General features: G+C 45.3%; 38 protein-coding genes and 2 pseudogenes. 21 read left to right on the forward strand and 19 right to left on the reverse strand.

Annotated features, from left to right (window positions below; all coding sequences use genetic code 11):
* Window positions 1-206: 206 nt before the first annotated feature.
* Complete coding sequence (locus QUA00_RS23735) at window positions 207-1,412, reverse strand: 4-hydroxy-3-methylbut-2-enyl diphosphate reductase (RefSeq protein ID WP_333411311.1); 1,206 nt, start codon at window positions 1,410-1,412, stop codon at window positions 207-209.
* Between the two features lie 131 nt (window positions 1,413-1,543).
* Between QUA00_RS23735 and QUA00_RS23740 the strand changes: the two genes are divergently transcribed.
* Window positions 1,544-1,978 carry a GxxExxY protein gene (locus QUA00_RS23740; protein ID WP_333144506.1) on the forward strand — a complete coding sequence of 145 codons (435 nt, stop codon included), beginning with the start codon at window positions 1,544-1,546 and terminating at the stop codon, window positions 1,976-1,978.
* Between the two features lie 125 nt (window positions 1,979-2,103).
* Here the strand turns inward: QUA00_RS23740 and QUA00_RS23745 are convergent, their stop codons facing one another.
* Window positions 2,104-3,537 (reverse strand): ammonium transporter, encoded by a 1,434-nt coding sequence (locus QUA00_RS23745; protein ID WP_333411312.1) that lies wholly within the window; start codon window positions 3,535-3,537, stop codon window positions 2,104-2,106.
* A 786-nt stretch (window positions 3,538-4,323) separates the two neighbouring features.
* Window positions 4,324-5,241: an SGNH/GDSL hydrolase family protein gene (locus tag QUA00_RS23750; RefSeq protein ID WP_333411313.1), complete on the reverse strand. Its 918-nt coding sequence runs from the start codon at window positions 5,239-5,241 to the stop codon at window positions 4,324-4,326.
* A 281-nt stretch (window positions 5,242-5,522) separates the two neighbouring features.
* On the opposite strand from QUA00_RS23750, the gene QUA00_RS23755 reads away from it, so the two are divergent.
* Entirely contained in the window at window positions 5,523-6,125 is a 603-nt protein-coding gene (locus QUA00_RS23755; protein WP_333144509.1) for an IS607 family transposase, read from the forward strand.
* A gap of 305 nt (window positions 6,126-6,430) precedes the next feature.
* On the opposite strand, the gene QUA00_RS23760 is transcribed toward QUA00_RS23755, so the two are convergent.
* Together QUA00_RS23760 and purE are read right to left on the reverse strand one after the other, a co-directional pair.
* On the reverse strand, window positions 6,431-8,032 hold the full coding sequence (locus QUA00_RS23760; RefSeq protein WP_333411314.1) for an ammonium transporter: 1,602 nt from the start codon (window positions 8,030-8,032) through the stop codon (window positions 6,431-6,433).
* An 83-nt stretch (window positions 8,033-8,115) separates the two neighbouring features.
* Window positions 8,116-8,637 (reverse strand): 5-(carboxyamino)imidazole ribonucleotide mutase, encoded by a 522-nt coding sequence (purE, locus tag QUA00_RS23765; protein ID WP_333411315.1) that lies wholly within the window; start codon window positions 8,635-8,637, stop codon window positions 8,116-8,118.
* Window positions 8,638-8,871: 234 nt separating this feature from the next.
* Here purE and nagA point away from each other — a divergent pair, with 234 nt between their 5' ends.
* Window positions 8,872-10,101 (forward strand): N-acetylglucosamine-6-phosphate deacetylase, encoded by a 1,230-nt coding sequence (gene nagA / locus QUA00_RS23770; protein ID WP_333411316.1) that lies wholly within the window; start codon window positions 8,872-8,874, stop codon window positions 10,099-10,101.
* 74 nt (window positions 10,102-10,175) lie between these two features.
* On the opposite strand, the gene QUA00_RS23775 is transcribed toward nagA, so the two are convergent.
* A complete protein-coding gene (locus QUA00_RS23775; RefSeq protein WP_333411317.1) occupies window positions 10,176-10,418 on the reverse strand; it encodes a hypothetical protein in 243 nt (80 codons plus the stop codon).
* A 283-nt stretch (window positions 10,419-10,701) separates the two neighbouring features.
* On the opposite strand from QUA00_RS23775, the gene QUA00_RS36920 reads away from it, so the two are divergent.
* Together QUA00_RS36920 and QUA00_RS23780 are read left to right on the forward strand one after the other, a co-directional pair.
* Complete coding sequence (locus QUA00_RS36920) at window positions 10,702-10,812, forward strand: helix-turn-helix domain-containing protein (protein WP_445251082.1); 111 nt, start codon at window positions 10,702-10,704, stop codon at window positions 10,810-10,812.
* A gap of 136 nt (window positions 10,813-10,948) precedes the next feature.
* A complete protein-coding gene (locus tag QUA00_RS23780) occupies window positions 10,949-12,187 on the forward strand; it encodes a transposase (RefSeq protein ID WP_333301334.1) in 1,239 nt (412 codons plus the stop codon).
* Here QUA00_RS23780 and QUA00_RS23785 read toward each other — a convergent pair.
* On the reverse strand, window positions 12,158-12,655 hold the full coding sequence (locus QUA00_RS23785; protein WP_333411318.1) for a hypothetical protein: 498 nt from the start codon (window positions 12,653-12,655) through the stop codon (window positions 12,158-12,160). The genes QUA00_RS23780 and QUA00_RS23785 overlap by 30 nt on opposite strands.
* Window positions 12,656-12,973: 318 nt before the next feature.
* Here QUA00_RS23785 and bchM point away from each other — a divergent pair, with 318 nt between their 5' ends.
* The 5 genes and pseudogenes from bchM (at window position 12,974) to QUA00_RS23815 (ending at window position 15,408) form a co-directional block, all read left to right on the forward strand.
* On the forward strand, window positions 12,974-13,660 hold the full coding sequence (bchM, locus tag QUA00_RS23790; RefSeq protein WP_333144434.1) for a magnesium protoporphyrin IX methyltransferase: 687 nt from the start codon (window positions 12,974-12,976) through the stop codon (window positions 13,658-13,660).
* Window positions 13,661-14,195: 535 nt separating this feature from the next.
* A pseudogene (locus QUA00_RS36925) lies at window positions 14,196-14,658 on the forward strand (IS607 family transposase); the annotation flags it as partial.
* Between the two features lie 66 nt (window positions 14,659-14,724).
* A complete protein-coding gene (locus QUA00_RS23805; protein ID WP_333144436.1) occupies window positions 14,725-15,000 on the forward strand; it encodes a hypothetical protein in 276 nt (91 codons plus the stop codon).
* Window positions 14,957-15,106: a transposase family protein gene (locus tag QUA00_RS23810; RefSeq protein WP_333411331.1), complete on the forward strand. Its 150-nt coding sequence runs from the start codon at window positions 14,957-14,959 to the stop codon at window positions 15,104-15,106. The genes QUA00_RS23805 and QUA00_RS23810 overlap by 44 nt, the downstream gene beginning before the upstream one ends.
* A gap of 29 nt (window positions 15,107-15,135) precedes the next feature.
* Window positions 15,136-15,408 carry a transposase family protein gene (locus tag QUA00_RS23815; protein ID WP_333411332.1) on the forward strand — a complete coding sequence of 91 codons (273 nt, stop codon included), beginning with the start codon at window positions 15,136-15,138 and terminating at the stop codon, window positions 15,406-15,408.
* 178 nt (window positions 15,409-15,586) lie between these two features.
* Here QUA00_RS23815 and QUA00_RS23820 read toward each other — a convergent pair.
* From QUA00_RS23820 to QUA00_RS23845, 6 genes and pseudogenes are all read right to left on the reverse strand, one after another.
* A pseudogene (locus QUA00_RS23820) lies at window positions 15,587-16,788 on the reverse strand (ISAs1 family transposase).
* Window positions 16,789-16,956: 168 nt separating this feature from the next.
* Window positions 16,957-17,127 carry a hypothetical protein gene (locus QUA00_RS23825; protein WP_333144438.1) on the reverse strand — a complete coding sequence of 57 codons (171 nt, stop codon included), beginning with the start codon at window positions 17,125-17,127 and terminating at the stop codon, window positions 16,957-16,959.
* Between the two features lie 211 nt (window positions 17,128-17,338).
* Window positions 17,339-18,043 carry a rhomboid family intramembrane serine protease gene (locus QUA00_RS23830; RefSeq protein WP_333411319.1) on the reverse strand — a complete coding sequence of 235 codons (705 nt, stop codon included), beginning with the start codon at window positions 18,041-18,043 and terminating at the stop codon, window positions 17,339-17,341.
* A gap of 699 nt (window positions 18,044-18,742) precedes the next feature.
* Window positions 18,743-19,840 (reverse strand): DJ-1/PfpI/YhbO family deglycase/protease, encoded by a 1,098-nt coding sequence (locus QUA00_RS23835; protein WP_333411320.1) that lies wholly within the window; start codon window positions 19,838-19,840, stop codon window positions 18,743-18,745.
* Between the two features lie 134 nt (window positions 19,841-19,974).
* Window positions 19,975-20,733 carry an SDR family oxidoreductase gene (locus tag QUA00_RS23840; RefSeq protein WP_333144441.1) on the reverse strand — a complete coding sequence of 253 codons (759 nt, stop codon included), beginning with the start codon at window positions 20,731-20,733 and terminating at the stop codon, window positions 19,975-19,977.
* 257 nt (window positions 20,734-20,990) lie between these two features.
* Window positions 20,991-24,851 (reverse strand): PAS domain S-box protein, encoded by a 3,861-nt coding sequence (locus QUA00_RS23845; protein WP_333411321.1) that lies wholly within the window; start codon window positions 24,849-24,851, stop codon window positions 20,991-20,993.
* Between the two features lie 253 nt (window positions 24,852-25,104).
* On the opposite strand from QUA00_RS23845, the gene QUA00_RS23850 reads away from it, so the two are divergent.
* The 4 genes from QUA00_RS23850 (at window position 25,105) to QUA00_RS23865 (ending at window position 31,967) form a co-directional block, all read left to right on the forward strand.
* Entirely contained in the window at window positions 25,105-27,279 is a 2,175-nt protein-coding gene (locus QUA00_RS23850; RefSeq protein ID WP_333411322.1) for an EAL domain-containing protein, read from the forward strand.
* A gap of 179 nt (window positions 27,280-27,458) precedes the next feature.
* Window positions 27,459-28,406: an NAD(P)-dependent alcohol dehydrogenase gene (locus QUA00_RS23855; RefSeq protein ID WP_333411323.1), complete on the forward strand. Its 948-nt coding sequence runs from the start codon at window positions 27,459-27,461 to the stop codon at window positions 28,404-28,406.
* 710 nt (window positions 28,407-29,116) lie between these two features.
* Complete coding sequence (tatC, locus tag QUA00_RS23860; protein ID WP_333106556.1) at window positions 29,117-29,884, forward strand: twin-arginine translocase subunit TatC; 768 nt, start codon at window positions 29,117-29,119, stop codon at window positions 29,882-29,884.
* A gap of 670 nt (window positions 29,885-30,554) precedes the next feature.
* Window positions 30,555-31,967 (forward strand): calcium-binding protein, encoded by a 1,413-nt coding sequence (locus tag QUA00_RS23865; RefSeq protein ID WP_333144446.1) that lies wholly within the window; start codon window positions 30,555-30,557, stop codon window positions 31,965-31,967.
* A gap of 293 nt (window positions 31,968-32,260) precedes the next feature.
* On the opposite strand, the gene QUA00_RS23870 is transcribed toward QUA00_RS23865, so the two are convergent.
* Window positions 32,261-32,569, reverse strand: a complete 309-nt coding sequence (locus tag QUA00_RS23870) for a carbon dioxide-concentrating mechanism protein CcmK (RefSeq protein WP_006631236.1) — start codon at window positions 32,567-32,569, stop codon at window positions 32,261-32,263.
* A 411-nt stretch (window positions 32,570-32,980) separates the two neighbouring features.
* Window positions 32,981-33,298 (reverse strand): DUF3067 family protein, encoded by a 318-nt coding sequence (locus QUA00_RS23875; protein WP_190661639.1) that lies wholly within the window; start codon window positions 33,296-33,298, stop codon window positions 32,981-32,983.
* Window positions 33,299-33,512: 214 nt separating this feature from the next.
* Between QUA00_RS23875 and petC the strand changes: the two genes are divergently transcribed.
* From petC to QUA00_RS23905, 6 genes are all read left to right on the forward strand, one after another.
* A complete protein-coding gene (petC, locus tag QUA00_RS23880) occupies window positions 33,513-34,055 on the forward strand; it encodes a cytochrome b6-f complex iron-sulfur subunit (protein WP_333062057.1) in 543 nt (180 codons plus the stop codon).
* A 165-nt stretch (window positions 34,056-34,220) separates the two neighbouring features.
* Entirely contained in the window at window positions 34,221-35,210 is a 990-nt protein-coding gene (gene petA, locus QUA00_RS23885; RefSeq protein ID WP_333144448.1) for a cytochrome f, read from the forward strand.
* 296 nt (window positions 35,211-35,506) lie between these two features.
* Window positions 35,507-36,358 (forward strand): alpha/beta fold hydrolase, encoded by an 852-nt coding sequence (locus tag QUA00_RS23890; protein WP_333144449.1) that lies wholly within the window; start codon window positions 35,507-35,509, stop codon window positions 36,356-36,358.
* 160 nt (window positions 36,359-36,518) lie between these two features.
* Window positions 36,519-36,962, forward strand: a complete 444-nt coding sequence (psbQ, locus tag QUA00_RS23895; RefSeq protein ID WP_333144450.1) for a photosystem II protein PsbQ — start codon at window positions 36,519-36,521, stop codon at window positions 36,960-36,962.
* Between the two features lie 238 nt (window positions 36,963-37,200).
* Window positions 37,201-38,328, forward strand: a complete 1,128-nt coding sequence (locus QUA00_RS23900; protein WP_333411324.1) for an FAD-dependent oxidoreductase — start codon at window positions 37,201-37,203, stop codon at window positions 38,326-38,328.
* 51 nt (window positions 38,329-38,379) lie between these two features.
* Entirely contained in the window at window positions 38,380-38,862 is a 483-nt protein-coding gene (locus tag QUA00_RS23905; RefSeq protein WP_333411325.1) for a hypothetical protein, read from the forward strand.
* A 5-nt stretch (window positions 38,863-38,867) separates the two neighbouring features.
* Here QUA00_RS23905 and QUA00_RS23910 read toward each other — a convergent pair whose 3' ends face one another.
* The 4 genes from QUA00_RS23910 to QUA00_RS23925 all read right to left on the reverse strand — a co-directional run bounded on the left by QUA00_RS23910 (window position 38,868) and on the right by QUA00_RS23925 (window position 43,369).
* Window positions 38,868-39,215, reverse strand: coding sequence for a hypothetical protein (locus tag QUA00_RS23910; RefSeq protein WP_333411326.1), 348 nt, complete (start codon window positions 39,213-39,215; stop codon window positions 38,868-38,870).
* Complete coding sequence (locus QUA00_RS23915) at window positions 39,203-39,787, reverse strand: hypothetical protein (protein ID WP_333411327.1); 585 nt, start codon at window positions 39,785-39,787, stop codon at window positions 39,203-39,205. Before QUA00_RS23915 ends, QUA00_RS23910 begins: the two co-directional genes overlap by 13 nt.
* A 124-nt stretch (window positions 39,788-39,911) precedes the next feature.
* Window positions 39,912-40,328, reverse strand: a complete 417-nt coding sequence (locus QUA00_RS23920; protein ID WP_333411328.1) for an NUDIX hydrolase — start codon at window positions 40,326-40,328, stop codon at window positions 39,912-39,914.
* 410 nt (window positions 40,329-40,738) lie between these two features.
* On the reverse strand, window positions 40,739-43,369 hold the full coding sequence (locus QUA00_RS23925) for a M1 family metallopeptidase (RefSeq protein WP_333411329.1): 2,631 nt from the start codon (window positions 43,367-43,369) through the stop codon (window positions 40,739-40,741).
* A gap of 691 nt (window positions 43,370-44,060) precedes the next feature.
* Here QUA00_RS23925 and QUA00_RS23930 point away from each other — a divergent pair.
* A complete protein-coding gene (locus QUA00_RS23930) occupies window positions 44,061-45,143 on the forward strand; it encodes a class I fructose-bisphosphate aldolase (protein ID WP_333411330.1) in 1,083 nt (360 codons plus the stop codon).
* The last annotated feature ends 217 nt before the right edge of the window (window positions 45,144-45,360 follow it).

Genomic DNA, 45,360 nt, shown 5'->3' on the forward strand with positions numbered 1-45,360 from the left:
CTATGCCCTATGCCCTATGCCCTATGCCCTATGCCCTATGCCCATGAGTACCTCATATGAGAGCTCGAAAGGCTATAGTTTAACATCGGAATTATATCTTTTTACGAGCGAGCGTCTCGATCGCACTCGCAAAGAGACACTCGCCCTGCACTGAGAAAATTAACTGAGAGAATTATGATTCCGAGTGCAGTGCCGAAACAATATAGTTACACAATCGCAGCCGCTTTCATCGCGAAAATGCGATCGATCGCATCTTCAACAACCTTATCAGGCGTAGAAGCACCCGAAGTCACGCCGACTACAATTTTACCATCCGGTAGCCAACCTTCAGTTACGACCAAATCTCCCCCCAAAGGCTTGTGTTCGATCCGATTTCCCGGTAAAATGCGCTCCGCACAATCAATGTGATAAGAAGGAACAGTTTTGTCGATCGCAATTTCCTGCAAATGGGTAGTATTAGAAGAATTAAAACCCCCAATCACCAGCATCAAATCCAACTTTTCCTCAACCAAACTCAACATAGCATCTTGCCGTTCCTGAGTCGCATCGCAGATAGTATTAAAACTCAAAAAATGCTCGTTCAAATTCTCCGGCCCGAACTTCCGCATCATCGTTTTTTCAAACAACTTGCCAATATTCTCGGTCTCAGTTTTGAGCATAGTAGTTTGGTTAGCAATCCCCACCATTTCTAAATCCCGATCCGGGTCAAAACCAGCAGAATAAGCCTTACTAAACTTAGCCAGAAACTCAGCGCGATCGCCCCCGTGCAAGATATAATTGCTGACATATTCAGCTTCGTGCCAATTGAGCACAATCAAATACTTATCAGCAAAAGAACTCGTAGCAACAGTTTCCTCATGCTTATACTGACCGTGAATAATCGAAGTGTAATCCTTTTTTTTGTGCTTTTCAACAGTATTCCAAACCTTAGAAACCCAAGGACAAGTAGTATCAACAATCTTACAGCCCTTATCATTAAGCAACTGCATTTCTTGTACGCTCGCTCCAAAAGCAGGTAAAATTACCACATCGCCACTATCGACAACAGAAAAATTTTTCTGCCCATTCTCAACAGCAATAAAACCAACTTCCATATCCCGCAAATGCTCATTGACAGACGGATTATGAATAATCTCATTAGTAATCCAAATCCGTTCCGAGGGGAAATGCTGGCGAGTCTCGTAAGCAATAGCTACAGCGCGTTCCACCCCCCAGCAAAAGCCAAAAGCCTGAGCCAGCCGGATTGTAACTGCGCCGCGTTCCAGCCTGTAATTATTGTCGCGAATTTGCTGGATCAGACTGCTTTGATAAGCCGTCTGCATTACCCCAGCTACCTCAGCTTCGTGTCCAAAACCCTTGCGGTGGTAGTTTTCCGACTGTTGGAGCGATCGTTTAAAAGCTTTAGTATCCATGCGGTATCGAGTTGAAATCTAGGTTAATTACCTTTGATTTTAGAATGCCTGGGGTGCGATCGGGCTTATTGGTTCAGTAGCGAAGAGGGGATATGCTATTTATATGATCGACACATGAGAGGGAAGAAGGAATGAACCGCGAAGACGCGAAGGACGCGAAGGAAGAAGAAAGAAGAATGAGACAATTGGGCGAACAGCTAGAACAGTTGGCTTATAGAGTGATTGGGGCGGCTATTGAGGTGCATCGGCTTTTGGGGCCAGGATTTTTAGAATCAGTGTATCAGGAATCCTTAGAAGTTGAATTTCGGATGCGGGGGATAGCTTGTCACCCTAAAAAGCCAGTAGCAATCACTTACAAAGGTTATCCAGTGGGCGAAGGTCAATTAGACTTTCTGGTTGGCGATATCCTCATTGTCGAATTAAAAGCTGTCGAAAAGCTAGCTCCCATCCATGAAGCCCAAGTTATCTCCTATCTTAAAATGACCAAAAACACCCTAGGCCTTCTGATCAACTTCAACGTTCCGATCCTCAAAGAAGGCATCAAACGCATAATTCTCTCATCTTAACCCTTCTTCCTCTTCCTTCTTCGCGCTCTTCGCGCCTTCGCGGTTCGTTAAAAAAAACTTAAAAAAATTGCAGAGACCAAGATTGCTGAGTCTCTGCACGATCGAACTTATTCAGAAAATTAGCTTTAAACCTTCTTCGGCGCAAAAGGAGAACTCGATTCAAACGAACTGAAACCGCCGGCGAAATCCTCACCGTAAGCTTCTTCCCCGTGCTGGCCGATATCCAAACCTTGGTCTTCAGCAGATGAGGGCACTCGCAGTTCCATAAACTGTTCCAAAATTTTCAGGATCACAAAAGTGCCGACAGCCGCAAACAGGTAAGTAGCTAGAACGCCTACAAACTGGGTGACGATTAGCCCCGGATTCCCGGCAAACAGCCCGTTATTTCCGGCTGCGTTAACGGCTTTAGTCGCAAATAAGCCAGTCAGAATCGCGCCCACAGTTCCGCCTACGCCGTGAACCGGGAAGGTATCCAAAGAGTCGTCAAATCCCAGCTTAGCCCGCCAACTAACGGCAAAGAAGCAGCAAACCGAAGTAATCGATCCGATCAAAAGCGCTCCCACTGGAAGCACGAATCCAGCAGCAGGTGTGATTCCCACCAATCCCGCGAGGAAACCGCTAGCAATTCCCACTGCTGTCGGTTTGCCTCTGAGCACCCATTCCACAATTGTCCAAGTTAAACCGCCGGCTGCAGCAGAAATCATCGTGGTGACAAAAGCCACTGTTGCTAAAGAACCAGATCCCAAAGCGCTACCGCCGTTGAAGCCAAACCAGCCAAACCACAGCATCCCAATTCCCAGCAAGACGTAGGGTACGTTGTGAGGGGTGTGGGGCTTGTTCAAGTGGTCTTTGCGGGGCCCGATCATCCAAGCTGCGACAACGGCAGAAACACCGGAACTAATGTGTACGACTGTGCCGCCGGCAAAGTCCAGAGATCCGATCGCCGCCAGCCAGCCTCTACCCCAAACCCAGTGGGCTAAAGGAGAGTAGATGAAGGTAGACCACAGCAGCACGAACCAGAAATAGGCTTTAAATGTTACCCTTTCGACGATCGCCCCTGAGATCAATGCTGGAGTGATGATGGCGAACATCATCTGGTAAACCATGAAGACTTGGTGGGGTATGGTCGGTGCGTAGCCGATCGGGTCTGGTGTGTCCGCCGTCACCTTGTTCAAGAACATCCAGTCGAAGCCGCCAATGAAGCTTTCGATCCCTTTACCAAACCCTTCGGATACTGGAGTGGAAACGTCAAAGGCTAAACTGTACCCCCACAACGTCCAGGTGACGCCGATCGTTCCCATCATCACCAAGCTCATCATCATGGTGTTGAGGACGTTGCGCGATCGCACCAGTCCCCCGTAGAAAAACGCCAGCCCAGGTGTCATCAGCAATACCAGTGCTGAGGAAACCAACATCCAGGCCGTATCGCCGCTGTTGATCGGATTCGGCGCCACCGCAGCAGCGGCACCTGCAGCATCTTGAGCTAAGGCATTGTCCGTTAGCGGTACGCTTAACAGCCACAGCGCGAGGATGCCGATCGTTAAACTTTTTTTGATCACGTTAGTTGTACCTTCTCATACTCAGCAATTTTCCGGGAAGACCGAGCCGATTTTAGATGCGAGGATTTTAGATGCAATAGTTATTTGGTTTTAAGTCCCTGTTTTAGCGGAACAAATCTTCAATAGATAATTCCCCAATCCTCAACCCCCCGGCTTCGTATAGCCGGGCTCATCTAAATTCGTCAACTATCAATCTAATGGTCTATGCCTTTTGGATTGCACCATTTGTACAAACAGTTATTCTGTATCACCCTATACTAAATAGCTAAGTATCATATTTCTTAATCTATCAGTCGATACTTGACATAGCCAGTGATAGCAGAGTAATCGGAGAGGGGGAGAGTTGGGGAGAATATGACTTCATCCTTGATCTTTCTAACTAATAACTAAGGACTAATAACTAATAACTAATAACTAAGGACTAATGACTAATGACTAAGGACTAAGGACTAAGGACTAAGGACTAAGGACTAATAACTAATAACTAAGGACTAAGGACTAAGGACTAATGACTAAGGACTAAGGACTAATGACTAATGACTAATGACTCATGACTAATGACTAATGACTCATGACTGTTGACTGTTGACTGTTGACTGTTGACTGTTGACTGTTGACTAATGACTACTGACTAATGACTAATGACTAATGACTAATGACTAATGACTAATGACTAATGACTAATGACTACTGACTACTGACTAATGACTAATGACTACTGACTACTGACTACTGACTACTGACTACTGACTACTGACTACTGACTACTGACTACTGACTAATAACTCATGACTCATTTTTCAACTGCATCTGATCGAACAGTTGCAGGGCCGATCGCCAAACCAGATAACCTTGATCGTTAAGGTGCAAGCCATCTGTGCTCAGTTCAGTTGGCAAATTGCCGTCAGCATCTGCAAACAGCGGGTACAAATTCAGATACAAAACATTTTCCGAACTAGCTATTTCTTTCAGCCGTCGATTTATTGCCCGAATCCGACTGTTAGGAATTGCCAACAGCCGATCGCGATTTTCCCAAGTAGCTTGTTCCCCGCTGTGGGGCAAAATCGACTGCACAACTACTTGTGCTTTGGGGTGCGCCCACCGCAAATCGCGAATAATCTGCCGCTGGTTGTCCAAAATCCCTTCGTCGCTGGCCCCCCGCAACAAATCGTTAATCCCGATCATCACAAACACTGTATCCGGCGCAGTTCGATCGAACAACTGCAACCGCTTCAGCAAACCCACCGAAGTCTCCCCCGAAATTCCTTGATTCAGCCAAATTCGATCGGCTGGTAACAGCTTGGTCGGAAACCACATACTCAGAGAATCCCCAGCCAAAACACTCAGTCTTGAGGGTCGATTCGCCGCCGCCGCCTCAGCTTCGCGACCCAACTGCGTCACCCACTGCTGGTACGTCCATTTATGTCGCGGCCCGGGAACGGGCACGTCTAGCACTGCCTTTGCAGAGATTGCCGGTTGGTCTATTTGTTCCTGGGCCACTTCTGCCGTCACCGCATCATTCGCCTGGAAGCGTTCTGTCAAGTTGTTTCCCCGCAGCAGTAGTTGAGCTACTGTAAGTATCAGTACCCCGTTCGTCACCAAAGATAGCAAAGCCCAAACCGGAACAGTTTTCGATCGGCTAACTTCCATCCCTAAGAGGGATTTATGAGTTCTACTTCTGCTACCTCCTCCAAACTTCTCCATAAACTCAAGCTATTTGCAGCCATCACACCGAATAATTTGCACTGATTGCTGCATCAAATTTTACCGCTCAATTAAAGCCTCAATTCTTGTAATAATCAAGCACTGTGCTGTGTTGGGCAAGGGCGGCGATGCAGAACTTTGCTTTTTCGCACTACTTTACCATAAAAAATCTGCCTACCAAACTTTCTTGCCATAAATCGGACTTGTCCAACCGGCAGACGGGGACATAAATATATCTAAAACTTACCGAAATTACCCATTTCTGATGCTAAAATCCAAAAATGAAAAAATTAACTATAACTGAAGCAGCCAAAATTAAAGGTGTGAGCGCTTCCACCTTACGCAGGTGGGAAGCCGAAGGCAAGCTAATACCCGAACGCACCGCTAATGGTCACAGACGCTATGACCTAGCTCATCTTCTCGGCTTAAAACCCAACGGCGCTTTAACCATAGCTTACGCTCGGGTTAGCAGCCACAACCAAAAAGATGATTTAGACAGACAAAAACAAGTTTTGGAATTGTTTTGTGCATCTCAGGGGTGGCAATTCCAAATCATTGAGGATGTAGGTTCTGGGGTTAATTACAGTAAGGGGGGTTTACAACATCTAATTCGGGCGATCGCAGACAATCAAGTAGAAAGGTTGGTATTAACTCACAAAGACAGACTGCTGAGACTTGGTTCTGAACTAATTTTTAATTTGTGCGAACACTTTGGGACAGAGGTAGTGATTATAAATCAAACCGAAAATGCTAGCTGTGACGAGGATTTAGCTAAAGATATACTAGAAATAATCGCTATTGTCTCCGCCCGCCTTGATGGCAGGAGGAATGTCAAGAACAAGCGCCTCGTTGAAGAACTTAAGGCAATTGGCGATCAACTCTAACCAATACACCAGTTTTCAACGCTCGTGATTTACAGATTCTCAATTCCCATTTCCCCATTATCAATTACCAATTAATGGCGCACATCTCAGGCAATCGAAAACTGCTATATGTACGCCATTAAACGTAAACTAACAATAAAAATATGCCCGCGTTCGTATCGAATATTGAAACGCGAGCACAACGATAGACAGCCATAAGTTGGCGGGTATTTCAGATTCGGGTGTTTCTGAATAAAGGGGTGAATTAGCTGATAAATAGCTAATTTAGGACACGAAAGCTGAATTGATCGATCTCTTCGCACGCTCTACATTTTGTTAGGCCTCCCACCAGAACCCCCACCATAAACGCCGTAGCCGCTCTCACTTCTGTTATCCAAGCTCGTTTCCTTCACAAACCCGGTGTAAGCTTCCATCCCGTGTTCGCCGATATCCAAACCTTCAGCCTCCTCTAAAGCAGAAACGCGGATACCCAGCAAAGCTTTGAGTGCCATCCAAAAAATCGTAGTCAGCAGCACGGTCATCCCGCCTACAGAGATAATGCCGACCAACTGCGCCCAGAGTTGACCGAACCCTCCGCCCACGAGCAATCCGGCTGCCGGGCCTGCGGTATAAAGTCCAGTTGTAGGCCCGTCAGCAAATAAGCCAACTGCCAGAGTTCCCCAGATGCCGCAGACTAAGTGAACTGAAGTTGCGCCTACAGGGTCGTCAATTTTCAAGTTGTCGAAGAAAGTTACTGCGAAAACTACCAGGATACCGGCGATCGTGCCGATTATGGCAGAGTTGGGCAAGTTGATCCAAGCGCAGCTCGCTGTTACGCCGACTAAGCCGGCGAGGATGCCGTTGATAATCATCGAAAGGTCGGGTTTGCCCAGGTACAGCCAAGCAGTAATGGTTGCAGCAGCTCCCCCGAAGGCACCGGCGGTGTTGGTGGTGAGCGCAATGTGGGCGATCGCATTTGGATCGACTGCCATTGTCGAACCGGGATTGAACCCGAACCAGCCCAACCACAGAATCAAACAGCCCAGGGTGGCAATGCTCATATTGTGTCCCGGCATCGCCACAGTATCGCCGTCGCGGTACTTGCCGATCCGCGGCCCCAAAAATGCCGCTCCCATCAAAGCAGCCCAACCGCCTACCGAGTGAATCACTGTCGAACCGGCAAAATCCCAGAAGCCTGCTTTTGCCAGCCAGCCGCCGCCCCAAATCCAGTGTCCGGTAATTGGGTAAGCAATGCCTACTAGCAGCAAGCTGAAAATTAAGAATTCAAGGAATTTAATTCTCTCTGCAACGGCTCCAGAAACGATCGTCGCAGCAGTTCCCGCAAAAACTAATTGGAAAAAGAATTTAGCGTTAAGAGGCACTCCCGTCCAGTTAAGCGAGTCGAAAATGCCTTGATAAGCCTCTCCTGTGGCGGGGCTGTTGTCAGCTACGTTCCACAGGAAAAATCCGCCGCTGGTGCCGATAAAACCGTTGCCGTCACTGAACATTAAGGCAAAGCCGATCGCCCAATATGCGATCGTAGAAAGCGCAAAAACAATCAAGTTTTTGGACAGCACGTTGACGGCATTTTTTTGGCGGCAAAAACCGGTTTCCAACATACAGAAACCCGCGTTCATAAAGAACACTAGCATCGCCGCCACCATGACCCACATGGTATCCATGCCCACCTTAAGGCTTGCTAATTGTTCCTCGGTGGTTGGTGCGGGAGCTGTTTGGGCTACCGCCGCATATCCCCACACCAAGACGATGATTGCAGCTAAAGGTATACAGGCTTGCCAACTTGGAGTGAGGCGGGCGATCGCCCGTGGTAACTTCTTCAACCTGTTGACTTTCGTAAAAAATTTAGCTGCTGACAAATTGAAAGACTCCCGCCTGACGGGTTTTGACTTTTTCTTTCCGACAGTCATTTTAATCACTTTTACCCTCTTTACGGCTAGTAAGCTCAGCAATATTCGGAAAACTTTCCAATCTTACTACAAAAGTTTATGGATTATTTGTTGAGATTGAGATAGTTATGATAGCCTAGCTCTTCTAGAAGATTTTGTTTTTTCAGTACAGATTCGGACAAAGTTTTGCGGTAATGCAAAACTCGCTCTAGCAATTCTGGCTGATGAGCTGCCAGTATCTGAACTGCCAGCAAGCCAGCATTCTTGGCGTTGCCGATCCCCACTGTTGCTACGGGTATCCCGGCTGGCATTTGCACGATCGAGTACAGCGAATCTACCCCTTGCAGGTGGCGACTCGGTACGGGCACGCCAATTACGGGCAAGGGGGTTAAAGATGCTACCATACCTGGGAGGTGCGCCGCTCCCCCGGCACCTGCGATAATGACTTTCAAGCCTCGTTGGTGAGCGGTTTGGGCATATTCCACCATGCGCGAGGGGGTACGGTGCGCCGAGACGATCGCTACGGAGCAAGCAACGTTGAATTCTTCGCAAACTGCGATCGCATCTTTCATGGTTGGCAAATCCGAATCGCTACCCATGATAATTCCAACTGTCGCTTGATTCATAAAATTTTCAGATTTGAGATTTCAGATAAATGCTAATTTTAAATGATTGCGTTAACTCAAATTTAGATATTTTGTACCAAAACTGACCCTTCAAAGCAATTTTGCCACAAGCCCCCGTCTGAGCAGCCCTAGAGCCAGCAAAAAGCAAAAAGCTCCCCCTCCCGATCGCCAGCCACCGGACTTATCCGTAGCGAATATTAAATCTAAAATCTAAAATCTAAAATCTAAAATCGGATGACTGAAGCCACAACCCCAACTGCCGCCCCCACAGATATTCTCAATGTTCGCATCCCCGGTTGCAAGGATTTGCAGATGCTTGCTGTTGACGAAACGGGAATCATTCAAGAAGTTTTGCCGATGGACGCCGTATTTAAACGGATTTGTCCTCCCCATTTGCACGTGCTTGATGTAGCAGGCGATTGGCTTTCTCTGGGCGGTGTTGACTTGCAGATTAACGGCGCCCTGGGTTTTGCTTTTCCCGATTTAGAAAGCAAGCATATTGAAATTTTGCCGAAAATTTGTCAATTTTTGTGGAATCAGGGAGTAGATGCTTTTTTGCCGACTTTGGTGACAACTTCCGTGGATAAGTTTAGGCGATCGCTCTCAACTATAGCTGATTATATCCGCACTGTACAAACCGCTGCCCCCGCAACAATTGAACCCAAAACAGCGGAAATTATTGGAGTTCACCTCGAAGGCCCTTTTCTCAACCCCCAGAAGCGAGGCGCTCACCCAGTTGAGTTTTTGTTACCGCTAACTATAGAAAATGTCAAGCAAGTTTTAGGAGATTGTGCCGATATTGTCAAAATAATTACTTTAGCGCCGGAGTTAGACAGCACTGGCGAAGTCATTTCCTATTTGCAAAGTTTGGGAATTTCCGTCAGTCTCGGACACTCCCAAGCGACGGCAGAGCAAGCACAGCAAGCATTTGAGCGGGGGGCTTCAATGGTAACTCACGCTTTTAATGCGATGCCGAGTTTGCACCACAGAGAACCGGGTTTGTTGGGAGCGGCGATTGTTTATCCGGGGGTAAAATGCGGTTTAATTGCTGACGGGAAACACGTTTCTCCGACAATGATTGATTTTTTGCTACGCGCTGGTAGGTATCAAAAAGGCGTTTTTTTAGTGAGCGATGCTTTGGCTCCTTTGGGTTTGCCTGACGGTGTTTATCCTTGGGATTCCCGACAAATTGAAGTCAGAAAAGGTACAGCTTGGGTAAGATTAGATTATCACTCGGCCCTGGAATGTGCTACTTTGGCAGGTACTACTCTGCCGCTGTTGGCGGGAGTACAGAATTTGGTGGAGTGGGGGATTTGCGATGCCGAAAGTGCGATCGCCCTGGCAACTGAATCTCCAAGAAAGGCGATCGGACTTTCGGGAATTATTGGCAAATCGGCAAGTCAATTGTTGCGCTGGAATTTAAATGCTGCGACAAAAGAATTGGCTTGGCATCGGTTGTTTTAAGTAGTTCCATTTAGTTTCCATGCCATTAGTTTCTCGCGCAGTAGAGTTCGTAGTGAGGACGAAGAGCCCTGATGCTAAGCGCTGCTAGCAATTCGGTGTTCTCGGCAAGTTCGATCGTAAATATGATTTAATTCCACAGCCAAGCAAATCTCGCCGCGCAGCCACAGCGGTAAAACAGGGAGCTCGCAGCCCACAGCCAGTTTTTCCTGCCAAATATCGAGGCATTGGTTGCCGTCTCGCTCGATCGGTCGATAAGCTGTAGCATAGAGTTCAGCGTCGAAGGGCGAAGCGCTTCCTCCCGCCAGACGGGCTAACAATTCATACGGGCTAACAATTCATTATGAAGATTTGCCTTCCTTCCCGTCACCAAAAAACTGGGTCTGAAGCCCCGTCGTTCTACGACGGCTTTTTATTGATTTTCCAGTTTCCTAATCAACCCTCTGAGTACGTCTGATTGAGAGCGCATTGTCTTTGTACAGTAACGCGCAAGAATTTCAGCTTCTTGAGAACTGATGCGTATATGCAATCTCTTATCTTTTTCCATAACTTCCACGATGTGTACTCAGTTTATGTGTACAATATAGCAAGGAGGTAAAAACAATGCAACGCTGGAACTACAAGTTAAAACCAAACAAAGAGCAAGCCGCGCTCATGGCCCAATGGCTTATAACACTGCGTAAGCACCGTAATTATTGTCTCAGAGAACGCTGAGCGCGGCTGGGAGACTAACAACAGAAATGTTGAAACGCCTCGGAGCTATGCTTTTGGGTCTTATTGCGAAATAGACACCCGTTTAGAAGTTGGTGCTGTGTGTCCTCTTAGTTGTCCGGTTGTCAAGCATGGCGTTATGTCTGCAACATTAACCAAGACCAGTAAAAAGCTAGGTCTGTGTTGGGATAGCGCTGGGGGTATTCAAAGTAAGAGAACTACTGAGTTAAGAAAAGAAAACGAGTGGTACAGCCGTATTGATTCAGATGTGTTGCAGCGAAACCTGGCTAAACTAGATACTGCGTTTGCAGGTTTTTGGAGTCATAAAAGAGGCTTTCCGGCTTACCGAAAAGCCTCAAATTTCAAGACCTTCGAGTACAAACCGGGGCGTTGCAAGTTTGAAAACAACCGAGTTTATCTTCCTGGTATTGGTTGGATGAAATACTTCAATAGCAGAAGTTTTCCATTCAATGTAGAAATCCGAACTGTAACCGTCAAGCAAAAAGGGACATATTGGTACATCAGTGTACTGCTTGACGACGGAGTGAGACTGCCAGAACTTATCGAACCTAAGTCAGTTGTTGGGATAGATGTAGGAATAAACAAGCTTGTGTCCCTTTCAGATGGTAGCTTTATTGAGAATATAGCTGTTGCAACAAACTCTAGAACAGCTCGACGATTAGCGATAAGAAATCGTGCTGCAAGTCGCAAGCAAAAAGGCTCTAGCAACAGGAAAAAAGCACAGTTCAAGCTGTCTCAAACCCAACACAAGCTAACCCAAAAAAGAGACGGATATAACTGGAAAGCGGCCGATAAGATAGTTAAAACGGCTGATGCTGTAGCGCAAGAAAACCTAAAAATAACCAACATGGTTAAACGCGCCAAACAATCGCACGATGGAAAAGGAGGTTATAGGAAGAATGGTGCTGCTGCCAAGAGTGGACTTAATAAAAGAATCCTAGATTGTGCTTGGGGGGATATTTTTGGAAAAATAGCGTGGCTAGCTGCGAAGTCTGGCAAGCCTGTATTTGCAGTTAACCCCCGACACACTTCTCAAGAGTGTCCTAAATGTGGACATACAGAGAAAGGCAACCGAGACGGAGAAAAGTTCGTGTGTCGCGCCTGTGGTTATGCTGAACACGCTGATACAGGAGCCTCTAGGAAAATAGCCAAGAAAAGCGGTTTATCATTTCCGCGTAATCAAAAAAGACTACCTGCGGACTGCGGGAAAGTAACGCCTTTGGAAATATCAATCCCTAAGTGGGTTGAGCCTAGGAACCTTAATTTATCGGTTAACTCGCAGTTATCTAATGTAGAAAGCGGTTATCCAGAAAAAAGGATATCCGGATTAATTTCCGGAGAATCCCCGCTGCTTTAGCACGGGGAGTGTCAAAACATCAACTATTACCAACCCAATTCCCTGGCGCAAATACGTCTCGCACTTAGAAACAAAAGCACCGCGATGAGTAGAACGAACTTTGTTGGCAGGACTTACTAATTCAATTGCACCGGCTAATACCGGGCAGGCTTCAGTGTTAAAAATACTGACTTGCACCGTTTGGGCCGCAGTTAGAAAAGGCACGCTTTGGGCTGGGGGTGACATCCAATTGTTTGGGAAATCTATTGGCAAACGAATTACCGTCTCTGGACAATCAAACTCCGGTAGAGGTTCCTCAAAAGCTGCTACATCAATTTCAATCCCAAACTGCACGTTGGGTTCGGCAAAGTAATTTGCGGGTAATTTGGCATTCAAATCCGATGCAATGTAAGTCGCCCAGGCGTTGTGAAAGGCGTGCCAGTGAGGGCCAACCGACAGCGGCGGGCGGAAATGATCTTGTAGCACCATATTTTTTTAATTTAGGGCTGATTAAAATTCTCGCTCGAATGTGCGATCGGCTGAACTCGGTTTTTATGGAATTAGTTTGTCAATTCGGGATTGTTCGAGTTGCGATCGCCCGTATAAGTAAATTTAACTCAATTTAATTGGGTGGGGAGTGTCAATCGATTTTAGATTTTAGATTTTAGATTTTAGATTTAAAATTGAAGAACTTAGCCCACTGATAAATCCGGGGGCCCCGGATTAAATTACTTTCGGTCAACAATAACTGTCGCTGCGGCTTTATAATATTTAACCGTTGGCAATCACTCAGCAGCAGGCAGATCGATGAATTTGGTAGACGACAAGACTATAGTTAGACAGTATTTTAACTCGACGGGATTCGATCGGTGGCAGCGAATTTACGGCGACGGCAAAGTCAATAAAGTTCAGCTAGACATCCGCACCGGGCACCAGAAAACGGTGGATACAGTCATCGAATGGCTGCAAGCTGACGGCAATTTACCCGGGCTTTGTGTCTGCGATGCCGGCTGCGGTGTGGGATCTCTGAGTATTCCTCTGGCTGAGGCTGGGGCGATTGTTTGCGCTAGCGATATCTCTGAAAAGATGGTAGCAGAAGCCTACGCTCGATCGACAGCAGTTCCCGGCAAGCTCTACAACATCTCCTTCGCCGCCCAAGATTTGGAAGCTTTAACCGGCAAATTTCACACTGTTATTTGTTTGGACGTGCTGATCCACTATCCTCAAGATAAGGCTGCGGAAATGATTGCTCACCTAAGTTCGATCGCCCAATCGCGACTAATTATCAGTTTTGCCCCCAAAACTTTAGCACTCACCGCCCTCAAAAAATTTGGCGAACTTTTCCCCGGTCCGAGCAAAACTACCCGCGCTTACCAGCACCGCGAAGCTGATATTATCAAAATCCTAGAAAACAACGGTTTTGTGATTAACAGAACAGCGATGACTAGCACTAGCTTTTACTATTCTCGCTTGCTGGAAGCTGTGCGAAAATAGGTTAAAAATATCTGCCAATTCTGAGGTCAGTTTAGATCGTTTATTGGCGTAGTGGGGAGGGTTTATACAATTTGTTGGTGGGGTGGGGGCGGGTTTATATAATTTGTTGATGGGTGTCAAAAATTTTGGCGAACCCGCCCCTACATGGTAAAATCGCGGACAAATTTGTAGATACTGTCTTGACCTGTCAAGGGGTAGCAGTCAAATAAGTAGGTAAACAAAATTAATTGCCGACTGAGTTGACTTGAAACCCTTGATACCTCTAAAGAGTAACAAAGTCGGATGTGTAATTAATTTTGTGTAGGTACTTAATTAGGGTCGAAAGGCTTTTGGGACTTTAAAATCCCAAAAGCCAAATGCACCAATTTCCGCATCAAAGCACCAATAACCTGCATTTTGACCTTTCCACGACCCAATAATCGCTCGCTCATCGCTTTCAACAAAGGGGTGGATGCTGGATGATTTTTTTAGACATAGCTTAACATTCTTTCCTGATTGGGTAACTATTGAGTTGTATTATTAGAGGTAAGCAACCTTGGAGACTCAATCAGACGTGACACTTTCAATTGGAGAGGCGGCTAAGGAATTAGGTATCTCGACAAAAACACTAAGACGCTGGACTGATGCAGGAAAAATTAGGTTTGAACGCTCCCCCACTGGACAGAGACGATTCTAAGTAACCACACAAAATTAATTACATAAAAACTCCTTGCTAGGCAAGGGTTTCAGTAGAAATATTGTGTAATTAATTCGGAACTACTACTTATCTTGCGGATATCAAGCGAATCGTTCCCAGAGACTTGAACCAGGCAGATGAGCGAATTACTATCAACTATGCCAGAGTTTCCAGTCATGACAAAAAAGATGATTTAAAGCGTCAAGCTGCTGTTTGGGAATCGTTTAGTGCTGCTAACGGCTGGCAATTTGAAACAATTCAAGACTTAGGTTCTGGATTTAATTACAAGAAAAAAGGACTGACAAAGTTACTCAAACGAATTAGACATCTCCAAAATAGTAACAGTTCGTGGTAATATCACATCATAAAGCTTTTTTGACACAGAAACATGAGCGACATACTCAATCATATTGAAGAGCATCCTAAAGAAACACAGCGATTAATGGGTCTGGATTATGAGCAGTTACAACAATTAATCCTAAACGCGGAACGATTACATCATGAAAAACAAGCTTTACTAGAATCAAAGAAAGTTAGAATTATCGCTGGTGGAGGCGGTAGAAAACCCAAACTATCTCGCTCGCGAACAAATAATTTTAACATTGGTCTATCTGAGACATATGACAACATTTCAACTTCTGGGCATCCAGTTTGGAGTAAGTGAGTCTACAGCTAATGATACATTTAACTATTGGTTGCCTCAATTGCGAGAATTGCTACCATGTAGCTTACTTGAACAAGTAAAAAAAACGCTGCTGACTATGAAATAGTCAAGGAAATACTCACAGAATATGAATTAATAGTAGATACCTACGAACAAGTCAGAGAGAGACCTGGAACTCAGGATGAACAAGAAAAATACTTTTCAGGCAAGAAGAGTAATCATACATTTAAAAGTCAAATAATTGTCATGCCAGATGGTAGAGATATCGTTGATGTTGTGGCAGGGAAACCTGGACCTAAAAGCGATATAACTTTATTCCGAGAAGAACGCTCACGGTTTGACCCTCAACTCATATTTAAGGGAGATAAAGCTTACGTTGGAGAAGCTTTAATTACAACTCCCGGGTAAACGCATCTAAATTAAGTTGACAGAAAATCATATTTGTGCGTGAGTCTTGTTCGGGAAAAATCCTTCTTAAAACTCTTAAATCCGATGGAATTAACCCAGTAAAAATCGAGCTTTAAGAACTTCTAAATTCTCGAAGCTGAATCAATTTAGATCGGGAATCTGTTTGAGTTTTCTAGCGTTAACTGGCAGAGTTTAAGATTTGGACTAAATAATTATTATCCATTCCCGCCAGATACCGCTTCATTTTTAAACTTCCTTTAAATCCTTTTTCTTGTTTCAGTAAATTGATGGCACTCGCGACGTAGAAGAGCAAAGTTTTCAGGAAAATTATCTTTACGAATCCGACTCTTGTCTTCACAAAAAGTAACATCCCATGTCCAATGTAAGCTATTTTCAATACCCCAATGACTGCGGATTGCTTGAGAAATCTTCTCGGCATTACTGGCTAAACTACTCAAATAAAAGCCAACTTCTGTGGTTGTTTTATTCCACAAACGTCTTTCACTTACGATCATCACAACCGTTTTCAATCCAGCCCATAATGATTGATTATGAAGAGATGGAAGCTCTGAGACTGCCACCGTCCAAATTTGTCTTTTTTCAACTCGATGATGCCCGGCTTCTATTTGTTGATAATAGCTATGCTCTCTGCCACCAAACTCTTCTTTTCTAGCTAATTCAAACCCGTTTTTTACGTCTTCATGAAGAAGTTTTTGATTCCCTTTTAGCGCTAAAAGATAATCTCCTTTCTTCTTAATTATGAGCGCTGCTATTTCTTTCTGACATCCCAAAGCATTGATGGTTATTATGCTTCCAGCAATTTCTAGCACCTCTAACAAAGCCGGAATTGCCGTCACTTCGTTAGATTTCTTATTGACTTTTTTTGCCCTAAAACTAATTGATGGGATGAAGACCATGCACTGACTATATGCAATGGTTTTTGGCTGTGATTCCGGTCATAAGATTGTTTCATTGTTTTGCCATCTATGGCTAGGACTTCTAGCTCCAACTTTTGGGTTATTGAATTTATCCAACTCAAAAAACACTCTTGAAAATGCTGCGGTTCAATTCGAGCAAAGAAGGAGACTAAATGTATCATGAGAAGGAATTCCATTCGGCAGTTCTAGAAAACCTTTCAGCCATTCATATTTGGTTGTTCCATAGAGTTCTATTGCTTCCCATCCATCTGCACCGCGTCTGGACAGCTAGAATCGCAATTGCTACAATATCTATTAATAAATGCTGTTTACTTCTTTCTATTCTTGGATCGGTCAAGGTTCCAAAATGGTTTAAAAAACAAGCGTTCAATAAGTGTGTCGGGTTCGATACACCTATTGTTTTTTGTTGGGCAGTTAAAGTCGAAGTAAACCCTTTCGCCATCGATCGCACCTAATTACGCACTTGATTTAGCCCAATACTTCATCTTATCATGTTTTAGGTTGAAATTAAGATGCGTTTACCCTGGGACTCTGACTCTGACTCTGATTCTTTTGAATTGTCAACTTTGGCTGTCTCTGATTTCTGTATCAGATCGCTCGATGGTGGTTTTTATGATGTTTTACTATTACTGGGCTGTCTCTCTTGGAGCTTTTCGAGCTTTTGTTGTAATTTTTCAATCAGCTTCTGTTGGGTGAGCACAATTTTGACCAGCTCCTGGTGGCTCAACTGGTCAACCATTTCTAATTTTAGTGCTGCTGATAACTCTGACTTTTCGCTCATCTGACTACATTACCATATTGTTCGGCTCTCTGCGGAACTATTTTTACCTGAATCCTTACCTGCCAACAATGGACAATCTCAAAAACCCGCCCCGACCGGGATATTATGGTTAATCGATCGGACATGACATGAAACCACAGATAAACGCAGATAAGCGCCGATTTCCTTGGCAGTTTATCTGCGTTAATTTGCGTTCATCTGCGGTGAAAAATTAAATCTGATTATCTTCAGAAAAAAGTCCCAACAAAGGGCCGAGAATAGCGCCGAAAACAAAGCCACCGGCGTGGGCCCAGTAGGCAACTCCCCCGGATTCCATGCCGACACTTGCCGGGGCATTCAAGGAAGCCAGCCCGCTCAATGCTTGCTGTGCAAACCAAAATCCTAGAAAGAAGAAAGCGGGGACTCTGACGGTGGTAATAAAAATTCCCAATGGCAGGAGTGTCAGAACTTTAGCTTGGGGATATCTGAGAATGTAAGCTCCCATCACGCCTGCGATCGCGCCGCTAGCACCTAGGGACGGAATGGCAGATGCTGAGGAGAAAAACCACTGAGTTAGTGATGCTAAAACGCCGCAAGTAAGGTAAAATACTATAAATTTGACGTGTCCTAAACGGTCTTCTACGTTGTTGCCAAAAATCCACAAAAATAACATATTTCCGGCAATGTGAAGAAAGCCTGCGTGCAGGAATTGGGAGCTAATTAGTGTCGTCCATTCGGGAAATGGCGAAGCTGGCAGAGCAACCCGACACATATTGCTTAACTGGCAAGGAATTACGGCCCAAGAGTAGAAGAATTGCGTTAATTGTCGATCGCCCAAACTGAGTTCGTACAAAAATACTAATATGTTTGCGGCAACCAGCCCGTAGGTGACATAGGGAGTGATAGTAATGGGATTTTCATCGCGTAAGGGAACCACGGCCTTTTTTCCTCATCAAAATATTGGCAACACAGTAGCGCATTTATAGCCCAGGTGTCTCCTGTCTAAAGGAAGAGGGAACAAACCAATCGATTTTAGATTTTAGATTTTAGATTTTAGATTTAAAGAATTGAAGGATTGAAGAATTGAAGAAAGCGACCTCATATCATTTCCGGTCGAGGGATCGCGATTGTTGTAGGGGCGGGTTCACCAACAATACCTGCCAATAATTGACAATCTCAAAAACCCGCCCCGACCGGGATATTATGCTTAATCCATCGGACATGATATTACGGATATATCCGAGGGCTGGTTAATCGATTTGAGATTTGAGATTTGAGATTTGAGATTTGAGATTTGAGATTTGAAGCATTGAAGAAAGCGACTTTACGGATATATCTGGGGGCTGCTTATCGGATACCATATTTTTTATTTATGCAGGGAGGAATGCGAGGGCTTGTACCGCCATCGGATGCCGCAAGCTTCCTTCAAACTCGCCGTGTCCAGCTAAAACAAAAATAAAACCCATTGAATAAAACCCTCCACCTTGCAGTTAGTTGAATATCTGCTTTTTAGTCTTGGGTTTTATTTTACCGCAAAGGCGTATATTGTAGGATTGCAGAGGAAGTTTGTAGTTGCGATATTGGTACTGGTTTTCACATCTCAACCAAACTACAAACTTATTTATCCCCTTGCTGATTACATTTTTACAGCGGGGCTAGTCGAAGGTTTAGGCGACTTAATTTCCTGGGAAGCTGCACGGGCGCGGAAGAGTTTAGCAACGACTTGTTCACACTTAGACAAATCCGATTCTATCTCTGTCAAAATGGCCGTTGATACCGGATCTGTGAACTTCACCCGCAGGTTGTTGATATCGACAACACCGGTTTGCAAATCACCTAGAGTGCTCCGCAGCAAAAACGTTTCATCGCTTCCTTGCATAGAAGCTTTTAATTTAGCGTATTTGTCAGCAATTTGGGCAGGCATTGAGGGTTTTTCACCAAAATCGTTGAGGCGACTTTCGAGAGCGATGATGTGGTGCTGTTTGTTTTGAATCATTTCTTTCAAGAGCGATCGCAAATCGCTGTCTTGGGTTTTTTCCGCATAATTTTGAAACGCTTCGCAAGCATAGCGTTCCCCTGCGAGGGCGGTATTCAAACCTTTAACAATGTCGCCTTGTGTCGAACCTCCCCAACCATTAGCTAATTTCCACCATTCTGCATTTTTGTCAGTTTCTTCGGGCAAACCGACTTCTTTTCCGCCGTAACCGAGGCGAGCCAGAATTGCGGTGGTAAATATTGCTAAATCTCCAGGTTGGCGGGAAGTGATCAAGTTGCCGTCAACTACTAAAGCTTCGTTAATGTAGTTAGCTCCGGCATTAATCATGTCTGTTTTAATTGCCAAGAAACCCGTCGCATTTTTGCCTTTCAGCAAGTCGGCTTCAATCAAAACTTGCGGGCCGTGGCAAACAGCAGCGACGAGTTTTCCTTGCTCAAATGCTTCTCGTACAAAACGTACTGTATTGGGATTAGTCCGCATCATATCAGGAGCCATCCCGCCGGGAATTATCACTGCATCGAATTCTGCGGGCAATGCTTCTGTCGTAGTTCCGTCAGCCTGCTGGGCAACTTTTCCTTGTTTCCCTGCATACTTTTCGTTTGTCCGCGAACCGAGGACAACTACATCAAAATTTGCTTGTTTTAAGGCGTTGTAAGGAACTAAAAATTCCGAATCTTCAACTCCATTTTCAATGAGTATGGCAACTCGTTTGGTGTTGGTGCCGTTATTTGTTGTCATAATCAACTTTCCTCAGACTATCTTCTAATCTAACGCTAAGTGATTGAGGGAGTTTTTAGCGTCTTGCTAAAGTGATAAATTAGTGATTTTTAAAAGGTGTCACCGTGAGCCTTTAGAGGTATTTTACAATTGTCTCAATGCACGTAAGAGGCTCCATTAATGTCGATCGTAGTCCCGGTAGCGTGCGTAGCCAAACCGGATGCTAAAAACGCGATAACATTAGCAACATCTTGAGGAGGAGCGATTTTGCCGATCGGGATATCGCGAATAATATCAGCTTCACCGAACTCCTGAATAAACTGATTAGACATTTCTGTACTGACAAATCCCGGGGCAACTGTAAAAGCCAAAATATTATCAGTCGCAAACCCTCTAGCAATGCTGCGAGTTAAAGCAACAATAGCGCCTTTAGAAGCGGCGTAGTGCAGATAATTCGGGTCATCGCCGCGAAAAGCAGCGCGACTTGCTATATTAATAATTGTACCGACCCTGCGAGTTTGAAAATGCAGAATAGATTCCCGGCACAAATCGGCAACGGCAACTAAATTAACTTGTAGAGTTTGCTGCCAAGCTGACGACCAAATATCGAACTCGTCCTCTATACCCGCTGACTGCATAATCCCCGCATTATTAACTAAAATATCAATATGGCCCCGCCATTTTAAAGCATCTCGCCACAAAGTCGAGGCCGCGTTTTCCACCATCAAATCTGCTGCTAATAAATAACAGCGATCGCCCGCAACACTTGCTGCCACCGCTTCAGCTTCTTTCTGACTGCGAAAGTAATGCAAAATCACCTCAGCCCCAGCATTAACCAGAGTCCGCACCGTCACTGCACCAATCCCTTTCGAGCCACCTGTTACTAAAATTACCTTTCCGGTTAAATCAATCATTTATCTCTCTCTTTTCTCTTTCTCTGTGACCTCTGCGCCCTCTGCGGTTAATAAAAAAATAAATCCCCTTCACACACGAAATAGAATTGCTCTATGATATAGCACATTCCATCTAAGGTGTATGCCATTTCCTTATGCTGATAGATATCTGCCACACACATCTCCAAAAACGTCCAAATCCTTTGCCCTGTTGGTGTATATTAGAAATATAGCCACTGCTTACAGCACTATAGCTTCTTTGTCATTAAACTCGATAACTACAGCGGCTTCGGCAGCAAAGGTCGAATCAGCTCCATAATTCGATCAGAATTAAAATTATTGATATAATCAGTTAGTGCTTTGGACAAACTTGCTTTGGATTCGGGAATTTGTAGAATTAATTCATTCATAACTTCGGTATCGAGATAGTAAGCGGCTTGATACATTTGTTCTAACCACTGGGGGGGCATCATGGATATATCTTCTACAGACACCGTTTCAACTAATGGTTTTTGTGGAGTTTGTTCTACGACTTCGTAGATATATTGTACTCCCAAATATTTAGCGAGTTTATCAAAAAGTTCTCTCTGCTGAAATGGCTTGCTTATAAAGTCGTTGCAGCCAGCCCTAAGAACTTTCTCTCGATCTTCTTCCAAAACACTGGCAGTTAAAGCAATAATGACAGTTTCTTGGCTCTGAGGGCGTTCTCTAATATATTTAGTAGCTGTGTAGCCATCCACGATCGGCATTCGTATATCCATCAGAATCAGGTGCGGCCGCCAACTCTCCCACAGTGAGAGTGCCTCCACTCCCTGTTTTGCTTCTCTCACCTCAAAACCAACCGAGGTAAGGATCTCGACTAACAAGCGGCGATTTTCTTCTAAATCTTCAACAATAAGAATGCGGTAAGTCGGTTGTCCGGGAGCTAAACCAATTACTCTTTGATTAATTGATTCTGGGGGTAAGGATTCTGCTTGAGGTAACTGTACACTAATCTCAAAGGAAAAAGTGCTACCTCGGTGCAAAGTGCTTTTAACCCGAATTTTACCGCCCATGAGTTTGACGAGTTTTTGACTGATCGCTAAACCAAGCCCACTGCCTTGACTCAAATTATTGCCAGCTTGGGCTTGCACAAATACCTTAAATAGGCTATCAATTTCTGTGGGCGCAATTCCCACGCCTGTATCCTCAACTTCAAAATATAGGTGACAGGATGTTTGGTCTGTTTGTGCTGCTCTTACCCGTAGGGTGACGCTTCCTTGATTGGTAAACTTAATCGCATTACCGAGCAGATTGACCAAGACTTGATAGAGTTTTTTCTCGTCGCTATGCACAAATTGAGGAATGTCGGGATCTAGGTCGAAAAATAGTTGCAATTCTTTAGATTGGACTTTAACTTGGAACATTTCTTCAATAGAAGTCAGCAAACTTTTCAAATCAAAGTCAGAAGGATTGAGGGTCATCCTTCCGCTCTCTATTTTGGATAAATCTAAAATATCGTTAATCAAGTCCAATAAATGTCTACCGCTACGATTGACAATCTGTAAACGTTCTTGGAGAGAAGGAGTCAGATTTCTCTCATAGCTCATCAATTGCGTGAATCCCAAAATTGAGTTGAGGGGGGTGCGGAGTTCGTGGCTCATATTGGCGAGGAAGACTGTCTTGGCTTGGTTTGCTTCATTTGCCTGATGAAATTCCAACTCAGCTTGTTTGCGATCGCTAATGTCAATTAAATATCCCAAAATTTCTACTGGTGTACCTGAATTATCTCGAATTAGCCTAAGCTGACCGAGCATCCAGCGATAAACTCCATCGGAGCGACGAAAACGGTATTCGTGGAAATAAAAATCATTAACGAATACATTTGCTAAGCCATTAAGCACTGGTTCTACATCATCTGGGTGTAAGTGATTCACCCAAAATTTAGAATCTTCTAAAAACTCGCTGCTTTCGTAGCCCAATATATCTTTGATATTTTCGCTCATGAACGTTGCTCCATAATCGCCAGCCGGTTTACTGCTAAAAATGAGTACGGGGCTGTAGTTTAGAAGAAAGTTGAGGCGATTTGTTGTAGCTTGCAAGGCTTGCTCAGCCAGTTTTAGCTCTGTTGCGTCCTCCTGAACAGCAACATATACAGTTCCGTATTCAGGATGCTCAAACCTGGATGTATGAACTCTGCACCAAAAGAGAGTTCCATCTTTCTTTATATTGTGGACTTCATATTTCGCTTCCCCGGTCTGTTCAATTTGAGTGACGATATCTAGAACGGTTACATCTGGTGTAACCTTTGTATCGACATAATTCAAAACACCAACTGATTGACCGACGAGTTCGCCCTCTGTGTAGCCAAACATAGCGTCAAAGGTAGGATTGGTATAGACGATCATGAGGTCGGAGGCTTTGATTAAACACACTCCTCCTGCCATGTTATTCATGATAACGCTTTGAAGTTCTAGCGTTTTTTGAGCTTCTTTTCGAGCTGTAATTTCTTGTATTTGAGAAATAAAATGCAGCGGCTTTCCCTGTTCATCTTGTACTAGCGAGCCATTAAGAATAATCCAAATAATATGTCCTTGTTTATGGAAATACCGTTTTTCCAGTTGGTAAGTTGAAATTGTTCCTGCTAATAGCTGATGTGCATAACTAAGATCCAGGTCTAAATCGTCGGGATGGGTAATGTCTTGGAAAGTTAACGCTAACAACTCTTCTGAGGAGTACCCAAGAATCTGACATAAGGCAGGATTGACTTTAATCCAGTGCCCATCAAGTGAAACCATCGCCATTCCAATAGACGCATTTTCAAACGCATTCCGAAACTGCTCTTCACTGTTTCGTAATGCCATCTCAATTTGTTTGCGATCGCTAATATCGCGCAGAATAACAGTAAATACCGTTTCGTCTCTCATTTCCAGCTTAGAAATAGAGGCTTCAGCCGAAAACTGCGTTCCATCTTGACGACGAGCCAAAATCTCGCCTCGTTCTCCCATCCTTCGCGCTCTGGTAGAAGACTGTGCAAATTGTTTGATATGCTGCGGGTGTGCATCTCTAAACTGTTCTGGCAGCAGTAAATTCAGTGGCTCCCCTAAAATATCCTCAATTTTATAGCCAAACATCTTTTCTGCCCCTTTATTAAACAGGGTAATGCGTTGAGTGCGATCGACTGAAATAATTGCATCATTGGCGATTTCTAGAATTCCCGCAAAACGAGCCTGCGATTTTTGTAAAGCATCTGTTCGTTCACCCACAAGATTTTCTAAAGTTTCGTTAAGTTTTTTAATTTCTTTTTCCGCTTGTTGGCGCTGGTAATCTATCTGGTTTAAAGAGCGAGCCGTCGCCAAGATGAGAATTGAGAACGTGACAACCATAACAGTTGAACGCAATGTATAGCCAAAATTAACGTTAAACCAGCCTAAATTTTGTCCCTGAAGAGTCAACCAGTTCACTGTCACTGGAAAGATTGTCCCCCAAGGCAGCAACCACCGAACCATTACTCCGCCAACTAGGGGACTGGTTACTACTTGCATTAATCCTTCCTTGGGGCGGAGCCATAAAATTCCTGCATAGAGGATGAAAAAGGTGACGATCGCGTTTAGGGAGGGAGTCGTCGTAATTGTGCCCAACCGTTCAAGAATATCGACATTGAATAGGTGTCCAAATAAAGCTAGTAGAGAAATTAAAGCTGCAACACTACTACAAATCTGAGCCAACCAAGTCATTCCTTGGGAATTTTGCCCTAACAGTAACAGTGCTAGTCCCATCAGCACAAAATTTAGGGCAGTATTTACTCCCATTCTTCCCGGATAAGGAGTCGCTGAAGAGACGAAATCTCGGAAAAGCCACTCATCAATACCCAGCTTCCAACCAAAAATATACTGGCTCAGCGTCAGCAGACCCATGATGATTATCAATCCTGCCATCCCTTGAGCGATGCGATTGTGCAGTCGGGTTCTTTGGTACTGCAACAATCTCAAAGACACTCCAGCCAGCAAAAAGCAAATTGCCGTGTTTGCTTTCATGGTCGAAGTCATACCGGGAAAACCACTTTTGAGTAGGGAGATGTCAAATTGCCAACCCAGCAGCACGAGACATCCAATTGCAATGACGAGTAGGCTTGCCATGTGAGAAATGCGCTTGTTCATAAATCGCCTGCTTGGGTTAAAACCATGTTCTTCTGATGTTACGCGAAGCGAAGAAGGGCAACCACGAGGGGACTGCCCCTAGCCGAACAATGCAGATTTTGTAGGGCTGCGCCCCGTTGCCAGCGCCATATCTCGGCTCGCAGGACTTCTTTCTGCCTAAAGTGACCTTTATAACCTAATAATTCAACATAATTCAACTATACTATTGGTGCATAGGCTTATATTCCTCTAGCAGGAAACTAGGGAAATCAGTATGATTGTCGATAGAACTAGGGATAGGGTTAGCGATCGAGCTACAAACTACCGAGGCAATATTTTAATTGTTGACGATCTGCCTGATAACCTGCGTCTGCTCAGGGATACTTTGAGGGCAGAGGGTTATAAAGTTCGCAGTGCTATAACAGGGGCAATGGCGCTCAGAGCCGCCCAATCGCCATCGACGGAATTAATCTTACTAGACATTAAATTGCCTGATATTGATGGTTATGAAGTTTGCCGAGAATTAAAATCTGACGAGCGCACTGCCGACATTCCAATAATTTTTTTGAGTGCGCTAAATGAAACCTTTAATAAGGTGCAAGGGCTGGCTGCTGGAGGGGTAGATTATATTGCTAAGCCCTTTCAAGTCGAAGAAGTATTAGCTCGTGTCGAAACCCACCTAACGATCAGAAGGCTGCAACAAAGCCTCCAAAAGCAGAATTTACGTCTCTTAATAGAAATTGAAGAACGGCAACGTCTCGAAGAGTCTCTTTTTGCCGAAAAGGAATTGGCTCAAGTGACACTGCAATCCATTGGCGATGCGGTCATTACTACGGATGCCCAAGGTAATGTGAGATATTTCAATCCTATAGCTGAGCGACTGACAGGCTGGAAAACTCATGAGGTTCAAGGAGTTCCTTTCTCTACAGTCTTCCTAATTGTTGATCAAGTAACGCGCGAGCCAGTAGAGAATCCTATAAACAAGGCTCTATTAGAGGAGCGAATTGTGACCTTAGCTCACAATACTATTCTGATTGGCCATGATGGAACCGAGTATCCCATTGCTGACTCGGCAGCACCGATTCGAGACCGTCAAGGTCAAATTATCGGGGCAGTCATGGTCTTTCATGATGTTACGGAAGCGCGCTATCTCACCCATAAACTCTCTTGGGAAGCCAGTCACGACGCCCTGACGGGGTTAATCAACCGTCGAAGATTTGAGCAGCACCTAGTTGATGCGATCGCCTCTGTTAAAGACAGCAATCAGCAGCACGCTCTCTGTTATTTAGATTTAGATCAGTTCAAAGTCGTTAACGATACCGCAGGTCATATTGCTGGCGATGAGCTACTGCGCCAAATCACCGCACTTATTCAAAAGGGAGTCCGTGCTAATGATATGCTGGCTCGCTTGGGAGGTGATGAATTTGGTATTTTGCTCACTCAATGTTCAATCTCTCAAGCAACTCAGATTGCCGAAAACCTCAAAGACCTAGTGCATCAGTTTCGGTTTATGTGGAATGGCAAAACCTTTATCATCGGAGTCAGCATTGGAGTTGTTGCCATTGACCCAACCAGCCGAGATTTGATGGAGCTTCTGGGAGCGGCTGATGCAGCTTGTTATGCCGCCAAAGCCAGAGGGCGCAACTGTGTTCATATTTATAGTCTAGATGATGACGAACTAATTAAACAACGTGGTGAGAGACAGTTGATTTCCCAAATCAGCCGAGCGCTGGAAACTAATCGTTTTTGTCTCTACTACCAAAAGATTGTCTCTATTACCTCTAAACCCTTAGTAGAGCATTATGAGATTTTGATTAGAATGCTGGACGAAAATGGAAAAATAGTATCTCCAGCTCAGTTTATTCCAGCCGCAGAGCGTTACGGCTTGATAACTGAGATCGATTGTTGGGTCATCGAAACTTTTTTCTCTAACTATCACAAATTGCCGGAGAAAGATATTCTTAGTCAAGGCTTGTACACGATAAATCTTTCTGGGGCTAGCATTAGTAACAATCAGTTTATGAGGTTTTTAATCGAACAATTTTCTCGCTACCAAGTCCCCCCACAAACCATTGGTTTTGAAATCACGGAAACCGCAGCAATCGCGAATTTTGAGCAAGCGAGATATTTCATGAGCGAACTCAAAAAAATTGGCTGTTGCTTTGCTTTAGATGATTTTGGCAGTGGATTGAGTTCGTTTGCTTATCTGATGAATTTACCAGTTGATTATCTAAAAATTGATGGTGCTTTTGTCAAGAATATTAGTCAGAATTTGATTTCTCAAGCGCTCGTTGAAGGGTTTAATCGTATTGCCCATGCGATGAATCTTCAAACTATAGCTGAGTTTGTCGAAGACGAGACTATCTTAGAAAAATTGCGGGAGATAGGAGTAGATTATGCTCAGGGTTATGGGATCGCCCGCCCTGTTCCTATTAACTTTAATCCCTAGTCGATCGCACGCTCGCCCGCGGGCCCATTGCCTCACGCCTGCGCCGTGTCTGGAGGCCTCCAAGAGTCGATCGCCCGCTGCTACAAGGCTAGCTCAATTTCCTGTGTCACATTTAGATCGAATGTGCTGTAATTGTAAAGGATTGAGTGTTCTATTGGAAATAAACCGGAAAATTTGCCATGAAAGCAGTTGCGTTCGATCGCTACGGTTCAGCCGAGGAATTGCAGTACCGAGAATTGGAAAAGCCGATCGCCAAATCCAACGAATTGTTAGTGCGAGTTCGCGCTAGCAGCGTCAATCCCGTAGACTGGAAAATCCGGCAAGGACACCTGCAACTATTAACAGGATTTAACTTTCCTCGAATAGTCGGTTCAGACATATCGGGAGTTGTCGTGGAAGTCGGCCGGGAAGTCACCAAATTTCAACCCGGAGATGAAGTTTATACTTTCTTAAATCCCATCAGTGGCGGTGCTTGTGCCGAATACGCGATCGTGCCAGAATCGGATGCCGCCTTTAAACCGAAAAACATCACTCATGCAGAAGCAGCAGCAGTACCGATCGCAGGTTTAACTGCTTTGCAATCGCTCAGGGATTTGGGTCAAATTCAAGCAGGAAACAAAGTATTGATTAACGGCGCTTCCGGCGGAGTCGGCACTTTTGCCGTGCAAGTTGCGAAAGCAATGAACGCGGAAGTAACGGGAGTTTGCAGCGCTAAAAATAGAGAATTTGTCAAGAGTTTGGGAGCGGATTTTGTTCTGGATTACGCAGAAATTGACTTTACTCAACAGCCAGAAAAATATGATATAATCTTGGATGCTGTCGGGACAAGAACATTTGCTGAATGCGAAAAAGTGCTGCAACCAGAGGGAGTTTATATCTCGACTTTGCCGAGTTTCGACAACCTCGCACCGATGTTAACGAGCTGGTTAATATCGGGCAAAAAAGCTAAATTTATTTTAGCCAATGCCAACACTAGCGATTTAGGGGCTTTGCGGGAGTTAATAGAATCCGATAAAGTTGAGCCGATTGTCGATCGCACTTACAGCTTACAAGAAGTAGCAGCAGCCCACGCTTACAGCGAAACCGGTCGCGCGGTGGGCAAAATTGCGATCGTGATTGATGGCTAAAAAAAATTATGGCTAACCAATGGGCTTAAAGTAAAAAGAGCGATCGCCCTTAATCCAGAAACTGATTTCTGCTACCACCTGCACCCAAGACTAATAAACGTAAAACCTAAATAAAATCAACAATACCTATGACTGTGCCCTCAGACTTGGAGACATCCGAACAAGGTTCCGACAACAACCTAGAACAAGTTAGCCGGGAAAATAGCATTGAACCCATCGCCGATGATTTAGTGGATGTCAGTAACTTAGAAGACGAAGAAGTTAGCGAGGGAAATAGCATTGCACCCATCGCCGATGATTTAGAGGCTGTCAGTAACTTAGAAGACGAAGCAGTTAGCGAGGAAAATAGTATTGCACCCATCGCCGAGGATTTAGAGGCTGTCAGTAACTTAGAAGACGAAGCAGTTAGCGAGGAAAATAGCATTGCACCCATCGCCGATGATTTAGTGGATGTCAGTAACTTAGAAGACGAAGCAGTTAGCGAGGAAAATAGCATTGCACCAATCGCCGATGATTTAGAGGCTGTCAGTAACTTAGAAGACGAAGCAGTTAGCGAGGAAAATAGCATTGCCCCAATCGCCGAGGATTTAGAGGCTGTCAGTAACTTAGAAGATAAAAAAGTTAGAGCTAAAAATAGCATTGCATCCATCGCCGATGATTTCGATGGTGTCAGTAACTTAGAAGACAAAGCAGTTATCCCGGAAAATAACATTGCACTAATCGCCGACAGTTTTCTGGGTTCCCGCAACTTAGAAAACGAATTTCTAGACGAACTTCCCGACGAAGTTGAAATGTCTTTATTCGACCATTTAGAAGAATTGCGTCAGCGACTTTTCTACTCGCTAATTGCAGTAGTAATCGCTGTAATCGGTTGCTTTTTCACAGTTAAACCCATCGTGCAACTGCTCGAAGTACCGGCCGGGCCCGTCAAATTTCTGCAACTAGCTCCCGGCGAGTATTTCTTTGTTTCTATCGAAGTAGCCGGATACAGCGGTTTGCTCATCGCCAGTCCGTTTATTTTTTACCAGATAGCGCTGTTTGTTCTCCCCGGTTTGACTCGGAAAGAACGCAGGTTGCTGGGGCCGGTGTTTTTCGGTTCGAGTTTCCTCTTTTTGGGCGGGTTAGTCTTTGCTTACATCGCTCTGATTCCGGCGGCGCTTAATTTCTTTGTTACCTATGGGGCGGATGTTGTAGAGCAGTTGTGGTCGATCGACAAATACTTTAAATTTGTGCTGCTGTTAATGTTCAGCACCGGCTTAGCTTTTCAAATCCCGATCGTCCAAGTATTGCTCGGCGTTTTGGGCATAGTTTCTTCTAACCAAATGCTCTCCGGCTGGCGGTATGTAGTCTTGGGAGCGGCAGTTTTGGGAGCGGTTTTAACGCCTTCTACTGACCCTTTAACGCAAAGTCTTTTAGGAGGTGCGGTGCTGAGCTTGTATTTTGGCGGGGTTGGTTTGGTGAAGCTTTTAGGGCGGTGAGAATTAAGAATAGCAGACAATGTAAAAGTTACCGAACATCTGAATTTTAAAATTGTCTGCTATTTTTAGCCGAGATTGCGATTGTTGTCAACTTATCTTAAAAACATTGCTTCAGTTATTTTGAGGGCGAATTGAGTATTTACCTCTGGCAGCTTATAAAGATTGTGTAAAGCTAAGCTTTTGAGATATGTGAGTAAGTTGATTGTTTTATATTAGCATCATTGCTGATTTAGCAATTTTTCAATAAGTTTTACCAATAAGAAATCCAATTCGCATTAGCAAAGTTTAGTGTGCCATGTCTGGGGCTAAGGTTTTTAGCCTAAATTCACACTATTTTTTAGGTGCTCTCGCTGGCAATCATAAGTTATTTTAATGATTAAATTTTTAAGGTTTGCATCAAGATTTCGGACGAGCCGATCCTTAGTATTCGCTTTAGAGATAACATACCGACACAGTGAAATTACTGAACAAGAACGTAAAACTTCGGCAAGAGAGTCAACCTGGATCACTGAAGTCTAGCTATATCTTTTGAGTTTCCTGACTGCCTAAGATAGGAAACTTTTTGGTTTTTTGGGTGGATTTTTTAGTAAGTTCATTTGAAAAATCCACACTGTAGATTTTTACCTTTTTGACGGTTTCAGTTTCTTAATCTCAATCGGAAATTAAATATATGGCACCAATACCTGGCACTTCGGGCCCTGACTACTTATACGGCGCTGGCCCTTTCATTGATAGCGATGACACCATCTATGGTCTGGCTGGCAATGACACTCTCGATGGTGATCTTGGCAGTGATAGTCTCGATGGTGGAAGTGAAGATGACCTCCTCTATGGTGGAAGTCAAGATTATCCTTCCGACGTTAATACTCTGCTTGGTGGACTTGGCAATGACAGTCTCTATGGAGGAGGCCGAGCTTATGACTTGCTCGACGGCGGAGCAGGCAATGATTATGTGCTTGGTGACTACACTGGCAATAATAATAGAGACCAGCTAACAATTGGTAACGATGACACGCTCTACGGTGGAGAAGGAAATGACACGCTCTACGGTTGGCGTGGTAGTGACATTCTATATGGCGGAGTTGGCAACGATCAACTCGACGGCGGCTTCGAGAACGATTTGCTCAATGGCGACGATGGCGATGACACTCTGTCTGATGGCAGTGGTCTCTTAGGTTATGGTGGTACCCCTGCCATCAACGGCAACGACACTCTCAACGGCGGCAGGGGTAATGACTATCTCGATGGCGGGGTTGGGAATGACTTCCTCAATGGAGGGGATGGCATCGACACAGTATCGTACATAAGTGCCAGAAGTGGTATCAATCTACAGTTGGCGCCTATCGGTGACGGGTCTGGGTTAGGTCGGGCTCTCGATGGATTCGGCGGTATAGCATCCAGGGGGGCGCCCCCGCCGATCGTAATAGAGAACGGTGTAGACTCACTCTCTGGCATTGAAGTCGTTATAGGTTCTAGTTTCAACGACACCCTAGTTGGCGGGAGTAGCAATGAAACACTCTTGGGCGGGGCCGGTAATGACTCTTTGTCGGGTCGTGCTGGGAATGACTTGCTCAATGGCGGGGATGGCATCGACACAGTATCTTACAGTTTTGGAGGAACTGGCGTCTATCTCCAGTTGGGGGCAGTCGGCGACGGGTCTGGGTTAGGTCGGGCTTCCGACGGGCAGGGCGGCATAGACTCGCTCTCCGGCATCGAAGTAGCGATAGGTTCTAGGTATAACGATACTCTCCTTGGTGGAGACGGCAGCGAAACGTTGATTGGCGGGGCCGGCGACGACTTATTGTTTGGCTTCAGTGGCGATGACTATCTCGTTGGTGGCAGAGGGGCTGACAAGTTTAGGCTTTGGAAGGGTTGGGGGACAGATACGATTGCTGACTTCAAACCAGGTGAAGATAAACTGTTGGTACGTTCTCGCGCTCCGTTGGCAGACATCACTTTTGGGTCGATTAATAATGGTTTAGATACGGAAATTCGTCAGGTTGGAAGCCCTACCGCTATAGGGATTCTGAAGGGAGTTTCGAGTGCTTCTATCATTCCTGCCCGTGATTTCATTAGTGGTTGATTGTATGGTCTGCATCGATCGATAGGTGACAACAATCGCCTAAAACCCATGAGGAATATCGCTTTTATTCGAGTCCAGATCCCCCTAAATCCCCCTTAAGAAGGGGAGTAGGGGTTGACTTTGATGTGACTCTTGTCCCCCCCTTCTTAAGGGGGGCTAGGGGGGATCTGGGCCGATCCGATGCAACCGGATTTGATATGAATTAGCCCCAAAAAATATAGAGGTGCGATCGCCCGCGCCTCTATAATTACTAAAACTTAAAATTCAACACCAAAGTTTTGTCAAAACTTTGACTACATTCGGAACTGTTCTACTTCAGGAGTGTAGCCGATCGGCAAAACGTAATCCAGATTCTCGTGGGGACGAGCAATTATGTGATACGATAGCAACTTTCCGCCATCGACCTTTTTAACTGATTCAATTCCAGCAGCAACGGCTGCTTGCACTTCAGAAACATCTCCTCGCACTATAATTGTCCAGTAGGCGCGGGTTATTTTCTCATAGCGAACTAAAGTAACACGGGCTGCTTTCACCATTGAGTCCGCAACTTCTACTGCAGCGGGAAATCCTAAGACTTCAACCATTCCCAGTGCAACACCCATTACAACATTCTCCTAAATTTCACAAGATATCTGACACTCATTGTAGGTGAAATTGTTGACAGAAATTGGTTCCGATGATTTTGGTAAGCATGAAGGACGATCGCCCAAAATTTAAAAAGCCCCTAAAAAGCCCCAGAAACTGTTGCGGCATTTAAATCCCACAGTGGGCGGGGCGCAGCAAAGCCCGCCACACAAGACTTTGAATCAAAACACCTGTGCAAATTAGATGCGCCACAGCTTAGTTTCTCACCAGCAGCAAGTCGTATGACAAGCTCGCCGATCGATTTTAGGGACTTTAGGCTCAACTAATCCAGCCACGGCGCGACACAAAACTTTAGGGAACTCCCCCAGATCCCGGCTGTGGAGTCAATCTAAAATCTAAAATCTAAAATCTAAAATCGACTGACTGATTCAAAACTCGTCTAGCAACCACTCCGAGGCTCTTTCACCCAAATCGAGGGGAACGCTGACAGCTTTACCCAAGCGCGGGCGATCGCGAGTAGTTACGATATATTCTCTAACCTGTTCAGTGCTCCCCCAGCCGTTGAGGTAATTGGCCACTGCATCCAAATGCTCGAAATAATCAGCCTCCGTCATCGGAAAAGATGCCTGTTCTAGATATTTCCACATAACTTGCACAAAAATCTTGCCTCGTGTTCGCCGCAATCTGATATCGTAAGACTTTCCCCATTTTTCTAGCAGTAGCTGGTGTAAATCCTTGCCCGTCATGGTTGCTCCTGAGTTAATCCATTAAACAATAAAAGACAAAGTTCAAAAAATGTAATAATACTCTAATAAAGGCTGGAAGGCGCATTCTTAAAAGGAATTTTCGCGGCCTAAAATTTGTGCGAGCAGATTAACGGCAATTATCCTCCTTCCTCTGCACGTACAGGTTCGCTAACAGCTAACAAACAAACGTAACTTAAAACCGTAAAGGCAGGTCATGGCTCAATCTTCTGCTGGAAATCCCGATGTTCCCGATATGGGGCGTCGCCAATTTATGAATTTGCTGACGTTCGGTACAGTCACAGGTGTGGCACTGGGCGCACTCTATCCCGTTGTCCAATATTTTGTTCCTCCGTCGAGTGGGGCAGTTGGCGGCGGAGTCACAGCTAAAGATGCTTTGGGTAACGACATCATCGTTAGCGAATATTTGGCTTCGCACCCTGCGGGCGATCGCAGCTTAGCCCAAGGTCTCAAAGGCGACCCCACCTATGTTGTGGTGAAAGAAGACTTATCTATCGCCGACTACGGCATCAATGCAGTCTGCACTCACTTGGGTTGCGTCGTGCCTTGGAATGTTAGCGAAAACAAGTTTATCTGTCCTTGCCACGGTTCTCAATACAACAATGAGGGCAAAGTGGTGCGCGGCCCCGCGCCTTTGTCTCTGGCCCTGGCCCACGCCACTGTCGCAGATGACAAGATCGCTTTTACAACTTGGACAGAAACTGATTTCCGCACCGGCGAAGCACCTTGGTGGTCTTAAACTATTTTGGATTTTAGATTTGAGATTTTAGATAGGGGGTGAATGGTGAAAACCACAGATAAGTGCATCCCTAAACCAGTCTAATAATCCAAAATCCAAAATCCAAAATCCAAAATCCAAAATCCAAAATCCAAAATTGTCTGACCTTTGAGATTGAATACTCTAATGCCACAAACTAATTTATCTGCGATATTTCGCCGCAGTGCCAGGACGATCGCGAAAACTGCCTTAATTGCGATCGCCGCAGCAGGATTTTTCCTCACCAGCGACATCGCACTTCCCCAAGCAGCATTTGCTTACCCTTTCTGGGCTCAGCAAACAGCACCCGCTACTCCCCGCGAAGCAACAGGCCGCATTGTTTGCGCTAACTGTCACCTCGGTGCAAAAGTGACTGAAGTGGAAGTGCCGCAATCTGTTTTGCCTGACACAGTGTTTGAAGCTATTGTCAAGATTCCCTACGATACTAGCGTGCAACAAGTTGTCGGCGACGGCAGCAAAGGTGGCTTGAATATCGGCGCAGTTGTGATGTTGCCCGAAGGTTTCAAGATTGCTCCCGCTGACAGAATTCCCGAAGAAATGAAGGAAAAAGTCGGCGATCTTTACTTCCAACCTTACAGCGAAACCCAAGAAAATATTCTTTTAGTGGGCCCGGTGCCGGGAGAACAGTACAAAGAATTGGTATTCCCAGTTTTGTCGCCGAATCCGGAAACTGACAAGTCGGTTCACTACGGCAAATACCAAATTTATGTCGGAGGCAACCGCGGTCGCGGTCAGGTTTATCCTACTGGCGAAAAGAGCAATAATACTGTTTACAATGCTTCGGTAGCTGGCACCATTTCTAAGATTGCTCAACCTGAAGATGGCGGTTATCAAGTGACAATTCAACCTGCCGAAGGTGCAGCCGTTGTTGATACGATTCCCGCAGGCCCAGAACTGATTGTTACCGAAGGACAAACAGTTGCAGCAGGCGAACTTTTGACGAATAATCCTAATGTGGGCGGCTTCGGTCAAAAAGACGTGGAGATTGTGCTGCAAAGTGCCGATCGCGTTAAAGGATTGATGGCTTTCGTGGCTTTGACCATGCTGGCTCAAATTATGCTGGTTCTCAAGAAGAAACAGGTCGAAAAAGTTCAAGCTGCTGAAATGAATTTCTAAGCGCGGCTGTAATTAGTTGGGTAATACCAATTTAATGTGAAGTTGCACATATCTCGATCCCCCTAAATCCCCCTGGTTGTTGGGGAGTAGGGGTTGACTTTGAGAAGAATCTTGTCCCCCCCTTTGTAGGGGCGGTGCGACCCCTACTCCCCGTGCCCGCCCTCTTGGCTAGGGGGGATCGGATTCTACGGAGCCTCATAAAAAATTGGTATAAGGTGCGGATGTGCACACCCAACTATTAGGTAAGTAGGGCGGGGAATCCCCGCCTTATTGTTTGATAAATAACCAGTAAAATAATGTCAATTGATGAGAAAATAGTTGAAGTAGGCCCGCTGCAATGGTTTTATCGGGAAACAAATCCGGTTAACGAAACTGGTAAACCGCCCGTACTGCTGCTGCATGGTTTGCCGTCCCAAAGTTTTACCTGGACTGTAATGATGCCGGATTTGGCGGCCCAGGGATTTAGATCGATCGCCCCAGATTGGGTGGGTTACGGGCGATCGACAAAACCAGACAAGCGCGACTTTGCCTACACTCCCGATGCTTTTGTTGACGCCCTCGCTGGCTTTATTCAAGCTCTAGAATTAGACCGATTTTACCTCGTTGTCCAAGGATTTTTAGCTTCAGCCGGTATTCAATACGCTTTGCGGAATCCAGATAAAATTGAGCGTTTAGCTGTCATCAATACACCAGTTTCAGCAGATATAAAATTGCCTTGGAAAATGCAGCAGTTGGGGCTGCCTTTTATTGGCGATATGATGACGCAAGACCCGCTTTTGGTTGACAGAACTCTCGAAGGTGGCAGCGGCCAGACAATATCAGACAAGGATTTAGATGTTTACCGCCGCCCGTTTTTGAAGAGTTCGGATGCAGGTCGATCGCTGATGAATACAGTCCGCAATATTCAATTGCCGCAGTCAATGGCCGAAATTGAATCCGGCTTGAAAGCATGGACTCGACCAACTTTATTTGTCTGGGGTTTGACAGACCCTTGGCTGAGTGTTGAACCTGCTAAAAAGCTAGTCGGTTCCCTGCAAAATGCAGAGTTAGTCACACTGGAACAAGCGGGGCATTATCCTCAAGAACATTGGTCAGAAAAAGTTGGCGATGCTGTGATAACTTTTCTGCGCCGCCAGGAGGTAAAATAATATTTTGTACATAACTCTCGGTGCTAGGTCAGTGAACCAGCTCATCGCCGAGCTGCATTCCCTGGCAGAGCCTTGGAACGAACACGAGCAACCCCGTACCCGCCCTGTGCCCGCTCGCAACGAGCAATCTAAAATCTAAAATCTAAAATCTAAAATCGACATGACTCGTCCCCGTTCAATTTTTGCCTTGATGATGGCGTTTTTGATGGCATTTCTGGTTAGTTGCAGTAGTGTCGAAGCAAAAGTTCCAACGACTTACACAGCAGCCCAGATCCAGCAAATTCAGCGTTATGTTCCTACCCTGACAGAGTTGCGATCGCGCATGGATAAACTGGGAACCCTAATTCAAAAACGGAATTGGGTTGATACCAGAACTTACATTCACGGGCCTCTAGGCGACTTGCGGAATGTAATGAAAACCGTCTCTGGGAGTTTGTTGCCTAGTTCTCAACAGCAAGCTGTTGATTTAACTAAGAGTTTGTTTACCGATTTGGTTAACATTGACCTTGCTGCTAAAGAGCTTGACTATGCAAAAGTCACGGCCAGCTATCAAAAAGCTGTCAATGATTTCGATACCTTCTTGCAGCTAATTCCTAAAGCTTAATTAGCTTTAACTCACATCTTGTATCATGGTCAAAAACAGGCAAGATGCCTGTTCCACAAAGAAAGAATTAGTTTTCTTGTGGGGCGTATCATTGTCAAAAACAGGCAAGATGCCTGTTCCACAAAGAAAGAATTAGTGTTCTTGTGGGGCGGGCATCTTGCCCGTCCGCAAAAGGTTTATATGGACAAAACCTAGGAAGCAGTTAATCTAAAATCTAAAATCTAAAATCTAAAATTGAATGGTTCGTGTTGCAATTATTGGTTGCGGTATTGTTGGGGCTTCGATCGCCTTTGAACTAAGTCAATTTCCCGAACTGCAAGTTACTGTGTTCGACAAACAGCCGCCGGCACAAGGTTCTACTGGCGCTGCACTCGGTGTTTTGATGGGAGTTATCAGCCACAAAACTAAGGGCAGAAATTGGCAGTTGAGGGAAACCAGCCTTCAGCGCTACGAAACTTTGATTCCCGAATTGGAAGCAGTTACGGGGCGAAAAATTCCTTTTAACAAACAAGGAATTTTAATGCTTTGTTCGGAGGGAGAGGATTTAAGTAAGTGGGAAAAATTGATAGCCACTCGCGAGTCTCAAGGTTGGCAATTGGAACTTTGGGATGTAGAACGAGTGCGCGATCGCTGCCCTCATCTCTCTTTAAACGATCAGATTATTGCTGCGATTTATTCGCCTCAAGACCGGCAAGTCGATCCGACGGCGCTAACTTTGGCTTTGGTTGATGCTGCTGAACTCAAAGGAGTTAATTTTGAGTTTGGAGTGGAAGTTCAAGGAATTACTCAGTTGGATTCTCAGGTGTCTCAAATTCAACTCGCATCTTCCATTGCTGTCAATAAGTCTTGTGGAACAGGCATCTTGCCTGTTGCTGAAAATTTCGATCGACTAATTGTGTGCGCTGGTTTGGGTTCTGCTGCTGTGACTGCATCGTTAAATCAGTTGGTTGACATTCGCCCGGTGTTGGGACAAGCGCTGCATTTGCTGACGCCCAATCCTGTAGGAAACCCAGATTTTAGCCCGGTAATTACTTGCGATGACGTTCACATTGTCCCTGTGGGAAATCAGGAATTTTGGGTGGGGGCGACGGTGGAGTTTTCCGAAAATGGCGGGGAAATTCAGGCGAATGCTGATATGTTGGCGCAAGTGATGGCGAGGGCGACATCCCTTTATCCGGGCTTAGCATTCGCCTCAATCATCAGGAAATGGTCAGGATTGCGCCCGCGGCCGGAAGGGCGGCCGGCTCCAATTATCGGAACGCTTCCCGGTAACGATCGCGTTCTCATCGCCAGCGGCCACTATCGCAACGGTGTTCTGCTGGCCCCTGCAACAGCGCGATCGATTCGAGAAATGATTTTGCAATAATTAACAAATGTTAATATAATCAAGATAGCAATTCATATCTTATATCTAAATATGTCCGACAAACCTTTAGGTAAACCCCGCTCTTTGTGGCGAGTCATTTTGCTGTCGGCAGTCAGCTTGCTGCTATATTACGGATGGTACAAATGGATTATTCAAGAAGAATTGCGTCGCTATAACGGCAGCGGTTGGTCGGGAACCCTTTGCTTGCTTCCTTTTGTTTTAGGAGTAGCCGTCCCCCAAGCTTTGCGGATATTCGACCCTGACGTTCCCGGATGGTTTGGTTGGTTTTCCTTGCTGGGTATTGCTTGGATTTACATCGTGCAGTTCAAACTTTACAACACAGTTAATGAATTGTACCGCCAAGAAGGAATCAAAGAACCGCTAACAGTTTGGTGGCTTTTTGTACCCGGTTTAAATTTAGTTGTCGGCTTGCGGCAAATTCACTTTTTGAGCCAGTTTTGGGCGAGAAAACAGGGAATTGAAGTTAAGGATAACTTAGCCGAAAGTATTCCTTTCCTCTCAGCTAACGCTTAAATAAATTAAGCTCCAATCGCTTGACGCTGCGAGTAAATTTCTTCTATAAGCAGGTCACGCAGTTCATCCGCAATGTCCGTGGGAGGGTTGCCTGCGAGGGCGCGTCCAATCAGCCGTTCTGCTTGCCGGAGTTGGGCACACTCAATGGCAAGTACGGCGGCGCTCCGATGCAGTATAGAACGAGTAGGCTCAAAATCCCATTCGTTTGCTACTAAATCCGCTGCCGCCCGTTCTTTCGCAAAGGCGGCTCTGGTGAGTGCAGTCACTTGGTCGATATCACCGCACTGACGGGCGAAAACTGCTCGATCGACCAGTTCCATTGCTTCGTGGTGAAGGGCTTCTATGGTCTGCATTTTTTGACGATCCGTGCTTTGGGAGTACCGAACTCAATTACAGATACATAGCCAGGAGCTACGTCATCTGAAGGGCGGATTTGTTCTAATTTTATGTTAACTCTGGCTTGAATAATGCTGTCAGAACCTTTACGAATCCCGGAGACTTCTAAGCGGGCTTTACGCTGAAATAGCGTGCCTGGATCTTCGAGCGAACCCAGCCAAAAGTCAAAACCTAACCCTTTACCTTTGACAGAACGTTCGATGATGGTGAGTCCAGTGAGGTGAGGCATGATCAACGCCGCGATACCGTAGGCTCCATATTCAGTGGCAACTTCTCGATCGGCGTTGAAGCGACGGATGGTATCATCGATCGCATCCCATTGAATTTGGATTTCACAAGGTTGAATCCCCTCGATTGTCAGCTTCACAGGGATAGAGTGTCCTCCATCGTCGAGGCAAACGGCGGCGGCATCTGCACAGATGGCTCCGAAGGTGAGTGACCAGCCTGGACGTTCGGGCTTGTTGTCGCGCAGGTCATTGAGGGAGAGAATTTTAATCGGGTTAAGGTAGGTCATCAGAGGAGATGGCATGGCGATCGCATCTCCAGAATCTTACAGCATATACTCTTGAGTCATTTTGTTTTTTTAGCGGGTTCACCCGAATTTATGGTTGAAAACCAAAGTATTGGTAAACCCGCCCTTACCGAGCGACGCTTCACCAGAACCTATTAGGCAAATCGGCCAAAATGAGTTTGAGTTCCGGTTCATTAACCCGCTTAATTGCTTTAGGAATACTTACCCACTGCCGCTTTCTTTTGCTAGCTTCGGGCCAAATTTCCAGAACTGCTTGCACTTCCATTAAAAATACTCCTACCAGCCAAGTACAGCCGGACTTTTGATACTCGTAAGTTCCTAGCAAATCCGGGAACACTTTACCCAACAAACCTGCTTCTTCCCAAGCTTCCTTGGCGGCGGAATCTTGGGGAGTCATGTCAGGTTCAATTAATCCTTTGGGAATCACCCAGCGCTTGCTAGCCGAAGAAGTAATCAGCATTACTTCAATTTGTCCCTCTTGAATACGATAGGGAATTACCCCCGATTGCTCTATCAATACAGCGGTTCTTATACTCATAATTTCTGCAATATTTCTGGGTGAAAAAGATGCTATAGCCTTTCTCAGTAACATGAGGTACCCGACGTGCATAGGGCATAGGGCATAGGGCATAGGGCATAGGGCATAGGGCATAGGGCATAGGGCATAGGGCATACCTCACCACGCTTGAGAACCGCTATACTACTTCATCAAAGGTTTACAAATTTAAAAAAAATTGCATTCTGATTCTCTATAATTCCTCAGTTGAGACAACAAAGTCGAGAATAAAGATATTTGGTTTTTCCCCTCTGTGGAAAATAGGAAATTCCCCGGCACTCCCACTGAACAATAATATTATTATAATAACTGCGCCAAATCCTCTACCGACAAGCAGATAAAAGCCGATCGCCAATATCTGCCTTTATCTGCGCCGGTATGGGGTTTTACACCTAATCTTTCTTCGCCTTAGCCTCCAAATTTTCCATCCGACTCCTCAAATCTTGATTCTCCTTTTTCACCTGGTCTAATTCCTCCCGCAACTGCTTTACCGCTGCATCAGAACCAGCATTTTTCTGCACTCTTTGCACTGCTTCATCAGCCATGCGGCGGACGCGGCCATCGGGAGTTTGGTCAGCTAAAGAACGCAAAATGCGAATTGCTTTGCGAGTTTGCATTTGTCCTAATCCCACTACTACAGAGACTTGAGTCAAGAAAAACGTCTCTTTAGATAATTCTGCCAATCGCTGCAAAATCCGTTCTAAATTGACCTTCGTTTGACCACTCGAAATTGTACCCAAAGCTCGAATTGCAGCCAAGCGCAAAGCTTGCGGAGTACCGACGGCTGTGTATTTCAATATTAAATTCAGCGCATCTTCCGAAGTTTTCATCTGCGCCAAACCGGAGATCGCACCCGATCGCACTACCTCATTCCACCCCTGACGCTCTTTCAGCACCAATTTTAACTCTTTCAGTACCTGTTCGTCGGTCGGTTTTTCGTCGGGGTTAGCCGCTGCAATTGAGCCCATAGCACTCGCTGCGGCGGCTTCTACATAATAGCTGTCGTCGCCTTTTTCGACGATCGATCTCAGCGCTTTATAAGTTTCGTGAGTTTGGATTTTACCCAGCGCATTCACCACAGCGCGACGAACACGAGCATCTTTATCTTTTAAACCACTTACTAAACCTTCAAAAACTTGGTCGAGTTTAATTTCAACTAACTGACCGGCAACTTCTGCCCGTACTGCCCAGAACGGCTCTTTCTTGAGAACTTCTGACAGCGTTTTCACCGCTTCCAGCCCTCCCTTCTTCGCCACAGCTTGGGCAGCGTAAATCCGCGAAACCGGGTCTGGATCGAACTGCAACTGAGCTTTTAGTTCCGCAATTCCATACTCTAAAACAACAGTCTTTAAGTATTTATTGCCGACATCAAAACTGATAAATGCAGGCTTCTCTTCGAGAGGGAAATAGAAGCTTTGCTCGCGCTCATGCACTCGGACTGTGAAAGTTTTTAGGTTCGGGGTTGAACGTGCCCAACTGTCATCGTTTGCTTCTTTTTCTGGCTTGTAACCGAAGCCGATCGGAATTTTCAGATCGAATACATCTTTGCTGTTGCCGTTGCCATTTTTGCTGTCTTTCACCTGAGTTTGAGTGACAGTAACTTTTGCTAATTTGCTGTCACCATCCCAGGAATAAGCAACCTTATAATCTGGATGACCGCCACGATAAACGTACTGGTCAAACAAAAACATGAGATTGCGACCGGTAGCCTTTTCTATCGCCCTGAGCAAATCGATCGTTTCTACAGTTTTGTGAGCGTTATCCCGCACAAAAGTGTGAATTGCTTTGTAAAATAATTCGTCGCCCAACTCGGCGCGAATCATGTGATAGACGCAAGCACCTTTTTCGTACAAATGGCGATCGTACAATTCAATGGCTTCGCGGTAAACGTGAGTAACCATCGGCCGGCGGTAGCGGGAACTATCTTCAGCTAAATAACTGCGGGCTTCATTTAACATATAGTAAGCCGCGTCTTCTTTGCCATATTCTTTATCAGTCCACAGCACCTCGGAATAAGAAGCCATGCCTTCTTTCAGCCAAGCGTGAGACCAATGTTTAATTACTACTAAATCGCCGAACCATTGGTGAGCCAATTCGTGGGCGACTAAGCTTTCAGTACCTCGATTGTCGAGGGCGGCGCGTTCGTCTAGCAAGCACCTATCTGTTAGCAAAGTTGTCGAAGTATTTTCCATACCGCCGAAGATGAAATCATCCACGCAGACTTGAGCGTATTTGGGAAAAGGGTAAGGATAGCCAAATGCTTCCGAGAAGAATTCAATCATTTGAGGCGTTTTGCCCATGCTGCGCTTAGCGTCTGCTTCGCGGCTTCTTTCCACGTAATAATTAACTGGTTTGCCGTTCCATTCGTCTTTAATTTCGGCGAAATCTCCGACTGCTAAGGTCATTAAGTACGTCGGGTGTACCTGGGTTTGCGACCAGTGATAAATTTTCTCGTCGCCGTCGTTTTTTGTGCTAATTAATTCACCGTTGGAGATGGCAAAAAGTTGCCTGGGAACTCGCACTCGAATTTCCGAAGTTGCCAACTGTCCGGGATAGTCGAAACAGGGAAACCAGAAGCGGGAATCTTCGTCTTCGCCTTGAGTCCAAACTTGTGTTGGTTTGTCTGGATAGTTTTTGTCCGGGCCGACGAAATAAAGGCCGCGTTGGGGTTTTTCGACCGAGTATTCGATCGCAATAGTAATTGGTTGGTAAGCTTCTGTTGGTTCGTGCAGTTGAATTTGCAGCACTTCGCCGTCGCTGTCGAAATTTTGCTCGGTTTCGCCAACTTTTACCGATTCAATGTTCAAGTTGACCGCATCTAAGGTTAATTTGTCAATGCCGCTGCGGACGGGATTGATGCGGATGCTGCAAGTGCCGCGAAAGCTTTGTTTGGGAATATTCAGCACTAAGTCGAGGAAAATGTGTTCTACTTGACCAGGGCGATCCGGGTTGTAATGCGGCCTGGCACCGGGCATCTCGAAGGATTTGTGAGCGTTTTCAGAATCGAAGTAAGTATTTGACATTGTGATGGCAAAGTTGTGAGTCGAGCGGCGATCGCTGGCAGCGCCGATCCGGCTGAACTGCCAGCTTATTATAGAGTAGCGCGTCCTAGCTGCTGTTGTCGCTAACTTGTTAAAAACTGGGTCTATCGTTGAGGGGATGGAAAATATGATTTTTTCGTTACAATATCACCAAGGCTAATGTCTGCAATCATCAGCCTGCAATTGAAATTGAGAGGGAAATCTGCGTCAGTAACTCAACCCTAAAGGGATTGAGCTTGTAAGAGAAATTCTTGCAAGCTGTACTGACCAGCCTAAGTCTTAATTGACTACGTTTTTTGAGTCACGACACCCCGGAATGCGTAGCTAGTTCCTTGCTCTGTCATCTGCAATTAAACAGTTTTAAAGTCACTGAAACAGTGTTGCAGGTCGAAAAAGCTCTTAAAACATTGACCGACAAGCTAACATTACCCCGAAAGGGAGGCTCAATTGAGCGAACCATTATGCGTACAGGGTTGGGAAGTTTGAGATGGTAATTGTCAAGCGCGAAAGTGCATTACAAAAGTACACCAAATTGAACAACTCCAAGGCGGTAATGGGTAAAGAAAGATTCAATGCGGTTGAAACCGCTTGTGTGATCCACGCTCGCGTAGCCGAAGTGTCATTGTCCTCTCAGGGCTAAAGCCACTGAGTTTCGCACTTACTGAGATTTTTTATGACAGCTACACTATCAGTTCCCAATTCCATCGAGTCTTGGCTGGGCGACGAAGCCGAAGACTTGCTCACCCATGAAGCAAAAGTTTCTAAAGATTTTTTGCACCTGCCGGGCCCGGATTGGGTCGATCGCATTTTTGCTCAAACCGATCGATCTCCTCAAGTTTTGCGATCGCTTCAGCAACTCTATTCTAGCGGACGCTTGGCGAATACCGGCTATTTATCCATCCTGCCAGTAGACCAAGGAATCGAACACTCGGCGGCCGCTTCTTTTGCACCAAATCCCATTTATTTTGACAGCGAAAACATCATCAAACTAGCAATCTCTGCAGGCTGCAATGCTGTCGCGACAACGCTGGGAGTTTTGGGAAGCGTATCTCGCAAGTACGCGCACAAAATCCCTTTTATTGTCAAGCTCAATCACAACGAGTTGCTGACTTATCCCAATCAATACGACCAAATAATGTTTGCTTCTGTAGAACAAGCTTGGAATTTGGGAGCAACAGCAGTCGGAGCAACAATTTATTTTGGTTCCCCGGAATCGACGCGGCAAATCCAAGAAGTTAGTCAAGCTTTTGCACAGGCTCACGAATACGGAATGGCGACTATTCTGTGGTGCTACCTCCGCAACGATATCTTTAAACAAGACCAAGATTATCACATTGCGGCAGATTTAACCGGGCAAGCAAATCACTTGGGAGTGACAATTCAAGCTGATATTATCAAGCAAAAATTGCCCGAATGCAACAACGGCTATGCAGCAGTTGCTAAAGCTAGCGGTCACAGTTACGGCAAAACCGACAAGCGCGTTTATTCGGATCTAACAACGGATCACCCGATCGATCTAACTCGCTATCAAGTGCTCAACTGTTATGCGGGAAGGATGGGTTTAATTAACTCCGGCGGTGCTTCCGGGAAAAGCGATTTTGCAGAAGCAATTCGCACGGCGGTAATCAACAAGCGCGCTGGCGGCTGCGGCTTAATTTCCGGTCGCAAAACTTTTCAGCGTCCCTTTGAAGAAGGCGTAAAATTGTTCAACGCCATTCAAGATGTTTATTTGTCGCCTGAAATCTCGATCGCCTAAAAATTTACCGCACTCAATATCACCACCTAAACCTAGCGTTCACCTTACGCACAAATTCCCCTAAACGTAGGGTGCACACTGTGCACCTTACATGATTAAAATTCCTTAATCTGGCGTTGCAACTTAGGAATGAGAATTAAATAACTTCCACAAGTTTGTGGGATGGGCGTCCCGCCCGTCCACAAATGACGGGCGGGTCGCCCAAACCACAATAAAA

This window comes from Microcoleus sp. T2B6, assembly GCF_036700475.1.
GTDB lineage: Bacteria > Cyanobacteriota > Cyanobacteriia > Cyanobacteriales > Microcoleaceae > Microcoleus.

Bases quoted from the DNA above. Each gene is read 5' to 3' on its own strand.
- QUA00_RS23805 (WP_333144436.1), top strand. From the start codon at position 14,725: ATGAGCGACATACTCAATCATATTGAAGAGCATCCTAAAGAAACACAG.
- petC (WP_333062057.1), top strand. From the start codon at position 33,513: ATGGCTCAATCTTCTGCTGGAAATCCCGATGTTCCCGATATGGGGCGT.
- QUA00_RS23930 (WP_333411330.1), top strand. From the start codon at position 44,061: ATGACAGCTACACTATCAGTTCCCAATTCCATCGAGTCTTGGCTGGGC.
- QUA00_RS23910 (WP_333411326.1), bottom strand. From the start codon at position 39,215: ATGCAGACCATAGAAGCCCTTCACCACGAAGCAATGGAACTGGTCGAT.
- QUA00_RS36920 (WP_445251082.1), top strand. From the start codon at position 10,702: ATGCAACGCTGGAACTACAAGTTAAAACCAAACAAAGAGCAAGCCGCG.
- nagA (WP_333411316.1), top strand. From the start codon at position 8,872: ATGACTGAAGCCACAACCCCAACTGCCGCCCCCACAGATATTCTCAAT.
- QUA00_RS23780 (WP_333301334.1), top strand. From the start codon at position 10,949: ATGTCTGCAACATTAACCAAGACCAGTAAAAAGCTAGGTCTGTGTTGG.
- QUA00_RS23920 (WP_333411328.1), bottom strand. From the start codon at position 40,328: ATGAGTATAAGAACCGCTGTATTGATAGAGCAATCGGGGGTAATTCCC.
- QUA00_RS23915 (WP_333411327.1), bottom strand. From the start codon at position 39,787: ATGCCATCTCCTCTGATGACCTACCTTAACCCGATTAAAATTCTCTCC.
- QUA00_RS23865 (WP_333144446.1), top strand. From the start codon at position 30,555: ATGGCACCAATACCTGGCACTTCGGGCCCTGACTACTTATACGGCGCT.
- QUA00_RS23835 (WP_333411320.1), bottom strand. From the start codon at position 19,840: ATGACAACAAATAACGGCACCAACACCAAACGAGTTGCCATACTCATT.
- QUA00_RS23870 (WP_006631236.1), bottom strand. From the start codon at position 32,569: ATGGGTGTTGCACTGGGAATGGTTGAAGTCTTAGGATTTCCCGCTGCA.
- QUA00_RS23760 (WP_333411314.1), bottom strand. From the start codon at position 8,032: ATGACTGTCGGAAAGAAAAAGTCAAAACCCGTCAGGCGGGAGTCTTTC.
- QUA00_RS23845 (WP_333411321.1), bottom strand. From the start codon at position 24,851: ATGAACAAGCGCATTTCTCACATGGCAAGCCTACTCGTCATTGCAATT.
- psbQ (WP_333144450.1), top strand. From the start codon at position 36,519: ATGACTCGTCCCCGTTCAATTTTTGCCTTGATGATGGCGTTTTTGATG.
- QUA00_RS23900 (WP_333411324.1), top strand. From the start codon at position 37,201: ATGGTTCGTGTTGCAATTATTGGTTGCGGTATTGTTGGGGCTTCGATC.
- QUA00_RS23890 (WP_333144449.1), top strand. From the start codon at position 35,507: ATGTCAATTGATGAGAAAATAGTTGAAGTAGGCCCGCTGCAATGGTTT.
- QUA00_RS23825 (WP_333144438.1), bottom strand. From the start codon at position 17,127: ATGAGCGAAAAGTCAGAGTTATCAGCAGCACTAAAATTAGAAATGGTT.
- QUA00_RS23755 (WP_333144509.1), top strand. From the start codon at position 5,523: ATGAAAAAATTAACTATAACTGAAGCAGCCAAAATTAAAGGTGTGAGC.
- QUA00_RS23785 (WP_333411318.1), bottom strand. From the start codon at position 12,655: ATGGTGCTACAAGATCATTTCCGCCCGCCGCTGTCGGTTGGCCCTCAC.
- QUA00_RS23925 (WP_333411329.1), bottom strand. From the start codon at position 43,369: ATGTCAAATACTTACTTCGATTCTGAAAACGCTCACAAATCCTTCGAG.
- petA (WP_333144448.1), top strand. From the start codon at position 34,221: ATGCCACAAACTAATTTATCTGCGATATTTCGCCGCAGTGCCAGGACG.
- QUA00_RS23850 (WP_333411322.1), top strand. From the start codon at position 25,105: ATGATTGTCGATAGAACTAGGGATAGGGTTAGCGATCGAGCTACAAAC.
- bchM (WP_333144434.1), top strand. From the start codon at position 12,974: ATGAATTTGGTAGACGACAAGACTATAGTTAGACAGTATTTTAACTCG.
- QUA00_RS23750 (WP_333411313.1), bottom strand. From the start codon at position 5,241: ATGGAGAAGTTTGGAGGAGGTAGCAGAAGTAGAACTCATAAATCCCTC.
- QUA00_RS23855 (WP_333411323.1), top strand. From the start codon at position 27,459: ATGAAAGCAGTTGCGTTCGATCGCTACGGTTCAGCCGAGGAATTGCAG.
- QUA00_RS23840 (WP_333144441.1), bottom strand. From the start codon at position 20,733: ATGATTGATTTAACCGGAAAGGTAATTTTAGTAACAGGTGGCTCGAAA.
- QUA00_RS23905 (WP_333411325.1), top strand. From the start codon at position 38,380: ATGTCCGACAAACCTTTAGGTAAACCCCGCTCTTTGTGGCGAGTCATT.
- QUA00_RS23735 (WP_333411311.1), bottom strand. From the start codon at position 1,412: ATGGATACTAAAGCTTTTAAACGATCGCTCCAACAGTCGGAAAACTAC.
- QUA00_RS23875 (WP_190661639.1), bottom strand. From the start codon at position 33,298: ATGACGGGCAAGGATTTACACCAGCTACTGCTAGAAAAATGGGGAAAG.
- purE (WP_333411315.1), bottom strand. From the start codon at position 8,637: ATGAATCAAGCGACAGTTGGAATTATCATGGGTAGCGATTCGGATTTG.
- QUA00_RS23740 (WP_333144506.1), top strand. From the start codon at position 1,544: ATGAACCGCGAAGACGCGAAGGACGCGAAGGAAGAAGAAAGAAGAATG.
- QUA00_RS23810 (WP_333411331.1), top strand. From the start codon at position 14,957: ATGACAACATTTCAACTTCTGGGCATCCAGTTTGGAGTAAGTGAGTCT.